This window comes from Aliiroseovarius sp. CAU 1755 (genome assembly GCF_054482655.1).
Window position 1 is genome coordinate 1 of record NZ_JBTLRH010000005.1, and the last position, 57671, is coordinate 57671.

Annotated in this window: 52 protein-coding genes and 3 pseudogenes (1 of these 55 running past the window's edge); 28 read left to right on the forward strand and 27 right to left on the reverse strand. The window is 57.2% G+C overall.

Annotated elements, in window-relative coordinates; translation table 11 throughout:
• Positions 1-63: 63 nt before the first annotated feature.
• The gene (locus ACXYMP_RS15720) at positions 64-285 is read right to left on the reverse strand and encodes a DUF2188 domain-containing protein (RefSeq protein WP_458907521.1); all 222 of its coding nucleotides are present in this window, start codon (positions 283-285) and stop codon (positions 64-66) included.
• Positions 286-464: 179 nt separating this feature from the next.
• On the opposite strand from ACXYMP_RS15720, the gene ACXYMP_RS15725 reads away from it, so the two are divergent.
• Positions 465-782 (forward strand): hypothetical protein, encoded by a 318-nt coding sequence (locus ACXYMP_RS15725; protein ID WP_458907523.1) that lies wholly within the window; start codon positions 465-467, stop codon positions 780-782.
• Positions 782-1915 (forward strand): XRE family transcriptional regulator, encoded by a 1134-nt coding sequence (locus tag ACXYMP_RS15730; protein WP_458907525.1) that lies wholly within the window; start codon positions 782-784, stop codon positions 1913-1915. The genes ACXYMP_RS15725 and ACXYMP_RS15730 overlap by 1 nt, the downstream gene beginning before the upstream one ends.
• A gap of 67 nt (positions 1916-1982) precedes the next feature.
• Here the strand turns inward: ACXYMP_RS15730 and ACXYMP_RS15735 are convergent, their stop codons facing one another.
• Positions 1983-2552, reverse strand: a complete 570-nt coding sequence (locus tag ACXYMP_RS15735) for a PIN domain-containing protein (protein ID WP_458907527.1) — start codon at positions 2550-2552, stop codon at positions 1983-1985.
• Positions 2549-3013 carry a helix-turn-helix domain-containing protein gene (locus ACXYMP_RS15740; RefSeq protein ID WP_458907529.1) on the reverse strand — a complete coding sequence of 155 codons (465 nt, stop codon included), beginning with the start codon at positions 3011-3013 and terminating at the stop codon, positions 2549-2551. Before ACXYMP_RS15740 ends, ACXYMP_RS15735 begins: the two co-directional genes overlap by 4 nt.
• Before the next feature lie 628 nt (positions 3014-3641).
• Here ACXYMP_RS15740 and ACXYMP_RS15745 point away from each other — a divergent pair.
• Positions 3642-4010, forward strand: a complete 369-nt coding sequence (locus ACXYMP_RS15745; protein ID WP_458907531.1) for a phosphoglycerate kinase — start codon at positions 3642-3644, stop codon at positions 4008-4010.
• A gap of 123 nt (positions 4011-4133) precedes the next feature.
• Positions 4134-5999, forward strand: a complete 1866-nt coding sequence (locus tag ACXYMP_RS15750; RefSeq protein WP_458907533.1) for a ParB/RepB/Spo0J family partition protein — start codon at positions 4134-4136, stop codon at positions 5997-5999.
• A gap of 341 nt (positions 6000-6340) precedes the next feature.
• Here the strand turns inward: ACXYMP_RS15750 and ACXYMP_RS15755 are convergent, their stop codons facing one another.
• Positions 6341-6892, reverse strand: coding sequence for a hypothetical protein (locus tag ACXYMP_RS15755; protein ID WP_458907535.1), 552 nt, complete (start codon positions 6890-6892; stop codon positions 6341-6343).
• Between the two features lie 469 nt (positions 6893-7361).
• On the opposite strand from ACXYMP_RS15755, the gene ACXYMP_RS15760 reads away from it, so the two are divergent.
• The 4 genes from ACXYMP_RS15760 to repC all read left to right on the forward strand — a co-directional run bounded on the left by ACXYMP_RS15760 (position 7362) and on the right by repC (position 11588).
• The gene (locus ACXYMP_RS15760; RefSeq protein ID WP_458907537.1) at positions 7362-7697 is read left to right on the forward strand and encodes a DUF736 domain-containing protein; all 336 of its coding nucleotides are present in this window, start codon (positions 7362-7364) and stop codon (positions 7695-7697) included.
• A gap of 201 nt (positions 7698-7898) precedes the next feature.
• Positions 7899-9083: a plasmid partitioning protein RepA gene (gene repA, locus ACXYMP_RS15765; RefSeq protein WP_458907539.1), complete on the forward strand. Its 1185-nt coding sequence runs from the start codon at positions 7899-7901 to the stop codon at positions 9081-9083.
• A 23-nt stretch (positions 9084-9106) separates the two neighbouring features.
• Complete coding sequence (gene repB, locus ACXYMP_RS15770; RefSeq protein WP_458907541.1) at positions 9107-10051, forward strand: plasmid partitioning protein RepB; 945 nt, start codon at positions 9107-9109, stop codon at positions 10049-10051.
• Positions 10052-10292: 241 nt separating this feature from the next.
• On the forward strand, positions 10293-11588 hold the full coding sequence (gene repC, locus ACXYMP_RS15775) for a plasmid replication protein RepC (protein WP_458907543.1): 1296 nt from the start codon (positions 10293-10295) through the stop codon (positions 11586-11588).
• A 24-nt stretch (positions 11589-11612) separates the two neighbouring features.
• Here repC and ACXYMP_RS15780 read toward each other — a convergent pair whose 3' ends face one another.
• Positions 11613-12710, reverse strand: a complete 1098-nt coding sequence (locus ACXYMP_RS15780; RefSeq protein WP_458907545.1) for a tyrosine-type recombinase/integrase — start codon at positions 12708-12710, stop codon at positions 11613-11615.
• 125 nt (positions 12711-12835) lie between these two features.
• Here ACXYMP_RS15780 and ACXYMP_RS15785 point away from each other — a divergent pair, with 125 nt between their 5' ends.
• The 5 genes from ACXYMP_RS15785 to ACXYMP_RS15805 all read left to right on the forward strand — a co-directional run bounded on the left by ACXYMP_RS15785 (position 12836) and on the right by ACXYMP_RS15805 (position 17121).
• A complete protein-coding gene (locus tag ACXYMP_RS15785) occupies positions 12836-13708 on the forward strand; it encodes a DUF1403 family protein (RefSeq protein WP_458907547.1) in 873 nt (290 codons plus the stop codon).
• Positions 13709-13710: 2 nt separating this feature from the next.
• Entirely contained in the window at positions 13711-14313 is a 603-nt protein-coding gene (gene scpB, locus ACXYMP_RS15790; protein WP_458907549.1) for an SMC-Scp complex subunit ScpB, read from the forward strand.
• A 71-nt stretch (positions 14314-14384) separates the two neighbouring features.
• Positions 14385-15548, forward strand: a complete 1164-nt coding sequence (locus tag ACXYMP_RS15795) for an ATP-binding protein (RefSeq protein WP_458907551.1) — start codon at positions 14385-14387, stop codon at positions 15546-15548.
• A gap of 39 nt (positions 15549-15587) precedes the next feature.
• Positions 15588-15773, forward strand: a complete 186-nt coding sequence (locus ACXYMP_RS15800) for a hypothetical protein (RefSeq protein WP_458907553.1) — start codon at positions 15588-15590, stop codon at positions 15771-15773.
• Between the two features lie 451 nt (positions 15774-16224).
• On the forward strand, positions 16225-17121 hold the full coding sequence (locus ACXYMP_RS15805; protein ID WP_458907555.1) for an ArdC family protein: 897 nt from the start codon (positions 16225-16227) through the stop codon (positions 17119-17121).
• A 159-nt stretch (positions 17122-17280) separates the two neighbouring features.
• On the opposite strand, the gene ACXYMP_RS15810 is transcribed toward ACXYMP_RS15805, so the two are convergent.
• Positions 17281-17784 (reverse strand): AAA family ATPase, encoded by a 504-nt coding sequence (locus ACXYMP_RS15810; protein ID WP_458907558.1) that lies wholly within the window; start codon positions 17782-17784, stop codon positions 17281-17283.
• Between the two features lie 237 nt (positions 17785-18021).
• Entirely contained in the window at positions 18022-19068 is a 1047-nt protein-coding gene (locus ACXYMP_RS15815; protein ID WP_458907560.1) for an SDR family oxidoreductase, read from the reverse strand.
• Positions 19069-19082: 14 nt separating this feature from the next.
• Here ACXYMP_RS15815 and ACXYMP_RS15820 point away from each other — a divergent pair, with 14 nt between their 5' ends.
• The 10 genes from ACXYMP_RS15820 to ACXYMP_RS15865 all read left to right on the forward strand — a co-directional run bounded on the left by ACXYMP_RS15820 (position 19083) and on the right by ACXYMP_RS15865 (position 28003).
• Entirely contained in the window at positions 19083-19970 is an 888-nt protein-coding gene (locus ACXYMP_RS15820; RefSeq protein WP_458907562.1) for an AraC family transcriptional regulator, read from the forward strand.
• A gap of 260 nt (positions 19971-20230) precedes the next feature.
• Positions 20231-20833, forward strand: a complete 603-nt coding sequence (locus ACXYMP_RS15825) for a TetR/AcrR family transcriptional regulator (RefSeq protein ID WP_458907564.1) — start codon at positions 20231-20233, stop codon at positions 20831-20833.
• An 8-nt stretch (positions 20834-20841) separates the two neighbouring features.
• Positions 20842-21618 carry an NnrU family protein gene (locus tag ACXYMP_RS15830; RefSeq protein WP_458907566.1) on the forward strand — a complete coding sequence of 259 codons (777 nt, stop codon included), beginning with the start codon at positions 20842-20844 and terminating at the stop codon, positions 21616-21618.
• A gap of 59 nt (positions 21619-21677) precedes the next feature.
• Positions 21678-22028, forward strand: coding sequence for a hypothetical protein (locus ACXYMP_RS15835; protein ID WP_458907568.1), 351 nt, complete (start codon positions 21678-21680; stop codon positions 22026-22028).
• A gap of 294 nt (positions 22029-22322) precedes the next feature.
• Entirely contained in the window at positions 22323-22523 is a 201-nt protein-coding gene (locus tag ACXYMP_RS15840) for a hypothetical protein (RefSeq protein ID WP_152456230.1), read from the forward strand.
• A gap of 69 nt (positions 22524-22592) precedes the next feature.
• Positions 22593-22952, forward strand: coding sequence for a DUF2958 domain-containing protein (locus ACXYMP_RS15845; protein WP_458907571.1), 360 nt, complete (start codon positions 22593-22595; stop codon positions 22950-22952).
• Positions 22949-23176 carry a hypothetical protein gene (locus ACXYMP_RS15850; protein ID WP_458907573.1) on the forward strand — a complete coding sequence of 76 codons (228 nt, stop codon included), beginning with the start codon at positions 22949-22951 and terminating at the stop codon, positions 23174-23176. The genes ACXYMP_RS15845 and ACXYMP_RS15850 overlap by 4 nt, the downstream gene beginning before the upstream one ends.
• A gap of 324 nt (positions 23177-23500) precedes the next feature.
• Positions 23501-24184, forward strand: coding sequence for a ribbon-helix-helix domain-containing protein (locus ACXYMP_RS15855; protein WP_458907575.1), 684 nt, complete (start codon positions 23501-23503; stop codon positions 24182-24184).
• A complete protein-coding gene (locus ACXYMP_RS15860) occupies positions 24177-26093 on the forward strand; it encodes a relaxase/mobilization nuclease domain-containing protein (RefSeq protein WP_458907577.1) in 1917 nt (638 codons plus the stop codon). The genes ACXYMP_RS15855 and ACXYMP_RS15860 overlap by 8 nt, the downstream gene beginning before the upstream one ends.
• A gap of 14 nt (positions 26094-26107) precedes the next feature.
• Positions 26108-28003, forward strand: a complete 1896-nt coding sequence (locus tag ACXYMP_RS15865; RefSeq protein ID WP_458907579.1) for a type IV secretory system conjugative DNA transfer family protein — start codon at positions 26108-26110, stop codon at positions 28001-28003.
• Between the two features lie 90 nt (positions 28004-28093).
• Here the strand turns inward: ACXYMP_RS15865 and ACXYMP_RS15870 are convergent, their stop codons facing one another.
• Positions 28094-29134: an aminotransferase class I/II-fold pyridoxal phosphate-dependent enzyme gene (locus ACXYMP_RS15870; RefSeq protein ID WP_458907581.1), complete on the reverse strand. Its 1041-nt coding sequence runs from the start codon at positions 29132-29134 to the stop codon at positions 28094-28096.
• A gap of 79 nt (positions 29135-29213) precedes the next feature.
• On the reverse strand, positions 29214-29429 hold the full coding sequence (locus ACXYMP_RS15875) for a hypothetical protein (protein WP_458907583.1): 216 nt from the start codon (positions 29427-29429) through the stop codon (positions 29214-29216).
• A 352-nt stretch (positions 29430-29781) separates the two neighbouring features.
• On the opposite strand from ACXYMP_RS15875, the gene ACXYMP_RS15880 reads away from it, so the two are divergent.
• A complete protein-coding gene (locus ACXYMP_RS15880; RefSeq protein ID WP_458907585.1) occupies positions 29782-32805 on the forward strand; it encodes a hypothetical protein in 3024 nt (1007 codons plus the stop codon).
• 121 nt (positions 32806-32926) lie between these two features.
• Here ACXYMP_RS15880 and ACXYMP_RS15885 read toward each other — a convergent pair whose 3' ends face one another.
• The 16 genes from ACXYMP_RS15885 to ACXYMP_RS15960 all read right to left on the reverse strand — a co-directional run bounded on the left by ACXYMP_RS15885 (position 32927) and on the right by ACXYMP_RS15960 (position 45837).
• A complete protein-coding gene (locus ACXYMP_RS15885) occupies positions 32927-33907 on the reverse strand; it encodes an ATPase, T2SS/T4P/T4SS family (RefSeq protein WP_458907587.1) in 981 nt (326 codons plus the stop codon).
• Entirely contained in the window at positions 33904-35316 is a 1413-nt protein-coding gene (locus ACXYMP_RS15890; protein WP_458907589.1) for a TraB/TrbI/VirB10 family type IV secretion system protein, read from the reverse strand. The genes ACXYMP_RS15885 and ACXYMP_RS15890 overlap by 4 nt, the downstream gene beginning before the upstream one ends.
• 2 nt (positions 35317-35318) lie before the next feature.
• Positions 35319-36032 carry a TrbG/VirB9 family P-type conjugative transfer protein gene (locus tag ACXYMP_RS15895; protein ID WP_458907591.1) on the reverse strand — a complete coding sequence of 238 codons (714 nt, stop codon included), beginning with the start codon at positions 36030-36032 and terminating at the stop codon, positions 35319-35321.
• A gap of 2 nt (positions 36033-36034) precedes the next feature.
• Positions 36035-36691 carry a VirB8 family type IV secretion system protein gene (locus ACXYMP_RS15900; protein ID WP_458907593.1) on the reverse strand — a complete coding sequence of 219 codons (657 nt, stop codon included), beginning with the start codon at positions 36689-36691 and terminating at the stop codon, positions 36035-36037.
• A gap of 3 nt (positions 36692-36694) precedes the next feature.
• Complete coding sequence (locus tag ACXYMP_RS15905; RefSeq protein ID WP_458907595.1) at positions 36695-37720, reverse strand: TrbL/VirB6 family protein; 1026 nt, start codon at positions 37718-37720, stop codon at positions 36695-36697.
• Complete coding sequence (locus ACXYMP_RS15910; protein WP_458907597.1) at positions 37720-38106, reverse strand: hypothetical protein; 387 nt, start codon at positions 38104-38106, stop codon at positions 37720-37722. The genes ACXYMP_RS15905 and ACXYMP_RS15910 overlap by 1 nt, the downstream gene beginning before the upstream one ends.
• Positions 38103-38882, reverse strand: coding sequence for a type IV secretion system protein (locus ACXYMP_RS15915; RefSeq protein ID WP_458907599.1), 780 nt, complete (start codon positions 38880-38882; stop codon positions 38103-38105). The genes ACXYMP_RS15910 and ACXYMP_RS15915 overlap by 4 nt, the downstream gene beginning before the upstream one ends.
• A complete protein-coding gene (locus ACXYMP_RS15920) occupies positions 38879-39985 on the reverse strand; it encodes a lytic transglycosylase domain-containing protein (RefSeq protein ID WP_458907601.1) in 1107 nt (368 codons plus the stop codon). The genes ACXYMP_RS15915 and ACXYMP_RS15920 overlap by 4 nt, the downstream gene beginning before the upstream one ends.
• The gene (locus tag ACXYMP_RS15925) at positions 39985-40179 is read right to left on the reverse strand and encodes a hypothetical protein (protein WP_458907603.1); all 195 of its coding nucleotides are present in this window, start codon (positions 40177-40179) and stop codon (positions 39985-39987) included. The genes ACXYMP_RS15920 and ACXYMP_RS15925 overlap by 1 nt, the downstream gene beginning before the upstream one ends.
• A complete protein-coding gene (locus ACXYMP_RS15930) occupies positions 40170-42545 on the reverse strand; it encodes a VirB4 family type IV secretion/conjugal transfer ATPase (RefSeq protein WP_458907605.1) in 2376 nt (791 codons plus the stop codon). Before ACXYMP_RS15930 ends, ACXYMP_RS15925 begins: the two co-directional genes overlap by 10 nt.
• On the reverse strand, positions 42535-42813 hold the full coding sequence (locus ACXYMP_RS15935) for a VirB3 family type IV secretion system protein (RefSeq protein ID WP_458907607.1): 279 nt from the start codon (positions 42811-42813) through the stop codon (positions 42535-42537). The genes ACXYMP_RS15930 and ACXYMP_RS15935 overlap by 11 nt, the downstream gene beginning before the upstream one ends.
• A gap of 42 nt (positions 42814-42855) precedes the next feature.
• Positions 42856-43137 carry a TrbC/VirB2 family protein gene (locus ACXYMP_RS15940; protein WP_458907609.1) on the reverse strand — a complete coding sequence of 94 codons (282 nt, stop codon included), beginning with the start codon at positions 43135-43137 and terminating at the stop codon, positions 42856-42858.
• A gap of 20 nt (positions 43138-43157) precedes the next feature.
• Positions 43158-43583, reverse strand: coding sequence for a lytic transglycosylase domain-containing protein (locus ACXYMP_RS15945; RefSeq protein WP_458907611.1), 426 nt, complete (start codon positions 43581-43583; stop codon positions 43158-43160).
• A gap of 160 nt (positions 43584-43743) precedes the next feature.
• Positions 43744-44076, reverse strand: coding sequence for a hypothetical protein (locus ACXYMP_RS15950; RefSeq protein WP_458907613.1), 333 nt, complete (start codon positions 44074-44076; stop codon positions 43744-43746).
• 729 nt (positions 44077-44805) lie between these two features.
• Positions 44806-45093 carry a hypothetical protein gene (locus ACXYMP_RS15955; protein ID WP_458907615.1) on the reverse strand — a complete coding sequence of 96 codons (288 nt, stop codon included), beginning with the start codon at positions 45091-45093 and terminating at the stop codon, positions 44806-44808.
• A 66-nt stretch (positions 45094-45159) separates the two neighbouring features.
• Positions 45160-45837: an acyl-homoserine-lactone synthase gene (locus ACXYMP_RS15960; RefSeq protein WP_458907617.1), complete on the reverse strand. Its 678-nt coding sequence runs from the start codon at positions 45835-45837 to the stop codon at positions 45160-45162.
• Between the two features lie 195 nt (positions 45838-46032).
• Between ACXYMP_RS15960 and ACXYMP_RS15965 the strand changes: the two genes are divergently transcribed.
• A complete protein-coding gene (locus ACXYMP_RS15965; protein WP_458907619.1) occupies positions 46033-46701 on the forward strand; it encodes a helix-turn-helix transcriptional regulator in 669 nt (222 codons plus the stop codon).
• Between the two features lie 164 nt (positions 46702-46865).
• Here ACXYMP_RS15965 and ACXYMP_RS15970 read toward each other — a convergent pair.
• Positions 46866-47045: pseudogene (locus ACXYMP_RS15970) on the reverse strand (transposase); the annotation flags it as partial.
• A gap of 70 nt (positions 47046-47115) precedes the next feature.
• Here ACXYMP_RS15970 and ACXYMP_RS15975 point away from each other — a divergent pair.
• Positions 47116-47921: pseudogene (locus ACXYMP_RS15975) on the forward strand (IS3 family transposase); the annotation flags it as partial.
• A gap of 260 nt (positions 47922-48181) precedes the next feature.
• Here ACXYMP_RS15975 and ACXYMP_RS15980 read toward each other — a convergent pair.
• Entirely contained in the window at positions 48182-49414 is a 1233-nt protein-coding gene (locus ACXYMP_RS15980; RefSeq protein WP_458907665.1) for an IS110 family RNA-guided transposase, read from the reverse strand.
• Between the two features lie 138 nt (positions 49415-49552).
• Here ACXYMP_RS15980 and ACXYMP_RS15985 point away from each other — a divergent pair.
• Positions 49553-49906, forward strand: a pseudogene (locus tag ACXYMP_RS15985) (integrase core domain-containing protein); the annotation flags it as partial.
• A gap of 293 nt (positions 49907-50199) precedes the next feature.
• A protein-coding gene (locus ACXYMP_RS15990) for a PKD domain-containing protein (RefSeq protein WP_458907621.1) crosses the window boundary here: on the forward strand, positions 50200-57671 show its 5' portion. The gene runs 2551 nt beyond the window's last position; the window shows 7472 of its 10023 coding nt (coding positions 1-7472); it begins with the start codon at positions 50200-50202; its stop codon lies off the right edge, out of view.

Sequence of the window (57671 nt, forward strand, 5' to 3'; positions counted from 1 at the left end):
CGTTCACGATGACGCTCACAAGCTGTTTTTCCTGATGATCTTTAGGCATCCAAAGTTCCTTTCTTAGCCTTCAGGTGGGTACGGGTCTTTCCCGTAGGTATTGGCGTCGCGGATTTTTCCGTTCGGCCGGTGAATGATGACCTCGCCCCTTTCGCGTATTGCGGTCGAGCGGGCCGCTCCGATTGCCGCAGCTTGCGTCGGGTGGGTGGAGCCAACTCGGGACGAACCCTCTCGCCGAGTCGCCCAGCCCGAAACGTGCGGTACAACGTGGATGCGCTTTGACATGACGTCTCCTTTTTCAGTACGCGTCGTGTATCTATTTTTGATCAGGATACGTGAAGTGGTCAAGGAAAAAACGAAACATGGTGTGTTATGAAAAAAATTTTGACAAGAATGTCAGAAATGAGTACGCTCCGCGTTATGAAAATAAGGCGTTCAAGCGCCAGCTGTGATGAGGATGCAACATGCAGGTCGGGTTTGAGACGCCTTCCATTGGGGCAATGTGCAACAGTGGACGGCAGCTCGTCTCAGCTTTGGGCATCGAATCGGCTGATAGGGTGAAAGATCTGCTTTTTTTCTTGGACGCCGCACCAACGCTCGCCGACTTGAGTGAATCTCCACCGATTCTGAGAAGGCAGGTCGCTGAAGACCTGCCGCCTGCATTCTCGGTGGGGAAAGCCGGCAATGGACAAGTGCTCTTCCGACCTCAGTCTTTTTTCGAAGGGCAACAGTTGCACGACATCGACAGAATAAGCGTCATTTCCGTGGGAGGAACCGTGTGATGACAACTCAGAATGTTCAATTTCGCCCTGACTACGAACCAAGGCTCCCGGGTGAATATCTGCGCAGGATTCTAAGTGAGCGAGGTATCAAGATTGTCGACTTCGCTCGAAGAACCGGTCGCCCCACCAAGGCAATAAGTGAGATCATATCTGGGAAGGTTGCAATTACGCCTGAAACGGCAATTCAGTTCGAAAGAGTTCTAGGTGAAGGTGCTGGTTTCTGGCTCGCGCTTGAAGCCAAGCACCAGCTTTCTTTAGCCCGCTTGCGCGAAGATATTGCGGACACCAAAAACTCCGCCATCTCATGGGCGCAACGGTTTCCCATTGGTGAAATGCTTAAGCTGAAGTTGCTGGACAAGAAGCCGATCCCTTCTGAAAGCGTTGACCGCATTCTCAGGGCATTTGGTGTAAGCAGCATTTCTGCGTGGGAGCATCATTGGCAGGAACGTTTAGATCTGTCTCGCTTCAAGCAACAGAATCACAACAAAATTGATCCGCTGGGCGTCGCCGTTTGGCTCCGGTGTGCCGAGGTTACCGCGGATCGGATTGACACCTCACCCTATGCAGAAATTGAGTTTAGATCGCTTCTTTCCGACATCAGGATGCTAACGCTGAAGCCATGGGACGAGATTTCGCAAGAGCTAATTGCTTTATGTGCTAACGTCGGCGTTGCTGTAGCGCTTGTCCCATCCGTAGCGAAAACCGGTCTAAGAGGGGCTGCATACTGGGCGAAGAAGGACAAGGCGGTTATCGTGGTGAGCGATCGGTTAAAGCACGAAGAAAATGTCTGGTTCTCGTTTTTCCATGAAGCTTGTCATGTTCTAGAGCATAGCAAAAAGGCCGTTTTCATAGACAAGGACAAAAATGGAACAGGTGGCCGAGGTATTGAGGAAGATGCAGACAGGTTCTCAGCAGAAACTATAATCCCTCGGGTCATAGTTGATGAGTTTCGAGCGACATACGGCCCAAAGGTTGTTCATATGACTCAGAAGGCATTCAAGAGATTTGCAGAGAAGCATCAGGTGGCTCCAGGTCTGCTTCTAATGCGCCTGCAACATGACGACATTATCTCCCATAAAACACCACTTGCTAGGCTCAAGCGTAAGGTTGAGTTCACGGTTCCGCATCATTAACGGATGAAATCCTAGAAACGGTGTTCGAAGGTCGAAGCTGCGTGTTCCCGCTTGCCACCCATCGTGATCAGATTAATTCCTTGAATTGCTCCAACTCGGCCGCTGTTGCGACCAAGCCCTGCTGGGTGAGGATGGCGAGGTAGTCTTCGGCTGAGTATGGCGGGTTTTTGAGGCGGGCGCGGCCTTTGCGGAGAGCTGAACAGAAAAGTCCGGGCGCGAGTGACAGATGGTTGCTCAGGAAGTCGTCTGGATGCAGCGTTTCGATCCCGTACGGCGCAATTGCTTCCTCGGGAAAGTCCTTCAGGTTTTGCGTCACGATCACATCGCATCTGCCGACGATGGCTGCCGCCAGGACATGCCGATCATTGGGGTCAGGCAGGTCGAGCGAAGGGATCAGGGCTTGGTAGCCGGTTACCAAGCAATCCCGTGTCGCCTGATTCATGAGATTTCGCGTCCGCTCGAGTGCGGCGCGGTCCCGGTGGGGCTCGTTACGCATCAGCGCTTCAATCCACTCTCGGTGAATATCTCCAGACCACTTGGCCTTGAATACATCAGTCACGGCGAGTTGCATGAGTACATCGCGCATCGGCGCCGGATAGAGAACGTTGGCGTCGAGAAGCGCCGTATAGTGGCTCATGGTTTGCCGTAACCCATATCCTGGTCTTGCGCCTCAGTTGCCAGCTGGTCGAGCACGCTTTCCCGTTCGGCATCGATGTCCGCCTTGTAGGCCATCACATCTTCCATCCGGATGCGGCGGTGCCTACCCACTTTGCGGTGGGGGATCTTCTGCTCATCCAGAAGCTTGATCAGAAACGGACGTGAGACATTCAACACATCTGCGGCCTGAACCGTAGTTAGTTCGGCATTCTCAGGGATAATCGTGACCCCCTGCCCCGCTGCCATGGCTTCCAGGATATCCATGAGAAGCGCGACAGCACCAGCCGGCAGTTCAATCGGTTCGACCTGATCTCCGTCGGTGACGCGCAGCTTGAGAGGCGCTTTGCTCCGTGCATAGCGCGACAGGAGTTGCCCGGATGCGCGTGCGATTGCGGCCTCCTGGGCGCTCGGGGGCAATTGCCGGTGAGCCATCATGTTCATGAGCCATCTCCTTTGCTGCAAACCTCAATATAAGCCTAAACGCAATAAATGCAACAAATGAATTAAGTGTAGATCATACGTAGTTCGATGAATTTGGTTTTGAGGAATGGTTGGTTCGGCACGCCAGCGCTCTGGCGCTGACCAGGCTCTTGGCTGCGCCCGGAGCCGCGTGTGTCGCGTCTCCGCCCATCCGGGAAACGATCCTTCGTGCATGTCTCGGATGAGATCGCGGCCGAGACCGCGATCGCTTGAACCAGCGGTCAGCCGGGCCTCCGCTCTGCTCTAACCCGGCTGGCAGGTTTCATTTCCTTGAATCCGCCTGCCATCCGGTCGGCGCCCCGAACAGGGGCTCTGGTGTCGCGTGCCGCGCCAGCCTCCTCGGAGAAATCCGGTTCCTCCCATGCGGTTGCACGGGCCCCTCCCGATTTCACCGCTCCGGCCCCCTGTGTCGGGACGCCGTCCGGCCGCAGGAGGGCTCACGCCCTCACCTGCTCTGCCCAGCCGAAAAGCACGGGGGCTTTTCGGACTGACAGATCAGTCGAGGCCTCCGCCACTGGCGGAAGCGGACAGGGCCGAGAGGTCACAAGAACAAGATGCCGCGCCGCTCTAACCACGAAAGGAGTTGGCCATGGGCCTCGATCAATACGCATATGTCAAAACCCCCGAGAGCGGCGACGAGGGCGAAAGTCCTAAGTTCGTCTGGCGTAAGCATTCCAAGCTGCAAACCTTCATGGAGGCGCTCTACACCGAGCGCACGGGGCTTTCCGCCTCCGATCTCAATTGCGGTGAGTTGAAACTGGAAACCGCCGACATCGACACTTTGGAACAGGTGGTGAAGGGAAGCGCCCTGCCCCATTGCGAGGGCGGGTTCTTCTATGGCCATCAGTTTCAGGACGAGGTGGCAGCTGAGTCCCGCGACTACGATCTCGCGTTCTGCGCTTGGGCGCGGGCCGAAATCGAACAGGGATCGACCGTGATTTATTCCTGCTGGTGGTGACGCCATCGGGGCTGGAACCTCACGCGTTCCGGCCCCCCTCCCCTGCCCCATCCACAAAACCAGCCGCCGAGCGCCTGAGCCGCGCTCTGAGCAGGCCTGACATCCATCCGAAAGGACAATCCCATGACCAAGCAACAGACCATTCAAGCCGACACCGCCAGCGCCGTGATCCTGCAAATCCCCTTGGAGATGCTTACCATCTCGGATCTGAACCCGCGCAAAGCCGTTTCCGAGGCGCATATCGAAAGCCTCGCAGACAGCATCGAGCGCTTCGGCCTCATCCACAACCTCGCAGGTCTCATGGACGAGGATGGCAAGGTCGGGATCGTCGCGGGCGGGTGCCGTCTCTGCGCCATCCAGAAGATCGCGGAGCGGTCAAAGACCCATCCTTTCACCACGGTGCCAGTCAAGCTGGCCGCTGACGCTGCCGAGGCCGAAGATTGGGCCAGCGCCGAGAACGCTGCCCGTGAAGATATGACCCCGGCAGACGAAATCCGCGCCTTTGGCCGCATGAAATCACGCGGGGCCACCGTGCCGGAAATCGCCCTAGCCTTCGCCGTGACCGAAGCCCGCGTCTATCAGCGGTTGGCTCTCGCGGGCCTGCCCGAGCCAGTGCTGGACGCGCTGGCCGCAGGTGAGATCAGCCTCGGCACCGCCAAGGCCTTCACCCTCTCCGATGACGAGAGGCTCACCCTGAGCCTTCTGGATCAGGTGAAGGGGCAAGCCGTCTCCGAATCTGCAATCAAGAATGCGCTGCATCCCGATGCCATCAAGGCCACAGACCGCCGTGCCAAGTTCGTTGGGATCGACGCCTATGAGGGCGAGGGCGGCACGGTCACGCGCGATCTCTTTTCCGACGAGGTCTTCCTCGCCTCCCCTGCCCTTCTGGATCGGTTATTCACGGAGAAGCTGGACGCGGCCCGTGCTGATCTGGTCGAGACCGAAGGCTGGGCATGGGCCGAGGCCCGACCCGAGGCCTGGCTCAACTACTACGAGTTGGATCAGATGAAGCTGGCACGCCTCTACCCCATCGAAGGTGATCTGACCGAGGAAGAGGCGCAAGAATACGACGAACTGGCAGACCTTTCCAATGGCGGGGTTCTGGACGAGGAAGGCGCGGCGCGGCTCATGGAATTGCAGGTCCTTCTCGACGGCGACTATTCCGAGGATCAGAAAGCCCATGCGGGCTGCATCATCCTTGTGAACGGCTCAGGCAAACCCGAGATCACAGCCGGTCTGGTCCGTCCCGAGGACAAGAAAGCCGCTATCGAGGCCGGTGTTCTGCAAGCACCGCAGGTCACCAAATCCGACACCCCGAAATCCCCCTACTCGCAAAAGTTGGTGGCGGACATGCAGGCGATCCGGCTGGCCTCGGTTCAGGCAGCCCTTCTGGCCAAACCGGAACTGGTTCTGGACCTGTTGGGCTTTGGATTGTCGGAGGCATCGGGCAGCTTCGAGAGCGTCTTCGGCATTCGGCTGGACCGCCCAACCAACGCGCCGAGCGTTGAGGATGGGTTCGCCCGTGAACCGCGTCTGGAACATGGGGTGGATGCCAGCGAATACTGGCAGAAAGGCACTCGTGTCGAAGACCTGTCGGAAGCCTTCACCGCGTTCCGTGAGGACGGAAAGAAAGGGCGTAATGCCCAAATCACAGAAGCCATTGCGCGCACCCTGCCCTATCGGGCTGGTGGCGCGGAGTTCTTCGAGTTGATTGGAAACGAAGCCGGGGCCGATATCCGCAAGCACTGGAAGCCCACGGCAGAGAATTTCTTCTCGCGGGTCTCAGCCGGTTATCTGATCGATCTGCTCTGCGACTTCCTCGATTGCGATGCCCGCGACGAGCGTGTCGCCAGGTTCGCCAAGCTCAAGAAGGCGGAGAAGGCCGAGAAGATGGAAAAGCTCATGAGCGACCCAACAACCCAGAAGCTCATGGGGCTGACACCCGATCAGAAAGCCAAACTCGACAAATGGGTGCCCGATTGCACCTGACGGCTCCTTCGTGGGGAGACCCAACTGGCCCCGCTTCGGCGGGGCTTCTTTTTTGTTCAGGTAGGGCCTGGGGAAGCGGCCCTCAAAAATGTCCGGCGGCGGGGCAGAAGGACAAGCCCCCTGCCCCGGCGCCGGACCAGCGCTGTCCGCGCGGGAGCACCGATTGGGCGGTGCGGCGTGATGCGTGGAGCCTTGAGCGATCAATGAAAGCAGCCTTTCGATCAAATCGCGGCGAAGGTCTGGAACGAGCCCATAGTTTCGGATGCTGCAGACGGCACGAATGGCGGCTATAGACAAGTTGGCGCTGTGCAGCCTGAAGGACTCGCTCTTTGAACGTCACCTCACCGCATCTCGAAGCCTTCACCTCTAACTCTGCCGTGACTTGGCAAATATGACGCTGCAAACTCCGCTCGATGCCGGATACTTGGTTCTTTTGATCTAAGGCGTTCGCCAATTTCATTGCTAAAGCCCCTTGTTTCAACTTTTGGAATGAGGCGGCAGATATCGCGAAAGTTTCGCAGTGCTTTCGTGTCGATCCGACGCAAGATCAGTTCCTGGATCAATTGCTTCTCTTCATCCGAGAGGTCCAACTTCTTGATGCGCCTCACCAGTCGTTCCAGAATGTACCCAGACCGAAAGAAATAGGGGTCAGTTGCGATATAGCTGAATGCAAAATCACGCAACCCTTTGTCTTGCGCTATGTCCTCGGAAAGACTTCTTTCGACAAGATCGTCAACCTCAGAACTGAACTCTCGAAACTGTTTCGCAGCCCGTTCCCAATCTGAGTGCGCGTGCGTAGATTTCTCCCTGCGCCGAAAAGTCTCCCATACCTTCGAATGGAGTTCATTCTTCTTATTTTCGTGTTGCCGAATGAGAGTGCAAAAGTCTTTCATGCGTTCAGTCTAAGGGTTCGTCGCATGCGCGCGCCAGCCTGTTTCTTGGGGTTTGAGATTCGGGCCTCGCGACCAACAATGCTCACCTTAACCCGAGAGCTGCCATTCGCGCAGCCGCAGCGAAAGCTCACTTTGTCCGCTCTGCAGTCGTCTGCTGTGGTTGCAGTGAACGTCTGCTTCGGTGATCTGAGGTCGCGCCGAACACCCATCTTTGCTCACAAATGTCGCTTTCGGTTCGTTGCAGAGTTCTCATTGTGCCCCTCATCTGGGGTTGCATGACATGTTGGTCGCAGGGTTCGCCCCGAACACAAAGGGCGGTTGCCAGAATTGTCCCCTGCCCTTCGGGCATTCCGCGCGCAACAAAATTCAGCCCCCCTGCCCTTCTCCGCTTCGCTGCGCCTTCGGTGTGTTCAGGCCGTTGTCCCCTGCCCTCTGACCATCATTGCAACACCAGAAAAGGAGCACAGCAATGACCACCAACTGCATCAAATTCGAAAGCGCCGATATCGAGACCGCCAAGGGCGTCGGTTCGATCTCCACCCTGACCTTCGACATCGACATCACTGTCGAGCCAGTCGCAAGCGATAATCCGATGGCCCCCACGCACCGCGTTCTCGGCCGTTCGCCACGTGGCCGCCTAGTCGAATGCGGCGGGATCTGGAAAAAGCAGAACCGTGACACTGGTGCTGATTACTTCACCATGAGCATCCGTGATTTCGGTTTCAACGCCAATCTCGGCAAGGCCGCAAACCAGGATGATGACACGCTTCAGGCGGTGATCCCCTGGGGTCCGAAAGAAGTCTGAGTAAGGCTCCCGGCGAGGCAATCTGCCTCGCCGCAGGGTTTACAGCTGTAAACTTGCATGGTTTGATGGGCAGCGCATATAGTCCACTCCTGCCCATTTAGACACTAAATAGGCGAAAAATCTTGACTTAAGTGGGTGAATCACACCTTTTATCCCCAAGTGGCGCGAAAAAGGCCACATGTTTGAATTTGGGGCAACCACATGATTCCAGTGACACCGCTTAATACCGAGAGGCCATCAGCCCTCGCAACCGAAATTTCCGAACGGCTGAACGCGGCAATCAGAGAACACCTTCTTGCGGCTTTCGCACCCGATAACACAAAGTCGTTGCGCGCCTTCGCTGCTCCAGAGGTTGCCGAGTTGCTGGGTGTCTCTGGCCAGTTCATGCGCAAAGTGCACGCTGAGGGAACTGTTCCCGAGCCGAGCGACATCCGTGGTGGCCGTCGGTATTACTCTGCCCAAGAGATTTGGAATGCACGAGAGATCCTTGAGCGCTCGTCTCGTACTAAAGGCCGATACGTTCCCTGCCGTTCCCCTGAAGAGAAGCTCCAGGTCTGGCAGCTAATGAACTTCAAGGGAGGCAGCAGCAAAAGTACCACCACCATTCACCTTGCCCACTTTTTTGCGCTACGTGGTTACAGGGTGCTCGCTGTGGACCTCGACCCGCAAGGCTCGCTTACATCAATGTGCGGGATTAGCCCGGAGATTGAGTTTGATGGGCTGACGATCTACGACGCAATCCGTTATGATGATCCCGTGGACATGGCGGAGGTCGTGCAGCCAACCTATTTTCCTGGGTTGTCAGTCGCTCCGTCGCGGCTGATCCTTTCCGAATTTGAAACGGAATCGGCGGTTCATTCGAACCCGGACCAGCCGTTTTTCACACGTATTCAGGACGCACTTGCCCAGGTAGAAAACGATTTCGACGTGGTTCTTGTAGATAGTCCGCCGCAGCTCGGGTTCCTAACAATTGCAGGAATGGCAGCAGCGAGTTCTCTGCTCGTGCCCCTCACGCCTTCCATGTTGGACGTGTCGTCCACGGCTCAGTTTCTGGAACTTGCAGGCGCCTATATGGGGGTGATTGAGGAGGCCGGCGCGACGCTGCAGTACGATCATTTCAAATTTTTGATCACCCGTGACGAGCCAACCGACGTGCCTTCGCAACAGCTTACATCCTTCATGCGCGCCTTGTTTCAAGATCGGGTTATGTCGGCGACCGCGCTGAAGAGCACCGCAATCAGTGATGCGACAATGCTCAAGCAGTCGATCTATGAGGTTGTTCGTTCCGAGATGACGCGAGCGACATATGATCGTGCCAAGGGTTCGATGGATGCGGTTGGGGAAGAAGTCGAGAGTATGATCCATCATGCATGGGGACGTTCATAATGGCCAGGAAATCACTCCAAGAAATGTCTGGCATCGCCAGCACAATTGCGCGGTCTGGTGCAAAGCCAGCGGACAAGGTTGCAAAGACAAGTGCTCCGGCTCTCGGTGCGCTGCAGGGATCACTCGCAGCAATTCGTGAAATTGATCCAGATCTGATTGATGATTGGGGACCCGTCGACCGGCTCGGCGAGTTTACAGCTGTAAACTCCGAAGATGACGGCGAAGGTTTCGATGCTCTCAAGAACAGTATTCAGGAAGGCGGGCAACAGGTCCCAATCCTTGTTCGAAAGGCGAAATCTGAAGGCCGATATGAGGCAATCTATGGTCGACGGCGACTAAGAGCCTGTCGGGAGCTTGGCATCAAGGTGCGCGCCAACGTCCAAGATATCGATGACGAAACGGCACTTCTTGCAAAGGGTTTGGAGAACGCTGCTCGCCGTAACCTTTCGTTCTACGAAAAGGCTCGGTTTGCGGAAGCTATTCTAGAGGCTGGTCACGCCACTCCTACGGTGAGGCAGGTTTTGAGCCTGTCTGCCTCAGGTCTGTCGCATTTGATGAAAGTGACTCAGAACGTGCCGAAAAGGGTAGGAGATTTTGTCGGGGCTGCTCCGAAATCTGGCAGACCGAAATGGACCGCTCTTGCGGAGCTTTTTATTTCAAAAAAGCTCACTGAGAAGGCTGCTCTGTCGGTTCTCCAAAAGTGCGGACAGGAAGTTAGCTCCGATGACCGATTGGAAGTCCTGTTGAAAGAAGCCTCAAAGCGAGGCGCGCGACAAGGCAACGGCTCCTCGGAAGTGACACCGATCGAAGGCGTGACGATTAAGACAGGTCGCGGTTCGGTATCGATGTCAGCCAAGAAATCGGGTGCTAATGCGAAGTTTGCTGATTGGCTCGACGACAATCTGGCTGAAATCATCAAGAGATCCTACGCCGAGTTTACAGCTGTAAACCGGACGGATGAGAACTGAGGAAGAGCAGAAAGGAGGAAGGCGAGCAAAGAAAAACCCCCGAAACCGGAGCTTCGAGGGCTGCTGCGCAAAGCGCAATTCTTAGATTAGACACCTAGAATCTAGCAGCCACCGAATCACCACACAAGAGAAAACGCTCCTGAGCGAACGGGAATTCTTTGTCAGCTGGCAAAAAATGACAAAATTTGATGATGCTCCGCATGGAGCAACTGGGACAGGCATGGCTCAGAACGATCGAGGTATGTCTAACATCGACCCGCCGTCGGGATGGCGTAAAGCAACGGCCGGACTTGCCGTGGCCGAGCAGCATGCCCAAGCCGGTGAACGGGTAGCTGTACCCAAAACTCAGGCCTTTGTGGCCGTGAAGCGCGTAGGCGCTCATATCGGCCTCAAAGCCGGCGATATGCTGCTTCTGGATACGCTTGGAGCCTTCACACAGGCCCAGGACTGGGAGGAGGGGCGTCGCCCGATCGTCTGGGCATCGAACGCTTATCTGATGGAACAGACAGGCTTCTCGCTTTCGGCCCTCAAGCGTCATGCACGGCGCCTGGCCGAGATCGGCGTGATTTCCTTCAAGGACAGCCCCAATGGCAAACGCTGGGGCCGCCGGGACGCGGATGGCGTTATCATCGAGGCCTATGGCTTCGATCTGTCGCCGCTATCGGCTCGCGTCGAAGAGTTCGAGCAGCTCCAAGCCGAATTGCAGGCCGAGCGTGAGCTCTGTCAGCGTCTGAAGCGCCAGGTCACGGTGGCACGCCGGATGATCCGCGCGCGGATCGAGGCGGCCGTCAGCGGCGCGCTGAGAGGTCCGTGGACGCAATTCACCAATCTCTTCGAAGAGCTTTTGGACCGTCTGCCGCGCCGGAATACGGCCTCTGAGACACTTTCACGGCTCCTGGCATGGTTCAGGGAACTCCAAGAGCGTGTTGAGGCAGCCTATCTCAAAGCAACTCGGGCAAAAGAGGATGTGGAAAACTCGGTCGAAGTCATTGAACAAGTCACTGAACAGACTCAAGAAATGAACCCCAGGGAGGTCATTTCTGACCCTCATATACTAATTACAAACCAACTTAATCCTGTAACCTGTAAGTCCTCTGAAAAAGAGAACGTGGCGGGTGTGGTGCCTAATGCGCCACCGGAAGAGCAAGTGGATAGGGAGTTGGAAGATTGGGTGGCTGAGACGCGCAAAAAACGCGGTACAGCGCTTGATTTGCCGACGGTGATGCAGGCTTGTCCCGAATTCGCGTCCTGGGCGCGCAATATGGGCGGATACCTGAAGGATTGGGGCGATCTGCACCGGATTGCGGGGCAACTCAGGCCAATGATCGGTATTTCCGAACACGCCTGGAACCTTGCACAGGACCGGTTGGGGCCACAAATCGCGACAGCGGCCCTTGTTCTGGTGTTTGACAAGCACGCGGCAGGCGAAGTGGCGTCTCCGGGCGGATACCTGCGCGGAATGGTCGAGAAAGCCGGGGCAGGGGAGCTGCATCTCGAGCGCAGCTTCTACGGCAGGCTCAGTGGGCAGGCCGCGTGATGCTGAATTGGCAAAATCTGACGCCTAAAGCCCCGCGGCCTTGGTCAGGTTCACCCGGAACCGGTCTCGGCGGCGCTGATAGCGGCGGGTCATTTCTGCCGAGGCATGTCCAAGGTGCTTTTGGACGTAGCGTTCATCGACCTCGGCCGAGCTGGCGAGACCTGCACGCAGGCTGTGCCCCGAGAACAGGGCGAGGCGGTCTTTCTCGGGCAGCTCGGCACGGATTCCGCTTTTCAGCACGGTGGTTTTGATGAGACGGGCGACGTGTTTGTCGCTGAGCCGTGCTTCCAGCGCCCGTTTGCCGTCCCGCGAAGTGCGGACAAAGATAGGCCCGAAGTTGATTTTGGCGAAGTGCAGCCATTGTTCCAGCGCGTGCACGGGGCAGGTCTGGTCGGATGAGCCGCGGCCAATCTCGACCTCGCGCCAGCCGGTTTTGGCGTTCAGGGTCAGAACCGCACCAACGTCGAGAATCTCGATCCATCCGCCGGAATCTGGCGTGTCGTCTTTGCTATGGTCTAGGCTGACTATCTCCGAGCGTCTGAGACCGCCAGCATATCCCAAGAGCAGGATCGTGCGATCCCTGAGCCCGCGCAGATCGAAGGGTAGGGTGGCCACCATGGCGAGGATGTCTTCGGGCAGGATCGCTTCTTTCTGCACCGGCGGCCGGGCGTGTTTGCGCTTGATCCCGGCGAGCACGGTCGCGATGTGGCGATCCTTGCGGTCGAGCGTAAACCCGCGTTGCGCATAGTTCCACGCGAGCCCGGAGAGACGACGGTCAATGGTCGAGACCGACAGGGCAGGGGTGGGGCCTGTTGGTGCCGCAAGGTCGGTCAGGTAGAGGCCGATCATCTCCGGCGAAGGCGGAAGGGGATCCGTTCCTTTCAGGCGACACCAACGCGCAAAGTGCTTCCAATCGGCGGTGTAGGCCTTGTTGGTGTTCTCGGCCGTCGAGGCCACCGCGTAATCCCGCGCTGTGTCCACCAACCGATCAAGAGTGCCGGAGCCCGCAACATGGGAGGGGAGAGTCAGAGCCTCACCAGGACGCGGGCCTCTCTCGTCGTCTTCGTTGGGTAAGGGGCCAACATTCGGGTCTGAGCTCGATTTCTCGTTGTTTTCTGACATGCCGCTGAGCATATTCCTTTACGTCCGATAATGCAAACTTATTGGACATGATTGAGATCTGCAGAGCGGGGCGGTTTCTACCGTATATTGTAGACGAAAGCGCCGCGATAGACTAGTGTTGTAGCATGACATATGCTCATGACGACTTCGACACGCTACCCCGGATGCCGTCCTGGATCACCTCTAGTCGTCCAGAAACCCTTGAAGATGTGGCTTTTTTGTCAGGCGCGGCACTAGCCCACCTGCATGTTGTGTTGGACCGCTCAGAGGTCCCCCAGAGCTTGTTGCGAGACAGGCTGAGCCTGACCGCGGCGGAAGCCTGCATCGTGCGTTCAGGGCGATCCGAAAGGGCAGGGGAGTTGCGTGATGCGGTGCATCTGTTGCGTTCCGGAGATCTGCCCGGACCGGCAGGGGAAACCTATCTGACGTGGCGCCGCGCGGTGGAACGACCGAACTCGGTCAAGACGTTATGTCGGGCCTTGCCCGGAATTGAGGCGGGCCAGCTGGTTGAATGGTTGGATGCGGGGCAGGGGTCGCCGGTGAGCCGTGCCGCTGCAGTGCTGGAGACCGTTCTGACGCAAGCGCCGCGTAAAGAGATTCCGGCACTAATCCTGGCCGATGCTGCGCTGGCACAAGCGCTCGGCCGGGATCATCTTGTGCCGCTGCTGGCTGTCGGCGTGAAACGTGCCGACCTGCGAAAGCGTGGCGACGAGTTGCGATTGGCCTGTCATCGGGCCGTGACCAGATCGACGTTCGATGCTGTGGGTCTAGCCGCCGACCTGGCACGTCGTGCGGATCGCCTGAATGCTGTCGCGCCGAAGCTGCGGGCGAAAGGGGCAGGGGCCGCGGTCGAGATGTTCCTGACGCGCGACGCGGTGGCACCATCGGAGCTTCCCCTGCCGGATCGAGCGGCGCGTCGCCTTTGCGACCGGTTGGTGGACCTTGGAGCTGTGCGTGAATTGACGGGCCGCGATACGTTTCGGCTCTACGGGGTGTAGAGATGGCCAAGGACCACACCGAGACCGAGTTGGACCGAGAGCTCGAGGACCTGCCCGCTGAGTTGCGCTGGCGGGAATGGATGCGGCGGATCGAGGCAGTGCTGTTTGCGACTGCTACGCCGGTGCCGCGTGAGGACTTGGCGCGCGTCATAGGGCAGGGGGCCTCGGTCGATCTGTTGATCGAAGATCTCTCTGCTGACTTGGAAGGGCGGGCCTTCGAGATTGCTAAGGTGTCTGGCAGATGGATGTTTCGAACGAGAGCCGCATATGCGCCTGCGATCCGGGCCGCCGCAGATGTAGGCGACCAGGTTCTGGACCTGAACGAGTTTGATGTCGCGGTGTTGGCGGCGATCGCCTATCACCAGCCAATCACCCGCGATGGGTTGAAGGACATCTTTGGCAAGGAGATCAGTCGTGATCTGATCGGGAGACTGTATGCGCGCGGGTTGATCGGAACCGGGCCGCGCGCGCCCAGACGAGGGGCGCCCTACACGTTCGTAACGACAGAGCAGTTCCTGGTCGCGTTCGGGTTGGAAACCCTCGCTGACCTGCCGGATCGGGAACAGTTGGAAGATGCTGGAATGATTGAAGCTGCGGCTTCTTGAAGCCTTTCAATTGGACGAACATCCTGAGAATAACCTTGCAAATCTTCCACGACATGGAATAAATGCAAGGTATGATCGAGCGCAGTCATAGAAAATCAGTCGAAGAAGCACTGGAGAACCAAGCGGGAGTTGTCCTTCTTGGGCCGCGGCAGGTCGGCAAAACGACACTTGCTCAGGACATAGCGGAAAGCCGCGACGCGGTCTATCTCGACATGGAGCGAACCGCTGATCGCCAAGTTCTGGAAGTACCGGATCTTTATCTTGACGAACAGGTAGGCCGTCTTGTCGTGATTGACGAGGTGCAGCTAGTGCCGGGTCTGTTCGGCGCGTTGCGGGGGCAAATCGACCGGCGGCGCAGGCAGGGGCATCGGACCGGGCAATTCCTGTTGTTGGGATCTGCGTCGAACACGCTTTTGCACCAAAGCGCGGAATCGCTGGCTGGCCGGGTCAGCTATCACGAACTGACGCCCTTCATGCTGCCTGAGGTTGGTTCGGATGCGATGTCCACTCTCTGGCTGCGTGGTGGCTTTCCTGACAGCTATCTCGCGAAGAGTGATCGGGCCAGCCTCACTTGGCGGGAAGATTTCATCCGGACCTATCTTGAGCGCGACATTCCTTCCTTCGGGTTGCGCATCCCCGCCGAGACATTGCGAAGGTTCTGGACCATGCTGGCGCACGAGCAAGGGGGGCTTTTGAACGCAGCCAAGCTTGCAGGCAATCTTGGTGTTTCGGGACAAAGCATTGCCCGGTATCTCGACCTGCTTGTCGATCTGATGCTGGTGCGGCGATTGCCGCCCTGGCATTCAAACGCGGGAAAGCGATTGGTCAAATCGCCCAAGGTTTACATTCGGGATTCCGGACTGACCCACGCACTTCTTGGGATTGAGGCACAGGAAGACTTGCTGGGGCATCCGGTCGTGGGTGGCAGCTGGGAAGGTTTCTGCATCGAGAACCTGATTGCTGCCGCTCCCCGCGGGACCGAGGCGAGCTTCTATCGTTCATCAGCCGGTGCGGAGATTGATCTGGTTTTGAAGCTCCCTAGAGGCCAGATTTGGGGCATCGAAATCAAGCGGACGACGTCGCCGAAAGTCACGCGCGGGTTTCATACCGCAGCCGAAGAGTTAGATGTATCGGAACGGATCCTCGTCTATGCCGACGAAAAGGACGTGCCTGGGCAGGGCGGCGTTCGTGCAATGCCTTTGATGGCTGCTTTGGAACGGCTCGCGTCAGCGTAGTGGGCTGTTCCAGGGTGACGTCGCCATAACTGGGCCGGTATGAACCTGGAGATGCAAACAACATTGCTCACGACTGTGAACGCGCCATATCAGACCTATCTGGATGGTCGCGCGTTGGCGGCGGCGCTGAATGTGGGCGAGATCACAATAGGCCGGGTGAACTCGTTTTTCATGGAGGTCACCGTCCCTGATCAATTGGCATTTGCGAAGCTGCATGGCGTCTAGGAATCAATCTTGATCGAGACCGCGAAGGCATTCGCAATCTGGTCCGGCCAGAACCCCGCCATTCTCGCGTGACGCCATACTCAGCTTGTCGTCGATTGTAAGATAGCTCTTCGACAGCCGCCGAACATGATGGTTCCGCCAAGCTCAAATTTGCTGAACAGTGAATATAGCCGGTTTCGTGAACCTAGCCTGATCTGCAAGATCGGGTGATCTCGCGCGAGTGCGCATTTGTCGTTGTGGCGCTGCGGATGATTTCAGCTTCCCACCATCAACCTCCTTCGTCTCATCCCCGTGCGAGCAAGGGGATCGCGGGTCTGGCAGACGCCGCCGACCGCGCAATGGTCTGCCCGCTCCATTCGCTGACGCTCCCGTGTTGACCATGCCCCGTCGGCTTTTTGCGCCCGCCATTTCCTCCCGCGTCCCGCACGGGGACGAGACAATGGAGGATCACATGGCAAAGCCTGACATCTACACCCGCGTCACCGAGAAGATCATTGCCGATCTCGAGGCTGGCACCCGACCCTGGCACAAACCTTGGAGCGCCGAGCACCTTGCCGGTCGCATCACCCGGCCCCTGCGCCACAACGGCATCGCTTACCGCGGCCTCAACATCATCTTGCTCTGGGCAGCCTCCGTCGCTCATGGCTACGCCGCCCCGACGTGGATGACGTACAGACAAGCCCTCGAGCTCGGCGGGCAGGTTCGAAAAGGTTCCAAGGGTCAACTCGTCATCTATGCCGACAAGATGCGCAAATCCGAGACCGATGATGCGGGCCAGGATCGTGAGATCGAGATCCCCTTCATGAAGGGCTACACGGTCTTCAACGTCGATCAGATCGAGGGATTGCCTGAGACCTACTACGAGGTGTCTGAGCCGATGCCCGAGACCACCGAGCGCGATGCGGATGCGGAAGCGTACTTTGCTGCGACCAATGCCGACATTCGCCATGGCGGCAATCAAGCCTTCTATGCGGTCGATGCCGATTACGTGCAGATGCCACCCTTCGAGACCTTTGAATCCCAGGAGGCGTATTTCGCAACCCTCGGGCATGAGATCACACACTGGACTCGCCACCCCAAGCGCCTTGATCGCAACTTCGGCCGCAAACGCTGGGGCGACGAAGGCTATGCCCAGGAAGAGCTGGTTGCTGAGCTTGGCGCCGCGTTTCTGGCAGCTGATCTTGGTTTGTCACCTGAACCGCGCGATGAGCACGCCGCCTATATCGCGCATTGGCTCGAAGGACTGCGAAATGAGAAGCGGTTCATCTTCCAGGCTGCTGCCCACGCGCAGAAGGCCGTCGACTACCTGCATGGATTGCAGCCCAAGCCGGACGAGGTGGCCGCTTAGGTGGCCTCAATTCGAGCTGGTTTGAGAAACTGTGGACCTTCGCTGCACCTAGCATCAAGGTCTAGAGAGCGGACTTGGTTGCCGTTCAGAGCCGCGAAATAGATGTCCGCTTTTCCTAGGACTACATCCTAGTTCGCAGTGAAAGCGCTCAAGCAATGACTAATCTACTATATTGAACTTATCAGCGCGCCCGTTGCGTTCAGTTTCGTCAATAGGTTCCCACATATCTGAGGCGATCTCAAAAACTTCGTTGCTGACGTGCATTGCGAATGTTTCGCCTTGATCGGCATTTCTTTTCGCGACGCGGCGTTTACGTTCGTCGCGCGGCGTCTCAAGCACGTGCACTAGAAATGTGCGATCCCCGCTTTCAAGATCAGCATATAGCTTAACACGGTCTTCGATCCTTACGAGGCCGAGTTCGACTATTGCATCGTTTCCATGATCAAGCGCACGACGTGCCAAGTCCATAATCTGGGAAATACAGCGCGCTTTGCGTTCCGCATACCAAGGCCATAGATCAACCTCTGGCCGGTCAGCTTGGAACAGATTTGTCATCCAAGCGTCCAAGACAAGTGGCGGTGTTCCTAAATCGCGACCCAGTTTATTGGCGTAGGTTGTTTTCCCCGCGCCGACCGGGCCCTCAATGATATGTAATGTTGGCATGATTTGAGTTTTACTGGCCGCAAGGAAGATTGCAAGAAACCAAAGCGGACACTCATGCACGGCCCAGCATCGGTTAAAGAGGGCTCTCCCCGGCCATTCTCTGCGACCCGCCTGAAGCTCTGGTCTCGGAAATTTGCCGCCATTCACAGCGTCGAAGACAAATGGGTACTGAGCGGGGCAATGCCGTCGTTCGCGCCGGCCTCCTATAGGTCTGTTGTAGCGACCGCGGCCAAGACTTCACGATCTTGCGCGCAGTCTGTTCACCAGAAGATCGTTTTGCAGAATTTCAGCCTTCATTGCCGCCAGCTCTTCGACATCCCAATTCGCGCTGAGATACCGGCCCTTAGCCCAATCTGCACCGCCAGAACACAGCCAAACAGCGAAACTCGCGGCTAAGTCCGGATCGTCGACGAGATACTCATGCATGTGTTCAGGCATGTTGTGCCCAAGTTCGGTCGCGACACCGCCGGGATGGATCGCGAAGCATTTGATCCCATCCTCGTCGTGATCGCTTTGCACAAACTCGCACAGTCGGTTTATGGCATGTTTGGCGGTTTGATAATCCGACGCCCCCGGCATCACAAACTGCGCGCCTATGGAGGAGAGCAGTATGAGATGACCACCGCTGCGTCCTTCGTTTGCCAGCCTCTTCGCGCTATCAATAAGATGCGGCAGGGCAAAGCGGATCACGTGGTAGCTGCCTTGCACATTGACTTCCCAATTGCGCCACCAACCTTTGGGATCGCTTTCACCGATCTTGCCCCATGGCCCCAGGTAGCCTGCGTTGGCATCGGCGACATCAATGCCGCCAAATTTCGTTGCGCAATCCTCAATCGCCGCTGCTACCTGCGCCGCATGGGTGACATCACAAACCGAAAAGGCGCATTGCGTATTCGGATAAGCTTTTCTGACCATGGTTTGCGTCGCTTCAAGCGCTTCCGCTGAGCGCGCCGTCAAGTAGACGGCCTTGGCACCCGCTTCGGCAAATGCCATAGCCGTTGCCTGACCGATCCCCCGCGACCCACCAGCAATGAAGATGACCTTGCCCTCCGCGCTGCCTTTGAGCGCTGATTGCGGATCAATCGCGTCATAACGGGCATGATGATCCGTTAGATCGAGGAATTGGGATTGGATAGACGACATGGGGTGCACTCCTTGATTGTTGACGCTGAACTTAACCGCCTTAGCCATGTAGCGCCTGCCACATCCTCTCAATGATCTGCCTATTCCTCCGAAAAGATGGTTTATTGCTGCAAGTGCTGTGAAGCTCCGGTAGAGTTTCAACCAAGGAGAACTCAATGAACCTGATACATCTCGTCAAACTGGCAAGCCAGTATCACATTGATAACTCAAAGAGCTTTCAGGAGCTACCCGGCCTTTCCATTTATTGCCGGGATGCCGTCAGCGAAGTTGAGTCCATGATTTACGAGCCGGTCGTGTGCCTGATCCTGCAAGGTTCCAAAGTCACGTCAATAGGTGACCAGCGCGTGGATTTGCAGCCCGGTGATGCCCTCCTTGTCAGTCACGACCTGCCAGTCCTGTCCCGCATCACCAAGGCAAGCAAGCAAGAGCCGTATATCGCCGTGATCCTGTCCCTCGATCTGGGGTTGGTTCGAAGCCTCTATGATCAGGTCGCGGATGCAAACCCGCCAGCGGCCGATGCCCGCTCTTTGTCGACGTCACGTGCCGATCCAGAATGGCTTGCGCCGCTGACCCGGTATATCGAGTTGATGCGCGACCCGATGGACGCAAAGGTTCTCGGGCCTTCGATCCTGCGAGAGATCCACTACCGCCTCCTGCTTTCACCGATCGGGCGGATGCTACGGCGTCTTCTGATCGCTGATAGCCATGCCAGCCGGATTGCAAAAGCAATTCACATGCTGCGAGTCGAGCTTAGGTCTCCATTAAGGATTTCGGACCTTGCCAGTACGGCAGGCATGAGCCCATCGTCCTTTCACGAACACTTCAAGTCGGTCACGGGCACAACCCCACTGCAATACCAAAAGGACCTGCGACTGATCGAGGCGCGCGGAATGCTGTTAGACCAGGGCCAAACGGTGTCAGAGGCTGCACTTTCCGTGGGTTATGAAAGCCCGACGCATTTCAGTCGCGACTACAGCCGGAAATTTGGACTGCCCCCGAGTAAAGATGTCCGCACCAAAAAAGAACTGCTTCCGAATACTTGAAGCAGCCATTCATAGCGATTGCAGCATCGGTATGAATGGGCTCTTTCGACACATTCGCCGCGCTGGTCACGAGTGGCCGGTTCAGGAAACACCGCCGTTCGCTGAGCGGCGCATGAACTGGTAAGATGCGGACCTTGCCGCCGTTCACGTCGGTCCGGCCAATGACCGGTTTCGGCGCATCACGACATTGGAGGCATCGGCCCCTTTCCTGCAGTGCGATTTTTGTAGACTCTTTATTCTAGAACAGCCATTCTAAATCTATGGCCCGACCTGCGAAATTCACCCACTCCCAAGTTCTTGACGCGGCCACCCGCGTCGCTGCGCAGCACAGGCCGAGCGGCGCTACGATGGTCCGGGTGGCGCAAGAGCTCGGCGCCCCAACAGGCTCGCTCTACCATCGGTTCGCGTCGCGCAGCGTGCTTCTGGGCGAAGTTTGGCTGCGGACTGCGGAAGCATTTCAACAGGGCTTTGGCGCGCGGCTTGCTCAGAGTGATCCCATAGCCGGTGGTTTGGCTACGGTCCGGTATGTGCCGCAATGGGTGCGCAAGCGGCCCGAAGAGGCACGTATCATGCTGCTGTTCCGGCAATCGGAATTTCTGTGTGATAGTTGGCCCGAAGCTATGTCGGACCGCGCTCGAGACCTGCGTCGTGATTTGTCGGAGAAACTGCTCGATTTCTGCGATCGGGCGTTCGGATGCCGAGGCGAGCCGCAGGTACGGATCGCGACCTACGCCCTCGCCGAGGCGCCCTTGGCCGCCGTTCGCATGCATATAGAAATGAACCTGGCTCCTCCGCCGATCACCGAAGCCATGGTTGAGGCGACGTTTCTGGCCGCAATTGAACTTGGAAAGTCGGCGCAATGACGCCAGCCATGATCATACTATGCGCCTGGCTGTTTTTTGGCGGGGCCCATGTTGCTCTCAGCTCAACCCGGCTGCGGCAGGTGCTTTTAGAGCGTATCGGGGCACGCGGTTTCGTGATCATCTATACACTGCTCGCGCTCCTTGGTCTGACAGCATTGTTCGTGACGACGTGGGTCTATGGGGCAAGTGGCGCTCCTGGGTTCGGGCTTGGTGCCATTGCCCCTGCGCGCTTCGTTTTCGGCCTCTTCGCGTTTCTGGGGGTTGTGATGTTGCTGTCAGGACTTCAGGTCTATTTCAGGTCCCCAATTGTCGCGCTGCGCCTGAGATCGCGCCGGCAACAGGAGCCGGTGCGCCCCCCCGCAGGGATCGAGACAATCACACGTCACCCGTTCTTTGTCGGAACCGCCCTGTTCGCGGCGGCGCACGTCTTCTTGGCCAGCACCCTGGCCATGGGTGTCTTTTTCGGTGGTTTCGTCGTCCTGACGCTCGCCGGTTCTGCCCTGCAAGACCACAGGTTGCGTACCAGGTACGGACAGATCTATGCGGACTACCAAAGCAAGACAACGGTTCTGCCGCGGGCCCGAAGGGTGCCGTCCCGAGACGGACTGCGCGGCGTTTCTGGATACCTGCCGACATTTTTTGGCGCTGGAGTGCTTCTGGCCATGCATCCACTCCTGAAACTCGGCAATGGCGCAATGTTCATTGCGATGATCGCGGCGTTCGGCCTGTTCGCCGTCACTCGTGTTGTGCGCCGCGGTCGTGTTGCGAAAATGGAACCCAAGTGAGGGCAGAGCACACCTGCGATATCTGAAGTCCCTGACATTGCGCACTCAAACCAATTGGAATGAGCGCGTTGTTCTTTGGGATTTGCGGCCTCTTGCAGGTTCACCAACCGACGGCCCCCGCCAAATCGCTGCTCGATTTCACCAACGCCCGCATATCGAAAACTCTGCCGTTGCATTTTCACTGCGCAGCGAATGGCGCATCTTGGCTCGATCCCGACCATCTTCGCATCATTTTGGCTGGCAATTCTGAGCAGCAGGTTTGTGCAGGTTCCTGCTGTTTGAGCGACGCGCTGCATCGAGCACAAGGGCTCTCTCCGAGATTTCGCCGCGTGTTGACCGACCGGCTGCTTTCGGTTCAACAGAACAATCAAACCAGTTCACGTAGCCCCGCAATCGAGTGCGTCGGATAGACATGCGGTGTTGGTCCTTAAACAGGTCGGTGATCGTCGCACACCTGATGTGAGGCATTCCATTCTGCGGACGGGAGTGATCGGCACGCAGCCTGGTCACCTCGGCTCCCCTTCGTTTTCTTCCTGATGCAATCTCCGTGACCTGTCCCGTTTGCCGGTCGCGCGAGCGCTCCCTTCAAGCAGAACTTTCCCCTGACTGCTTCGCAGTCATTCCTCGCGCACCAAAGTTCAGCCTGACAGCCGGTCCGGACGGTCCCGGTCTCCCGTTTGCATCGAAAACGAAGGAGAACCGATATGACCAAGTACTACACCGTCACCACCCCCGACACCGGCAAAGATGGCAAGACCCGCTTCCATAAGGTGGGCGTCGCCTTCCCGCAGAACGAAGGCGCCAAGTCCTTCATGACCATCCAGCTCTTCGCAAACCCGGTGAATGGCGAGCTCGTCCTCTTTGAGCCGAAAGCTGACAGCGACGACGGCCAGGTCACTGAGTGACCCGGCCGGGGAGGGGCCTCGCGCCCCTCCCGCCAACATCATCGACATTTCATACGAAGGACAGACACAATGGAACTTCTGCCTCAACCCATTCTCGACCGTTTGGCCGCCAATGGCTGTGCCAACCAGGCACGCATCAATGCCGGCGAGGACACTATCGACCATCACCCAGTCGTCAAGCTCTTCACGCCAGACGGTGGCGCCACCTGGCTCCTCAGCGAAACCGACCCGGAGGATCCCGACATCGCTTTCGGATTGTGCGATCTCGGCCTTGGTTTTCCCGAACTGGGCTCAGTTCGCCTCAGCATCCTCAAGGCACACCGTGGCCGCCTCGGTCTACCGATCGAGCGGGATCTCCACTTCAAAGCCAACGCGCCACTCAGCACCTATGCCGTGCGCGCACGCGAGGCTGGAGGGACCGTCACATGAGTGCCAATATCCGTCCTGAACACATCAGCGCCTTTGAGGCGCTGACTTCAGGCCAGCACGATAATTTCGCGCTGTTCTCCTGCTTCCTCGACGGTGAACCAGCCGTCGCAATTGTTGCTGTCACGCCGCCTGAGAGCGAGAACGACGAATACCAAATCACGCCGCTCTTTGTCGGAGTTACGCAAGGCATGGCGCTCACGGATCACGACGGGATTGTCGCCTGACCGACCGTCGAATGCACTCCTGAAACCTAAAAGGTCACCCCCTGCGGGTGGCCTTTTTTTTGCGCCCGTTTGCCCCGCTTTTTCGTGCCCCTTACGCGGAGCCGGTGGCCTCTGAATGTGCGTGGTGCCCAAGTCAACCAAGGCCAATTCGCTTAGCAAGGATTGGACCTTGAGGGTATTCTGAAACGCCCATTCGACTCCCAGAATCACCCTGTTTCAACTAAAGATGAATTGACATGAACGTAGAGAATATATAAAACGTAGTAAGAAGAGACATTGGCAGGATATGGCAAATGTATACACATTTTGTCCGAGGGGTCTAAGATGCCGCGAGCGGCGAAAAACCTAACGCTTGAACAGCGGATCGAGATCGCACGGCGGTTCCAGACCGGCGAAGCGGCGCGGGATTTGGCAGCCGAATTCGGTGTGTCAGTGCGGCACGTTTCGCGGCTGGCGAAGGAGGAGATCGGTGAAGGTCTTGCAGTTCGCGATCCGTCCGAGGTTGTCACCTTCCGGGCTTCTCAATCCGAGCTTTCTGCCTTTGATAAGGACTGGCAGGCGCGTGGTTTCGCCAACCGCAGCCAGGCCCTGAAAGCTGTGGTACGCGCGCGCTGTGGGTTCATGGATGTGACGGCAGATCGGCTCGACGGGTTTGTTGGGGCCTGGCGTCAATCGCGCGATCTGACCGATGCAGGGATGACGCTGGCCAAGGCGGTGCGGCGGGGACGGTTGGTGCTCACGGACGAGGATTGGGTGTTGGTTTCCGAGCTTGTCGTGCTGGCTCAGAAGATGACGCGCGAGCTTGGCGCGATGAAGGAACTGGCACAGGTGCAGCGCGGCGTGGGGCTGCCGGATGTTGTCGAGGCAAATGAGGCCGAGAGGGCAGGGGAGGCTGCTGAGCGTTCCGGTTCAAAGTCGGATCGGGGTTCGCTGCCTCTCGGCAAGCCTCGAACGCGAACCCCGATACACGATACCAAAGCGAAGAACCGGAACGCTCTACATGGCTGATCCGCTCTCCCTCTACACCTCGGTCATGGGGCGCCTCTGGGAGGATGAGCGCATCCGGGGCAAGGCCCAGGCGCGGATCGATGCACGGCTGGCGGGTCGTCGACAGGGGCGCAGCTACGAGCGGGTTGGACGGCTGTCGGCGCGCAACATCGCCAAGGCGGCATCCGGCCAAAGCCGGGCGGCGGTGTTCAAGCGGATCAGGGCAGGGGGGTGTAAGACGCGGGCCTCTCTTGGCAACCAGCTTTCCTACGTCAACGACAAGGCGGTCTTCACCTATTCGACGATGACCAATCCGCTGGATGAGGCGGCGGTTCTGACAGGCGCGCAGAAGGAGGAGATCATCGAGGCTTGGTCCGAGACCTGGCGGGGGACCACCAAGCTCGGGTTCACATCGCATATGCTGCTATCCTTCCCGACAGATGTCAGCGCCGACAAGGTCCGGGACATCGCGCTCGACTGGGCAGAGCATTTCTTCGAGAGCGGCGAATACGGCGACCAGTGGGACTATGTGCTGGCTGTCCATGATGACCGCGCACACCGGCACGCGCATATTGTTCTGAACAACCGTGGCCGCGAGCAGGGCACCTGGTTCTCCTGCTGGGCCGAGGGGGTGATGTCGCCCCAGCTCATGCGCGAGAAACAGGCGGAGATCGCCGAAGGCTACGGCGTGATGCTGGACGCCACCACGCGGCTCGAGCGCGGCATCTTTGCCAAGGCTCCCGGCATCGAAGAGATTTACCGCGCCAAGGAAGAGGCGCGATTGCCGCGAGAGATCGCGATGACACCGGAGGAATCCGCCATCGCCCAGGCCCAGGTCGTGGGTTTTGCTAAGGACTATGCCAAGCTCGCCGATCTTCTCGATCGCATGGATCAGCGCCACCTCGCCCGCGCTATCCGGGTCATGGCCAAGGGGCTTGGCACCAACACGGTTCACCAGTTCACTGCAGGAGAGATTGACATGAAGGACATCCAGACCGTCGGGGATGCGATCGAGTATTCCGAGCGTACCATCGAGGCCCTGCGGCTGAAGGCCGAGGAATTGGACGGCGAGGCACGCGTCAGCTTCGAGGTGAAAGCCGCACCGATCATTCGCGATCTATCGCAGATGGTGCCGGACCCCGATCTGAGGGCGCGGTTCGGCCGTGACCTGGCGGAGCCCTATCCGCCGGGGGCAGGGGACGCGCGTCTGATCGAAGCGCTGCAATCGGGGCGGGACGAGGCTCTGGAGGGCATCTTGCCGGATGCGCGGGAAGCCTGGATCGACGGCGACGATCTCACCGCCCGGATCGTCTCGGGCGGCACCACGAATTATGGGCTGGCGCAGGATTGGGTCGAGCGGGACATGGGGGCCGTATTGGCGAAGGACGGTCTCACGGTGGAGACCGCCAATGATGACCAACTCGATGCCGCGCTCGCGAAGGTTGATGGCGTGATGGACCGCATCATGGAGAGGGCGCGGGAACTGGGTGTTCCGGTCGGGGCAGGGCTCAGTGCTGAGGACGGACAAGAGCTCTTACTGGTGGACGACGCCGACAGGGGTCCGAATGCCTATCTGCAAGAATTGGCGGATATGCTGAAGGAGGGCGCGCTCACTGAAGAACAGGAAGAGGTGGTCGAGCGGACCTTGCAGGCCGAGCTCTTCAAGGAGTTGGGTGAGGAAGGCCTGGCCGAGTTGCGGCGCGGCAACTACGCGGTGCTGGAAGACGCGCTGCCCGGCAAGATCGATCAGATCACGGTCACGCAGGAGTTCCTTGAAATGACCCACGAGGAAACTGGCGATCAGTTCTTCACCGACCGTGCTGCGGCTCTTCAGCAGGACAAGGTGACGGAGGTGGCCCGGCAGATGGAAGCCGAGCAGACCAAATCCCGAGACCTCGGGCGCGATCTCGACGACGATCTTTCCTTATGACCGGAGCACTACCCATGAAACCCATTCCTCTCTGGGCCGCGGTGCCCTTCGGTCTGATCTGTGGCACGCTGCTGGGCACCATTGTCGCCAGCTTTTACCTGGCGCTGGCGCTGCGCACCGGTTTTGGCCAGTTCGACATGTTTGCCGTCTGGCGTGCCGGTGCGGGTTTGCGCCTTGCGCACCCGGAAGCCTTCAAGGTGGCGTTTGGGGCTGTCGGCTTCGGGGCACTCGGGCTTGGCGTTCTCGCCGCCGCCTGGACCTGGAAACGGGAACAGGATGACTATGGCTCGGCTCATTGGCAGACCAAGGTGGAGCTTCGAAAGAACGGCATGCTGCAAGGCCCGGGAAAAGGCTTTGTCTGTGGCAAGCTCGGGAAGCCGAAATCAAAAGCCGAGTTCATTTCCTCCACTGAAATCCCGCATGTGATGATGGTGGCCCCGACCCGGGCCGGTAAGGGCGTTGGCTTTGTGATCCCGAACCTTTTGTCCTTCGCAGGATCCGTCGTGGTGCTCGACGTCAAGGGCGAGAATTTCGACAAGACCTCGAGGTTGAGGGCAATGAATGGCGACGAGGTTTTCCGGTTCAGCCCGTTCGACTGGGCGAACAGCACGCACCGCTATAACCCCCTTGCCCGCATCGCCAGGCACCCCAGTTTCGCCCAGCAGTTCACCGAGGTCTCGATCCTTGCCGACCTCTTCCTCGACAAGGACAACAAAACCCTCGACACCTTCTCCGAGGCGGGCAAATCGATCTTCGTGGCCGCCTGTCTTCTGGCAATCCAACGCGGGACACCGACCCTGGGTGAGGTCAACAAGATTGTCTCAGCGGGCGACTACAAGAACGCCCAGTACGGCGCCTATGCCGAGGAGGCGAAGGAAGAGGTGGTGCGCGAGCTTTGGACCAATGCGGCAAGCGCCTCTTCGCGGCTTCTGACGTCTAACATCCAGGCCCTGATGACGGCAGGCCTCAAGCAATGGGACAACCCGGCGGTGCGGTCCGCGACCGAGGCCAGTGACTTTGACTTCAGCCAGTTCCGGCGCAAACCGCATTCGCTCTACATCGTCGTTTCCGAGGATCACATCGCCACGCTGGCACCACTCCTGCGGTTGATGTTCGCTGATCTCATCGCCAGCCTGCGCCTGAACGAACCGGGCCCCGACGAGCCCTGGCCCGTCATGATGATGATCGATGAATTCCAGCAGATGGGAGCCATGCCTTATCTCGAACGCGCGATCCATTCGCTGGCGAGCTATGGCGGGCGCGTGGCGATGATCGCCCAGTCATTGGCGGCGCTGGACCGAATTTACGGCTCCGAGGGCCGTGAGAGCCTGGAAAACGGGGCAGGGCTCAAGCTCTACATCACGCCGCGAGACCAACGCACGGTGCGGGAGGTTTCCGCCGCCGTGGGTAGCACGACGCGAGAGGCCGTCACACGCATGTATGGGCGTAACAAGGGAATTCTCGGGGCGACATCGACCAGCGCGCGCTTGGAAGAAAGGCCGCTGCTCTCGGAAACCGAGGCTCGACTGCTGAATCCTGACGAGGTGATCATCCTTGCCTCGCCGCAACATCCGATCAAGGTGCAGCGCATCAAGTATTACGACGATCCACTGTTCAAAGGGATGGCCGAGCAGCAGGAGGGCAGGGACTTTCCCTATCCTCCGAGCGTGGAAGGGGTAGGGCCTTGGGTCGATGGTGGCGGTGACGGTGAAGATGCTGAGGAACCGGAGACCGTCAGCACATCGCGGTCCCGGCGGCGTCAGGCTAGGGCGATGCGGGCGGTGGCGGCAAGACCCGATGCTGATGACTTGCGGCCGGAGGAGATGGACCGTGACGATGGGGTGCCGCCGGAGTGGGAGCAAGTGCTGGACCGGCAAGAGAGTTTCATTGAGGACCTGTTGGGGGGATAACGGCTCACAGTTGGGAAAGCAAAACAGGTATTGTGCGCAAAAAGAAAGAGCGGGTCAGAGACCCGCTCCGCCTCAGTTTACTGAGTGACTTTAGGCTACTTTCATGGCCAACATGCGTTCCGACAACGCTGCCGCAACTTTGACCGCATCGCACGGAACATTCGCCGAGATACGGATCCAGCCGGTCAAGTCTGTTGCCTTTCCAGCTTGGTCTTGCACCAGGATCCCCTGCGATTCTTCGAGGTCTTTCACGACACTGGAAACATCGGGTCCGATGTGAACCAGCACCCAAGGCCCAGCCCCTGTCTTGTACTTCAGCCCAGTACTGGGCAGCCAATCCCGATAGACATCCACTGCGGCGCGCTGAACGGCGTGAATCTTGTCGACCAAATGCGATTTCGCAGCCAACTTGGCCAAGAAACGGGCCGCATGCATCGAGACCGGATATGGGCAAACATCCTGGCGAATGGGGTCAAGCATCTCTTTCGTTCCGATCATCCACGACGCGCGCGCGCCACAAGAGCCAAGGTCCTTTGCGGCGACGTTCATATAGAGAACCCGTTCATGCTGCAGCGCGAACCGCACGTAGTCCTCGCTCAGCACGTTGTCGCGCCGATAGGCCGAGTCGATGATTACAAAGGCCCTTGGGTTTGCCTGAAGGATCGCATGTGCCACGTCCAATCCGACTACCGTTTGCCCAGGGTTCGTGACAGGCATAGACAAAAACACAATCGGCCTGTCCAACGCCGCAACCACCTTGACTGCTTCGTCCTCTCTCAGCCGAGGTTCCCAGATGCCGCAAGGGATTTCGTGGTGAGGCAAATTGCAGGACGTCGCCGCAGCCTTGTAGCCGGGAAAATCGTTCGCAATGGTGACCACAGATTTTGCGCCATAGAGATTGGGCAGCAACTTGAGGCGATTCAGCCCGGAGCCGTCAATAACGATCTGATCGTCATTTATGCCTTCAAGCGTTGCAAGAGCCCGTTTGAGTTCGCGCCCGACGGGCCCACGGTCAGCGTTCGGATTGACGTATTCAGCCATATCCCCCTGCTGGACTACTTCGAGCAGCGCCAATTCGGGGACATAGTTCAATATACGACGCCCAGTTGCATTGTTGTCCGCGTAAATCACGTCGCCGTTCTGGTTGCACGAGCCAAGCTTGCAAAGTGTGCAAGTGGGCGTATTTGCCTGGGTGGCATTGATCAGGAAGTTAGACATTATTCGGCCCCCCTGGTTGATCAGGGCAAATGGCGTCCCACTGGCCGTCCGCATCCAGCAGCCGCTTCAGGCGCTCAAGGTTGCCGGGTTTCGCGATCACTCGCATCAGGTTTGCCATGTCACCGCGCGTCAAAACCAGCGGACAGCCGCAGGATGCGCAATGCTGCGGTGAATGCTCACCGGCGCTGCTTAAGGGGTTTCTGGTCATGTTGTGCCTCCCACACCATCTTTTGCTTTTCACATTTGGAGGCTTGACTCTTCGTTCCGAGGTCATCAGAACAGCCAAACCTTAATTGGTGGCTCGGGGGTGGGCACCAGGTCCTAATTTGGAACCACCCCCAAGCCGAAATGCCGAACCAGCCTCGCGCAGGAATCCCGATGCGGCATGATCGGTTAAGCAGAACATCAAAAGCTATTCAATTTTGTTCGTCGTGACCGGTTGCAGAATGCAGTCTTGCAATCGCCTCGCAACTGCAGTTGCAACAAAATCGGTTCTTGCTTTTGGCCTTGCCAAAATTGAAAAATATTGCAAAGTGGCGTGATCTTGCGTGAGGCCAGTTTTGGAAGCTTTTGAACTCTTTGCCTATTTCTGGCACAACTATAGTCACTATCGAACAACGACTGACACATGCGGCATCGCCAAGCAACGCGATCTGCTGCCCTTGTTCGGTATCAACCCAGACGACCAGAAGAACCGACGAACCTTTTCGACCTACTTAACGAGATGGTTAACAGTAGGTCCCAGACCCCCTCATGTAAGTAGCAAGATTAAAGATGCCTTTGCCCGGCAAAAATTTAGAACAGAACTGGCTAAAGCATGTGGATTCCCTTCAAGCATATTCGATGCAGCGACGAAGGAAGAGTTTGTTGAGGCGCTGAGAAATGCCGGTGTGCTTCCTGACAACGACTACCTGCCGCCACCGGTGGTCGCGTTTTCAGATACCAGAGGCGACACACCCGATGATCTGACGCTTTGTGCAGAAGAGCAGGATGCCTTGGATAGCATCGCCCAACAACTCGTACAAACTAACAGCGCAATCGTTGAATGGGTGGCGCCGTTTCAAAGTGGAGCAAGTTTCGTCGCTGACCAACTCTGTTACGCCAACGCCATTGCGCAAGCCTACGCCTCTGTTTTCCACCTGTACTTTGACCCCTGTGCCACGGACGGGAGAAGTGAGTTGCGTGAACTCAGTCGCCATCTGGGCCTCGATCCGGATGACGCCAATGCAGATGCAACGCGCATTTCGGCAATGGTCGAAAAACGATGTCTCGTCGTTTTGCATGGGGCTTCTTACACGACAACAAAACTTGTAAGAAGCCGATCCCCGATCCTACAGTTCATCATAGCAGTACGGCAGAAAAAGGACTTTTCCGACCACGCGATGCTTCTGTTGATTTCCGCAAGCCAAGTTGCGAGCACAAACTCAGATGAACAAAACAACACAGCTAGCAGCAGCCTTCGGGTCGCGACCGGTCACCGGTTTGCGTTTTTCAGATATGAAATGAACCGCTTCCTTTCCCTTAGAGGGAGTGTAGGCCGGCTACACGACGCCGACGCAAGGTTGAAGCAGGCACGTTGGCACTACGACCAAGTTGAGGATATTGAGATCTGGCCAGCGTCCATCCGACTGCGCGCTTTCTTCGCCTCTAACATGGAAAACGAGTCATACTTTGATCCAACCCAGGGTTTCGCAAAACTTGCTGGGTCGATTGATCTGGAAAAATGCCCGGACATCAAATCTCTTGTTCGCGAGGCAGAAACGTACTTTCGAATTCTGCGCACTGAGGCCGGAGATGATGACAAACCAGGGCCGCGGTTTCTGAATTGGTGTGCAACTACGCTCTATTGGCTAACCGACGACGCCGTCCGATACATCTCCTCCAAGGGCCAAAACAGAATTCAACCCCTCAAACCAGATCAGTGCCGCGCTTTTGCAGGTGATAAGCTATACGACAGTCTAGTACGCTTGAGTCCCTCGGATGTCCCGGGAAGCTTCAACTATGCGATGACCCTCGGCGTGAAAGCTGTCATTCAAGACAACTGGATGCAGTCTGGCGCAAACGCGAAGTACACGCGTTCAGTAGTTCATTTCTACACCGCTAAACGCATGTTTGAGCAGCGTGGCGACCTCCCGCTAAGTCAGGAATTGCCTTACGTGAAGGGTCGTGCGGATGACGACATCTTCTTTCTGCCAGAAGTCATCCGTCACTTGATGCGCGCCTGCGGAAATGTAGTTAAACGTCCAGGCAAGAAACCTACTCTCTCACCATCAGACTACGACGATCATGATCTAATCACCTTCAGCGTCCCCGACCCAATCAGGGGAAAGGTCTTGGGTTGTAACCCGCAAGAGGCTTGGCGTTTCTGCTATTGGGTTGTCTTCCGTAGGATGCTCAACGGCAAGGGTCGGCAATTGACGCGACGGTTTGGCGCCTACCAACTTAAGCTCGAAGTTCTGCAACTGCTCTGCGGCGATGATGGTTACGAGGTGGGCCACCTGGGCATGCCTGCCTGCGACGCGCCGTTTTTCTTGAACGATCTAGCCTGCGCTCTATTGGATGTTGGCCGCGCGGAAGAAGCTGCGGAGGTCTTTACGCGGCTTTCCGGACTTGCTTCCGAGAGCGAAGATCACACGACACACTGCAAGTCGCTTCTAAATGAGGCCATGGTCGCAGGGGTAATGGGAGATTTCGATCGTGCTCTTCGAATGTGGGATGAAGCCGAGAAGCTCATAACGAATGCTAAGATTGGCGCTGAGTCTGTCGAGAAACTTATGGAACGCCTTCATTCCAGACGCGCCCACATCGCCCACTTATCTGGGGATCATGACAAGGCGATACATCTCTACCGCGGGCTAGAGCGCCAAGACCTACGCCCAACAATTCGCAGAGATCGCGCCCTTCCGTATATTCGTAGCCTCGCTGAGCGCTCGCAAGTGGATGAAGTGACAGGCCAAAGCGATCTCTCCAAAGCAATTGCTGTCTGTATATCAAACATGATCCGTTCGACGACTGCCTCAAATTTCCACGAAGTCTTGGGGTTCGAAATCTCAATGGCAGAACTGTTTCGACGGCAAGGATTTCTAGAGCCGGCGGAATCCTGTCTCGACCAAGTTTATCTCGACATTCTCTACCACGGTTGTTCAGAGCGAACATACCTCAATTTCCTCGTCGAAGCAGGTGAAGTTTTGCTCGGGCGCGAAAACTCGGCTCGCGCATATGCCGCCTATCTACATCCTGTAATCCTGAGGCTTCAAACAAGAGCACTCGCAAATGAGCGCAAACGCGCAAAGCAACTCGCGTTACGCGCAATTGATTTGCTCGAAGATCAAAGAGCCATCCATGTCGAAAAAGGCGATTGGTCGGAATACCTCATCGCAGCGCTGACTACCCCGACTTTTCTTGAAGCTGCGGTCGCGCCTAAGGGCGCAGATATGGGCCAAGGCCACACCGAACGGGTTCACGGTAAGAACCCACATTTTTCGTTTGATCTGATCGGCGTTGATGAATGGAGCAAGCGACTGGAGGAACCTAAGAATCTCAGAGCAGAACGAAAATTTGTCGAAGAGCTACCGTGGGGATGAAGGCGACAGGCTTGCTTGGATTGGGACGCCGAGCAAATCTCGCTAACTCGTGCGACCCATACGAACCTTGGTTCTTGGTACGTTGAATAGCAGCTCTACGACTTGATGCTGGAAACGTCATTCATTGCAATACTAATATCTCAGCGATGCCGCGCCGCCCTTCGGTCCTGCCCAACTGCACGATCACATCAATCGATTTCCTGATATAGGTCTGCACCTCGGCAAAAGTCAGCGGCGTTCCCGCTTGCAGGACCATGATCGCCAGGCGATCAATGGCCAACTCGGCGGTTTCCGCATGGATCGTGGAAACCGACCCACCATGGCCTGTATTGATCGCTTCTAAATATGTGAGCGCCTCAGGACCTCGTAGCTCACCAACAACGATCCGATCGGGCCGCATTCTTAAAGAGGCCTGCAATAACGCGCCAGCCGAACGAGGGCTTTCCTTGACCCGATCTGCGAGCAGGCACACCGAGTTTAGCTGATGCGGGAACAACTCGAACGCATCTTCGATGGTGATGAGCCGTTCGGCGTCTGGAACATGGGTCAGCAGGTGTCGCGCAAATGTCGTTTTGCCCGTCGAGGTACCACCGCTTACCAGGATATTGAGGCGGTTCTCAACGAGTTCCTGTAGCGCGCCTGGCAGATCGGCTTTGGCTTGCTCCGAGATTGCTGCCAGTTTCTCCGCGCGGATGTCGGTTAAAGACACCGCCTTTCCTTGGAGATACGCCGGATTGTAGGTTCGGATGTCCGCCTTCCCGAAGAGCCGGATCGTGATCGCGGCGCCTTTCTCGACGGCTGGCGAAACCACGACTTGCACGCGCAAAGGTCGCCCCCTGAACTCCACCTTCCCCGACACCAAGGGATGTTTCTCTGACACTTTGGCCTTCGCATCGCCGACGATGGTTGTGCCAAGATTGATTGCATCTGATGGATCAACAGTCTGGTCGCTGCATTCCATGGCAACGGACCCACGCCGTTCGATCCACAGCCGGCCATCAGGGTTGATAGCCAGTTCAATCACATCGTCATCGGAGAGCCAGCGCTCGAACGGCGCGAGGTAGCGTTCGAGATAAGAGGCTGGCAGGGAAGTCTCATTCAATAGATTACCACGTCCCTGTCGACCAACACGGTCACGCTGGCGCCTTGGTCGACATAGATCGTCGGTGACATCGACACCTGATCGGCGATGACGGAACCCGTTGCATCAGAGAGGTCCGAGCCGATGTTGGCGAGAACATCGGCGGCGGTTTCATCCTGAACCCGCTCAGCGGCCACGGATGGTGCCGCCCCAATGATCGAAATCAGTGCAGTCCCGCCAAAGCGTTCCAGGAACTTCGTGTCCACCAAGCCGGTTAGACCAGACCGACCAAGCTGATCCCCCCCGACCGCGGAGATATCAATCGAGGTACCATCGGGTGTGAGAATGCGATTCCAAAGGATCAGTATCCGCTTCTGGTTCACCTCGATGCCGGATCGATATTGGCCAAAAAGGCGTGACCCACGCGGGATCAGGATCCGATCACCGGAAAACGCCGGCACGGGTTCAGAAACAACCGCAACAACATTGCCCGGCAGGTCACTGTTGATTGCGGTTTGTAGCGAGGCCTGGATCACGGAGCCTTGCGCGAGGGTGCGGTCCGGGAACTCCATGCGGGTGGCTTCCTCAATCTCAAGTGGACGAGCGGCAGTTTGGAGATAGGCCTCGTTTTCGCTAAGGGGTGTGCTTTGCCCGGCTGGCGTTGCACCCGGTGTACCTGGTGAGGCAACTGCAGTGCCTTGCCCATCAGAATAAACGATGGCGGGCGAGCGGATTTGCGCGGTGAGGAGTTCCGCCGCCGCCCGTTCCGCTTCGCGTTGGCGCTGCTCTTCCTCCTGACGGCGGCGTTCTTCGAGAAGACGTTGGTCGGCAATGAGGGCACCCTGGTGCAGCTCGACCTCGAGCGCTTCCCGCTGGGCGCGTTCTGCATCGAGCAGGCTTTGCAGGCTGCCGAGACGGGCGGTGTTTTCCCGTTCAAGGGCGGCCAGATCACGTTCACGCTCCGCGATCTGTTCCTCAAGTGCCTTGGTCTGAGCATCGAAAGCCTCGCGCAGATCCCCGACAGCAGCCTGAATCTCTGCATTTCGCTCGGATTGGCTGGCGGCGAGGGCCTCGCGCAGACGGGCCAGTTCGTCGAGCACTTCGCGGCTCGGTTCCGGGTTTGGGGTGGCCGGAACGTCGAGAGCCTCCTCGACCGCGATGAGCGCATCATCGACCCGCCGATCGGTCTCATCAGGCGGAAACTCCAACCGCCCACCACCGGGTCGTCCATCCTGGAATGGCGTGACCTCGGATGTCTCAAGTGATGCCGGATCGTCCTGGGCGGTGGTTGCGAGCCAATAGGCAACGCCGGCACCGCTCAGTCCCAGAGCTATGGCCAAGGCTCCTACGCCGATGCCACCGGACCGTGGTTTGGTCTTGCCGTCTTTGAACGTATCGAGGCGCTCTTGCAGATTGGGATCTTCGGCCATGGTCAGTTGCTCACGTAAATGGCGGATCGATCCCGCGCGATGCAGAGCGCCTCGTCATCAATGCGCAGCGTCCAGTAGTCATTCACACCGAGCACCCGGACGGTGTGGCCATCTTGCGTCCAGTTGACGGTACGCTCGCGGCCCTGGTCATCAGCTTTGAAAACTGCGGGCTGGCGACCGTTCTCAGGGAATGTGAAGTAGGTGTAGCGCCCGTCGTCATAGACTGATGCGGGGCGGAAATCACTTTCGCCGGAGACAAGATAGGCGTAGTTGCGCAGAGCCTCAAACCCTTTGGGTGTTGTGGTCCGGCGTTCGTCCTCCGGATAGCGGAACCGCACTTCGAAGAACATGCCCGACCGGTTCGGGATTGATCCTTCGCGCAAATGAAAGGAATAGCTTCGACGATTGGTGATCACGGTCATATTGGTGGAGGCACCCTCAACGTGGGGCTTGATGGTCAGTACATTGCCAAGCTCAGGGATCGGATCGACCTGGAAGCTCTCGGTGTCGCCGACAATCACGGCCTCGAAGCGCTCACCTCGCCCGAAATGGATTGTGGTCGAATGGCGCAGATCGGTTTCAATCCGGAAGACCTGGTTCTCGTTATAAACGGCATAGCGAATGCGGACATCGAGCGGACCGCCTTGAGGCGTGGCCTCGGCGAGGGCGGCGGTTGGCAGGGCAAGTGCCAGAAGAAGAGGGCGCAAAAAATTCATGGTCAGTTCTCAAGGGTTTCGGCATCGACACGGTAGGAGGTGACGACAAAGCCAAGCGGGTTAGCCCAGACGTCCTGCAGGCGCTGGCGGGTTTCGGGGCGGAATTCATAGGCGAGGGTGGCGACGTAAGGCCGGGTGACTGTGCGAGTGTCACGTTCACGTCGAAGCGTGCGGGTGAAACGCACCTGGGCAACACCCGCCTCAATCTGGTTCACCGAGCGGATGATCACGTCGATCTTGGCTTCGCGACCATAGACGGTGATCGGGTAGTCCTCATTGGTGGAAGACCAGAGATCCCGTAGCGTGCGAGCAGCATCGCCTTCGGAACGGTCAAGCACCGAGTTGATGCGTTGTTCGCCATCAGTGAGATCATAGGTTTCACGATCATCGACATAGGCCACGAGATTGGCTTGGATGATGGCATCGCTTTCATCGAGGGTGAGAGCGGCGACTTGCGAGACGCGATCCATCTCACCGGTTTCTTTGTCGACGACCACGACGAAGGTCTCGACGGATTTGAGTGGGAAGAGCGAAACAGCACCGAGAAACCCGGCCAACCCGATGATAACGCCAGCCGCTGCGATAAAATACGCAACCCGTTCTCGTCGTCGTGGCCCATAGATGAAATCCGCCTCGAAGGCGTCGCGTGCTTTGCTCATGGATCAGGTGGCCTCGCTCGAGTTGCGGAATGACTTGGCACGCGCCAGCATCGCACCGGGTGTTTGCCGGATGACCTGGCCGGTTTTGACGAGGCCGTCGCTGGTGGCACGGTGCAGCTCATGGGGCGTTTTGCCTGTGGCTATGCGGATCCCGCCACCGGTGCCGTATCCTCCAGCATTGATGACGCCCTGCCGCGCCAGACCGGTGAGACCGATGGCGTTCGAGGCGATGCCAACGACGCCCGTAAGGTTCGAGGCGATGTAGGGCACCGAGGCCATGATGCCGGCGCTCAGGATCAGGATGACGAGGAAAGGCAGGATCAGGCTGACAGTGGCCACGTTGTCGGGATCGGCTGAAGAGGCACCGATGCTTTCGGCAATGGCGACGATGATCCCGGCCGCACCCGCCGCGGCCACGGGCATGAGAGCATAGCCGATTGTGGCGCGGGACCAAGCCTCGAAGAGCGACTGGGTCGGTTTGAAGAGCGAGGCCAGGATCATAAACGGCGCGATGACGATCATCAGCGTAAAGACGATCTTGGCGAAGGCGATGATCCCGGCAGTGACGGCGGCGAAGATGGCTGAGAGCACGAAGAAGATCGCGCCCAGGACAGCACCGAAAACCCAGCCCGCATTATCCCCGATCGCGTCGCCATAGGCGGTAATGCGGTTCACCATGGAATCGAGGCTCTCGTAAACGCCAGCCTCATCACCGGATGCGGTGAGTGACAGGATGCGGGCGCCTATAGCATCCGGCACATCTGTGGCAATCGCGTAGATGACTGAGAAGTTGTCCCAACTCTGCGCAAATAGTCCTACCAGAGCCACCTTGATCCCGAAGGCAAACCCGCTGCCGTAACTCATCGGGTGCAATTGCATCACAGCATTGACGCCAAGCAATATTAGCAAGACGCCTGAGCCGATGGAGATCACGTCACCGATCTGACCTGCGGCCTGGACGAACCCGGCTTGCGCGACGGAATCGATGGCGTCATCCACCTCGCTGAGTATGTCGCGAATTATTCCCATTACTCTGTGCAGACCTCTTCGAGCTCGGCTTCCAGAGCGTCGGCCTGCCCACGCAGAGCAATGACGTCGAAGGGCAGTCTCAGATTGTCGGAAGTCTGGAACCGGTCATGCGCGACAACCGCGTCATCCCATGACACCGCATCGAATTGGCAATCGCAATTGCGCGTCTCGATGGCCTGTTCCGCCGCAATGATACGGAGGACTTCGCGATAGCCATTGCGGACAAGGGCGAAGGAATGCAATTCGCGCGGCGGACGCGGCGCGACACAGGCCTCGGCAAGTTCCCCAGGTTGCGCCATGGTTTCAAAGCCACCCGAGGTTTGGGCGAAGCTTGGTCCGGCAAAGGTCAACAAAAGCCCAAGGGCAATATCGATGCGTCGGATCACTCTGGCACCTCCATGGAACGAAAGCGCCGTTCCGCAGCAAGTGTCGCTGTATCGACGACGCCAAGCTGACCTGCGCTCACACCCTGCGCGGCTTCAAGCCGCCAGATCTGGGTCATGATGATCCCAAGTTCGGCCGTCACGCGGGTGTTAAGATCGACGGCGGCTTTCAACCCGTCCTGGTCGTCGATGAGCCCGACCATGGTTTCGAGCCTCTCGAGGCTGGCCCCGGCTTCCTCATTTGACTCCTGGGCCGCAACAGACAGCATGGCGCTGGCGCCAGCCGAGGTGGCGAGACGGTTGTCGGCGGGCTCCGTGGAGGATGACAGGGCGGACAGATGACTTGATGTCAGCCCGGTCCCGGTGAGTGCGGTCTCAACCTGGCCGGGCAGGTTCGATCCGGAGACAAACCCGGAAGCGAAGTCTCCGTTTGCCAGTGCCTGTAAAGTCTCCAACGGCCCTACCAGAGCGCCGCGCAGTTCCTCGAATTCTTCGATACTGGCGAAGAGATCACCGAGCCCGTTGCCGTTGATCAGGGAACGCAGCTGTGCCTCGAGGTTTTCGAGCTGTGCAAGCTGGGTTTCCAACTCGCGGCGCAGCGTGGTCAGCTGTTCGTGCTGGATGCCGAGATCTTCGGCCATATGTTCGAGCTGAAGAAGAAGTTGTCGGAGCGCCTGCCCGTCGAATGTTGGCACGCCTTGGGCCATCGCAGGGGGGACGAGGGCAGGGGATGTGCAAAGGGCAATTGCGGCAACTGCGCTAAGAAGAATGCGTTTCATTCGGATACCTCCATGGCCATGAATTCCCTTTCTTCCAGACGATCCACGACCAGTTGCTGGGCATGGGCCGCCTCTCGCATCTGGTTCGCAGCCATCAGCCGGACGCGGAGGGAGAGAATGCGGGCGATCTCGGCCCGTGCGTAGGTGTTGAGCTCGATTGCGGCCTTTACGTTCGGCTGGCCGTCGATTTGGCGGATGATCGCGGCAAGGCGATTGACCACCTGTTCGGTCGTGGCATGGGCATCGGCGGCGTAGTAAAGGCTCGCATCCGAGATGTTGGAATACTCCGCCAGCGCCATGTCAGCCGGTGTCAGCGTGCCAAGCGCATCGGCCCCGCCGACCACGGCCAGATATTCGTTGTAGAAACGCGAGATATTGCGCACGTAGCCTTGGGTTTCCGGGAAAGGGGGAACACCACCATATTCAATGACGCGACCGGGCCCGGCATTGTAGGCGGCCAAGGCGTTCGGAATGGTTCCGAAGCGATTAAGTTGCGTCGTGATGTAGCGCGCCCCGCCGCGTAGGTTGTCCATGACATCATAACGATCGACGCCCATATCAGCAGCGGTGCCGGGCATCAGTTGGGTGAGCCCGTATGCGCCAACCGGGCTTTGCGCAGTGATGCTGAACCGGCTTTCCTGCTTGATCAGAGCCTGGAACAGGCAGCGCCATTGTGTTGGCGAGAGACCAGCCCGAGCCACGCCGGGCGATCCGGCAAATTCGCCGGCGACCTGCACGATCATCATCTCGATGGTCTCGCGGCCTTCGCCAAAGAGACGGCTATCCATCGGATGGTTTGAGGCGGGTGGGTAAATTGTCGAGGCTGGGAAACTGGCGTTGCCCTCAAGTGCCTGGATGTTGAAACCCTGCCCGCTGATTGCCTCAGTGATGTCTTCCAGAACACGTAGCTGTTCGGCTTGTATCTCGGCCAGCTGCGCCTCGGTGGAAAGCACTTCGCGCTGAGCCGTCATGTCCTGGCCTTGTTGACCAAGCATCGCGATCAGCTGCCCAAGCCCGGAATTGTCCTGGACGGGCACTCCTTGCGCGAGCGCAGTGAAAGGCAGGCAGCCAAGAGCCGCAGATATGATCATTGCGGCACGCATCAGCCGCCGTTCACCGGCACGAAAGTGCAATCAGTGTCGATATTCGGTGACTTGGTGGAAAAGCTGAGCGGCGTGGTCACATTGCGCGACACCACCGGCTCGCCGTTCCTGCCAAAGCAGGGGGAGGTTTTCTCGGTGTAACGCTCGCAGGCGGCAACGCCGAGAAGGGTAATCAACAAAACAGTCACTCGCATGGTTTTCTCCAGAATTCGGGGTTGGTGCGCCAATCGGGGCCGACCTGTGCCTCGCCAGTCCGCCCACCCCCGAGAATTGGGAGTAAATCCCCAAGGGCGGACAAATCGGCATCTACAAACAGGCTGTCGCCGGCGGAGCAGACCAGCGCGATCCTCTGGCCAGCCGTGGGCTGGGTGAGCAGGGTGGCTTCTTTTTCCGAAACACGCAGGAAGTCGTAATCGGCGGGGGTTGCACGGTCGTTGGGGAAGAGGATCTGGGTCGGGACGGTTTCAACGATGGTCTTGCCGACCCGCGCATCACGCAGCTGGCTCGGGTATTGCGTCATCATCACCACGACGCAGTTCATCTTCCTCAGCGTGACCAGCCAGTTCTCAAGTCGTGCCCCGAAATAAGGATCATCGAGCAGCTTCCAGGCCTCATCCAGCACGATTATGGTGGGGCGGCGATCCTCGACCACCCGCTCGATCTGACGGAAGATGTAGGACAGCACCGCCATACGTTCGGTCGACATGTCGAGAATCTCGGTCATGTCGAAGCCAACGATGTCACTGTCGAGCGCCAGGGTGGGACCCGATGGATTGGCGGCGAAAACCCAGCCATAGCGGCCGCCCGGCACCCATTCGCCGACGCGCGATTGCAACTCACCACCATCATCAAGCGAGCGGAACAACGTCTCGAAGCTTTCGAATGATTGCAGCGACGCCCCGGCCTCCGCATTCTGGCGCACGGCGCTTTGGATATGGCGGGATTGTTCGCCGGACAGGGTACCATGCGTGGAGAGCAGCGTCCCGAGCCAGTCTGAGAGCCAGGCGCTGCCACGTTCGTCAGTCTCGGTAGAGAGGGGGTTCAGGCCGGTTGGTACGCCAGCGCGCACCTCGTGGTATTTGCCGCCCAGGGCGCGCACGGCCATCTCAAGTCCGCGGTCCTTGTCGAAAAAGAAGAGGCGTGTGCCGACGCGTTGCGACTGTGCGGCCAGAAAGGCCGTGGTCAGCGTCTTGCCGGTCCCGGTTCGGCCCAACACGAGGGTATGGCCGACGGTCGGTTCTTTGCCTGCATCGCCTGTCTCGTGGAAATTGAACCTATAGCCAGAGGTGCCGACGGAAGGCAGTACGGTGATTGGCTCATCCCAGGGGCTGTCCTTGCCACTTCGGCCTTCGACCGAGCCATGCAGGGCCGCAAAGTCGGCGAAGTTGATCGAGGAAATCGGTGTGCGCCGCGCCCGGTAGCCGAAATTTCCGGGATGTTGGGCAAAATAGGTGGCTTTCAGCGCCATGTTCTCGCGCACGATCACGGCCATTATCTCCTGGCCCGCGCGTTTGATCTGAGCCGCCGCGCGTTCCAGCATGTCGCGGCTTTCGGCATAGACCGCAATCGAGAGGTGATGATTGCCGAAAGCAATCCGCCCAGCCTCCTGATCATCAGCGGCAATCGCCAGTTGGTCGCGCAGCGACACGGCGGCGTCATCAGAGGCGTGCATCTGGCGAATGATCCGCTGGATGCGCTCGGCCATGATATTGGTCGGGATCGGGGTAAAGGAGTTGGTGAGCACGATGTCGAGCGGCAGATCGAGCCCGTCGAGCAGGGTGACATCTGTCAGCGCCGGGTAAGATTTGATGCTGAAGAGCGCGCCGAAGCGGGTGACACCGGTTGTGGCACAGTCGATCCGAGCGGTATCGCCCTCGAAGGTGGCGCGGACATCGCCCAGTTGATGCGACAAGGGCAGGGCGCTCTGACCGAAGGCGACGGGCGCAAAAGAGCCTGAGTTCAGCGTGTTCAAAAACCCCAGCCATTCACCATCTGCTACCGTCAATCGTTTAGGCCCAGCGTTGGCCAGCGCCACTTCGAAGAAGCCGACAACTTCATTCAACTCCTGCATCCGTGCTGCGCGATCTTTGACCCAGCCCTTACGGGCGAGACCCCGTAGAAGTGGCAGGCGGGAGGTCAGGTCCGGACGACGGAGGATGGTGAGATAGAGCTGTTTCTTCTTTGGCTGGAACCCTGCGACATGGTGCTGCCATCGCCGATCGATCTCAGCGGCAAAACCGTCTCCCTCGATGGGCTGCAATGACAGATACTGCGGCACTGAAATCCGATGAATGTAAAACCCGAAGAGATCACCAGTTTGGGCGACGATGGCAGCCACAGCACGGCGTAGGGCATCAAGCTCCGCATCCGGTGTGGTCATCGGGTTGAGACCATCCAGGCGCAGGGTCGCCATCAGGTCGCCCTCGCGCAGGATCAGCACATCATCTGCCACCCGAGAGAAATACGGCAGGTGCTCGGCTAAAAAGCTCTCGCGTGCAAAGGCATTCCCATCCGCAGCCAAGAGGGCAGTGGAGACGGATATAGTCCCTTCAAGCGCCAAAGCTGTCGCCTCCGTGCAGGGATCGGTTCTTCGTGGCGCGGACCGAGCCGCATGAGACGCGCAGCACTTCGAAGAAATGAGGTTCCTTGTCGGCCACGAACCAGAGCACCGGGTAGGCGATGATCCCAATCAAGAAGAAGATCAGCGTCTTGGTCCAGATGAACGGCAGAACGACCCCCATGGCCAATACGACAAGATAGCCAACAGGGAGACCGAGATACTTGGGCGGTCTCGCAAGACCCAAGAACAATGGGGATCGTTCTGCCATCAGCTTACCTCACCGATTGGAGCCAGAAGGGTGAGACAAACATCAGGTGAACCCGTCGACGATAGTGCCTGCCGAAAAGATCAACACGATCCCAATAATGACAGATGCGAACCATCCCCAGTTCAAGCGCCCCATCATGCACATAAAGCCTGTTCCAATGACGGCAAGCGTGGCCACGGCTATGCCGATCGGCCCCGTGAGCGCTGCCTCGACTGTTTCGAGCATGGTTTGGATTGGCGAGAGGTCCTGTGCGAAGGTAGGGGCCGAGAATAGCGCCAGCACTGAAGCAGCGGGTAATAAAGGTCGGAGGTTTGAAAGTCTCATGTTCGGTCCTTTGCGATGGATCATTGCAACGCGATCACAACAGGCGCACGCGTCCTGCCCGGTGCGGAAACCTGGTTGCTGGGCGGGCTTGTTTGTTGCGCAGAAAGGCGATTTCGGATGCGGTGAATACGGGCGATATAGTCGCGCGTCTCTGCGAAGGGGGGCACGCCGCCGTACTTCCGTACACGGTGCGGCCCAGCATTGTAGGCTGCCAGCGCCAAGTCGATGTCCCGAAACGCACTTAGTTGGGCGAGCAGATAACGGGCAGCACCTTCAAGATTCTGACGAGGATCGGTTCGATCGACGCCCAGAGTTCGGGCTGTGGGAGGCATCAACTGACCAAGCCCATAAGCACCCATCGGGCTGACAGCCGTCGGGTTATAACCGCTCTCAGCTTCGATCAATGCTCGGAAAAGGATATGCCAGTCGCTGGGTGATAAACCCATGGAATCAAGCGAGCGGTTTGCGGCGTGCCGTTCCGATGTTGCGCGGGTGTCTGCGAGGATCCTGCGTCTGCTCTCAGGCGTAAGCGGTGTTACGTGTGTGGTGGCGGGCTCGGCGATGTTAGCTTTGTGATAAGTCCAGCCAGACGTTCTGACGCTTCCGTCAGCCCCGATCACCATCAGGTCCGCTATCGCCTTCCGGGGCGTTGCGGATATCGAGATCGATAGAGACAGGGCGGCCATCGCCATAATTGGTGTGGTGATTGACAAGCCCCGGCCAGACCGCGAAATGGCGCACCTTTGGTCCATGTTTCTGGACCTTGGCAGCGACCAGGATGAGTTCTTCATCCCCGACCGAGTAAATGCACTGGTAAAGCGGCTTGCCGTCACCTGTGCCTCCTACGAGCTCGTACCGACAGGTGAACTCCACCTTCCTCTGAATGAGGTCTTTCACACCATCCAGTGTGATCAGGCTCAGGTGTCTTGCTATCGGCATGGTCTCTCCCTTTGAGAGACCTTCATACATGATGCAAACAACACGAAAAGCACAGATAGAGTCAATATATATAAAACGTAGGAAATATAAAAACGTGGATTTAGCAGAGATTCGCGCTTAAACTAAGCTTGAATTGAACCGCGAAGGGAAAGAGTAGATGCGCTCAATTATTCTCAGTTTGATCATCTCGGCGATGATTCTACCTATCTCGGGCAAACCAAGTCGGGCTTACGACGTAGACTGTGCGATCATGCTTTGTATGGCGGGGGGGTTTCCATCCAGTGCGGTCTGTTCAGCAGCCTATGCCGAAATGGTTCGACGCATCACACCTTGGCCGGTGCGCCCGCCCTTCGGGATATGCACCTACGCTGCGGTCCCTGTCGAGTTGGGAGGGACCGGTCAGGATGGGCAGGTCGATGTTTCGGCGCCAGATTATGCTTGGTTGCGGCGGACGCGCGTTCTGTGGTTCCGTGGCGCGTCCTACAAAGACGACACCGGGCCCCAGAAATGGGATTGGGCTATACAGTCATGTGACTTTGAGAACGACAATTGTCGCTCCCTTATCCGGGTTTTTGGGTCAAGAACATCCTGGCCCAACAGCTTTGTCAGCGATAATGGGCAGACAATCCCATATCCTGAGACAGGCGGGCTCACTTTCCCCTATCGTCGTGCAGTGATGGTTGAATTTGGTGACTACGACGGCGAGATGGGGCACTCGGCGTGGTTTTCTTATTGACCTGATGATGTTTCTTTGTCCTGAAGCAATTCCACACTGATCTTGGTGTCATCAATCACTGTTGGGTCAACGAACCATAGGCGTATCACCTGTCCAGAGTTCCAAAGGTAATCCCGCCAGACAAGCTGTTCTTTAGATTGTTCCCGCATTACTGCTTCAGAGATTGGTTTGGCGAAGAGCAGTTTTTTACCCATTGCTTGCATTCCCGTAGCTAGCTTCGTTGGGCATTTTTGCATGGCCTCGAAAGCAGTCTGCTCGCAAGCAACATAAAACGGTGTCATCTGAGTTCTGGGAATGGCTCAAACTTTGCGCTTGCCGTTCCGACCGCAGATTTTCCTTGCGCATGATCATCCGGTGTTCTCGCGCGCCTCATCATAAAGTACGGGGCAGGCGAAGGCCTGGAAGCGCCCATCCCTGTTGCCACAGATCGGACCAATTTTGGTGGGCGCATATCCCATCGAGCGAGCCATTTTTTGAAATCCGACTGGGCCGAGAAACAAGCAGCGTTCAGCCTCTTGCTTTGCGAGATAAGCATTCGCTGCACGTAGGACAGCAGCCCCGGCGCCCGCCGTACCGTCCGTGACAAGGCGCGTAAGCTCCCAGGTGCCACGATCGACCGGTGGGATCTCGGTGCAGAGATCAATGGGCAACCCATCGAGAAGACCGCGACACGCATCACGGATCATGTAGGAGAACAATCCATGATCTGCAGCTCCTGCCTCGCTGTTCGTGCAGACCAGCCGCGCACCACCCACAACCACGTTTGTCCCTTTCGCAACGGCGATGATATAGACGGTATCGGGTCGATCATATTGATCGAGATCGGTTTGCCCCGAGATCCAGACTTTCCAGCCCTTGTTCAAAGCAAACACGCGTTTTCTAAGATCTAGAAACTGGCTGATCAGACGCATTTCCGAAGAAAAGGCCGCGCGCGGCGAAAACAGTTCTTGCGGCATTTGAGCGGTAACACAGGAGACTCCATCTTTTGATCGGGTTTCCAGTAAATCAGTTTGTATGTGGGTCATGGTTTGCTCGTGGAATGGCCTATTTAACACGCCAATCAGTCATCGACGGGGTGCTAAGGTCTAGCGAAAACGTACAATTATTGATAGAAACTGACCTGAGGCCAGAAACCTCAGGTTCTCCCCGACCTCTAGTCGGGGCAATTCTGACCTAGGGTCAGGTCAAGTCAGGTTCGTAGTGAGTGGAGGGAATCAGCTTTGGAGATTTATGAAAAAGGAATTCAGCAGAACCCTGATGCCATCGAGTCAACGAATGCTGTCTCAAAAGCATTTGCGCCATTTCGAGCCGAAATCGAAGAGATCGCAGTCTCCGGGTACAGTCTTCTGGTGAATGTAAATGTGCGCGGATACGAGTATTTTGAAAGCACCTACCCGCCTAAATGGAAGGAAGAGTACGAGAAGCGGCGTTACTACGCATTCGACCCCGTTCTGGTATGGTCACTGTTCGCCACAGGTGACAAACGTTGGTCTGAGGTTCCTATACCTGACCTGCGCCGGTTCATGAACTCCGCGAAAAAACATGGATTGGTCTATGGCGCGGCGTTCAGCCGGAAAACTGGAACCAACAGGTCTCTGTTGAGCGTGTCGAGACATGACCGCGAGTTGCTGTCGCAAGAGATCCTGTTTCTTTCCGGGTTGGCGACCGAGTTCTTTGAATCCCTTGAAGACGAACGTGGGTTGTCGCAAGGCGAGATCGCCGTGTTGCAATGCCTGTCTGAGGATAAGAATGTCAAAGAAGCATCGGAGCATCTGGGGATTTCAGAGTCTGCGGCCAAGGAAAGGCTCGCCTCGGCGCGACGTAAAGTGGGGTGTAAGACAAATTATCAGCTGGTGGCAACGGCAATGCGGAAAAATCTGATCAGATGACCGTCGCAAGATTGCGAGTGCTTCTACATCGTGGCGCGACCCAAGTCTTTTTGGGGGGAAAGTGACATTCCTGCTTTGCTCAGGGGTGACATTATCGATTTGCGGTGATGGCTCAAGGGTCGTTGCGACGTTTGCCGCTGTCTTAGTTTCGTAATCTCTTCTCTGAATGCCTCGGTCGGTGTGCGCCATCCAAGGCACTTCCTGGGTGTTCCATTAAGGCGGTCGCAAATCGCCTTCATATTGCGATTTGAGAGCGCCGCGAGCTGGGTGTCACGTGGCAGGAAACGACGTGCCCGCTTGTTCAGATTCTCGACCGATCCTTTTTGCCAAGGAGCTTGCGGATCACTGACCTGCCCCCCGAAACTTCCCTCGTTCTGATGTAGAGTTTGCTCAACCTTTTGAAGGAGCAAACAGATGCGAAAGAGCCGTTTCACCGAGGCGCAGATCATCGGGATGATCAAGGAACGGGAAGCCGGGATGCCGACGGCGGAGGTGTGCCGCAAGCACGGTCTAAGCCAGGGCACTTTCTACAAATACAAATCGAAGTATGGCGGCATGGAAGTGTCTGACGTCGCGAAGTTGAGGTCGATGGAAGACGAGAATGCCAGGCTCAAGCGCTTGCTGGCCGATACGATGCTGGACAATGCTGTTCTGAAGGATCTGCTGGGAAAGAGCTGACGACGCCGGTTGAGCGGCGAGAGGCAGCGCTGAGGGCGATGCGGGATCACGATATCTCGCAGCGCCGGGCCTGCCGACTTGCCGGTGTCGATCCAAAGACCGTCCGGCGCGAACGCCCGCCGGATAACCCTGAGATCAGGGCAGAGATGAAGGCCGTCGCTGCCAAGCGCCGCCGGTTTGGCTACCGGCGGATCGGTGTGATGCTGGAGCGCAAGGGAATGATCATGAACCACAAGAAGCTGTATCGGCTTTACACTGAGGAGAAACTGGGCGTCAGGCGACGACGGGGCCGCAAACGGGCGCGTGGGTCTCGAACACCGATGCCGGTGGCGCTGAGGCCAGGTGAACGCTGGTCGCTTGACTTTCTGTCCGATACGTTCGGAGCCTCGCGCCGGTTCCGCATCCTGGCGGTGAACGACGATTGCTGCCGCGAGAACCTGTGTCTGATGGCCGATACCAGCATCTCGGGTGCTCGTGTCGCGCGGGAGTTGGACGCGCTTGTGCGTCTCTGTGGCAAGCCAACCAGCATTGTCAGTGATAACGTCCTATGCGCGGAATGATTGGCTGATTTGGCATCAGGTCATTGTCATGCTGAAGTGTTCCAGCATGTTTGAATGTGTGTCAGTTCGGCATTTTGGTCAACAACATGTCTCTCCCATAACAAACACAGAGTACGCTTTTGCGGCTCTCACCGTCCTTAAGACGAGATCTTCGGGTCGTTGAGCAGAAGGCCTGAACATTATCTACGAGGTCGAATGCTCGCCTCTACGGCCCTTACAGAGAAAGGTCCTTCTGCCGTTGATCATCCCTCAAAGAAGGGACGATAAGGTTCGCCACGTTTGATGATCCCGTGCACGGTTCGGGCCATCTTTGCGGCGATTGCGGTATACGCCTTGCGGCGCAAATGGGTGTTGTGCCGATCCTTGGCGATGTAGCGCTCGAACTTGTCTCGGAAGCTGTTGGTGCGCTGCATGATGGCGACCTGACCTGCCATCCAGAGCGTGCGGTGCAATCTGGCATTGCCGTATTTGGACAGTTTGGTTTGTCCACGGAACGTGCCGGACTGGATGGTTGCGAGGTCCATACCGCAGAACTTCAAAAACTGGCGGTGATGCTGAAAGCGGCGAAGATCACCAGCTTCGGCCAGGATGGTCAGAGCGTTGATCGGCCCGATCCCCGGGATGGATATCAGCAGCTGATAGTCGTCGTTGGTCTTGAGCAGTTCAACGGCGCGATCCTCAATCTCATTACGCTGGGCAATCAGGCTGCGCCCTTCGCCCAAGACCAGGCGAAACATTCTGGCCGCGTCGGAATCCGGTGCAATTGGCAGGCCCACAGATGACTTGGCTGTCTGATAAATATCTGCAAGCAAACGTTCTTTTGAGACTTTGCGGCCGACAACCTCCCAGGCGTCGGCAATGAATGCCTCTTGGCCCATGGCTGAGATAAAATGCGGCGATGGATAGCGTTCCAGGAAAGCAAAGAACCAGTCGCTGCGGGAGCTACGATGGAAGCGTTCTGCCTCGGGAAAATACAGCGGTAGATAATGGGTCAGCACCCGGTGCCATAACTCGGTCTTGCAACGAGAGACGATGTCGTGCGTCTTTGACAGCTCCTGAAGATCATTCGTGCCGCACAGCATTGGGTCGTGGTAGAACTGCTCGTTCCCGATCTGCATCATGTGCAAGATGACTTGCGCATCCTTGGGATCATTCTTGTCCCAACTATTGTTCAAAGCCTCCCGGGTACGTGCCAAGGCGACTGACGACACCAACTTTACTTCGAAACCGGCATTCCCAAGCCGGTAAGCCAGGGCGCGATGGTAATTGCCCGTTGCCTCAAAGGCCGCGCGGACAGGACGGTCATAATCCGAGAGTGTGGCGATCAACCGGTTGAAGTCGTCGAGCTGGTTCAGAACAGTCAGCCGGCGCCTTCGCTTTCTGCCCGGAACTGAGATCAAAACTTCATGGCGCGCCTTTGCGATATCAATCGCCACCAAAACAGGCTCGGCCTGTGCAATACTGGCATCGTTCATAGTCGGTCTCCCTTGCGGTGTGGTTTGTTGCAAAACCACTGTAGGGACCTGAGACCCGGCTATGATCATCTGCTGCGCTAATTGGGGGCTGCGCAGGCAATCATAGCCTCTAAATCAACGTCATTCCGAAGGTGTTACGGAACGGAGTTCACCAGCCGGGCGATCCTGAAATGGGCGAACGAAAACGGCGTGGACTGGCACTACATCGATCCTGGCAAGCCCCAGCAGAATGCCTTCATCGAGTCGTTCAATGGCAGCCTGCGCGACGAACTGCTGAATGAAGAGATGTTCGAAAGTCTGGACGATGCCCGGCGCAAGCTGGCGCTCTGGCGATACGACTACAACAACGTCAGGCCACACTCATCGCTCGGAAACCAAACACCCGCAGAAGCGCGCCGGACGCTTGAGCAATTAGAGGGCTCCGCGCCCGGCGCGCTTGCCCAAACCAACGACGAAGACTATGAAAACCAGACCCGCAGACTCTCGTTATGAATGAGGGAGCCTCGGGGGGCAGGTCACTCTCACCACTGCGTCGGGCAAGACGTAACCATAATACTCTTGTAGAATGCCACAAACTTGTGGTTCTTTCGAAAGCCAAAATATCAAGAAATGGAGAGCACATCATTCAGTGCTGACCTAAACGTCAAGCACTTCTGATCCAAATCGGAAAACGGTCATTTGCAATGAATGAGGCAAAGAATACAAAAAACAGTTGATCCAACTATTGACATCTTGTTACCACTCTACCCTAGAACGTAATTTACTAGTATTTGGGGAGAGTGTGTTTGGCCCGCTCAATTCTATCTGCCGCTTTTATTGTTTTTATTTCATTAGTTGGCACAGTTTTCGCCCAAACTCCCCTTCAACCTAGGACTGCCGATGTCGGAGAGGCAATCCGGCTTGATCCCACAGATGGTTTGCGGATCCCACTTGCAGACTCTGTCCACTTTGAGTGGAGCTGGTTGGAGCGTCCAGCGACATCGGTCGTAAACTTCAGCGACCCTATAGCGCTTCGTCCCGAGGTAACAATTGATGTTGCTGGCCGTTATGTTGCGCAGGTGATTGTACGCAACGCAAGTGATCCAACGATAGAAGTCGCGACCGGGTCACTCGAAATCAACACAGGAGACACTGCACCGGTCGCTGCTATCATTGCGCGCGGGCTACCTGAAGGCAGCTCCCCTCTTGTTTTGGATGGATCACGCAGCATTGATTTAGATGGCGGGCCTCTGAACTATTCTTGGTCGGTAATTTCGGCGCCAACAGGTAGCGACGCGCGTATCACCTCTGCCGACCTCCCCATGGCAAAGCTTCGTATGGATCTTGAAGGAACCTATGTTGCGGGACTGACAGTGACCGATGAAGTAGGCCAAGCCTCGGAACTGGCGAAGTTCGAAGTTGATTTTCTTCCGAACTCTGGGTCAGTAGATAGCTATCGCCTGTCCTACGATGAGACTCATTCTGGCGTCGACAACGTTGTCGACAGTTTCGATCTTGGCGACCGTTCGGCTGGTAACTTTGGCAATTCGCAGATTACTGGGTTTGAGCTTGGGTCTGACGTTCTAAGTCTAACATTGGCCGGCATGCCCGTAACTGCCAGCACAACTGCAGAACTCTACGCACTTGTGGATATTCTTGAACTGGACAGTGACGACGCAACGAACGTGCGGATGTCGCCAAATGTTGACGTCGATGAGGTTACCTTCATTTTCGGAGGTACTGCGGGTGCCGTGACGATCACTGACATTATTGGTGCCGAATTGCTGCGTACTGAATTGGATGCGCGCGGCGCCGACGTCTATGAAGGGGTTGGAGGGCGCCAAGTTGGACCAGAAGCGTCGGCTCGGTTTGACCAACTCAGCGCCGAGGTCGGAGAGATCATCAGGCTCGAACCCTATGCATCGACTGACATTGATGGCTCGGTCCTTGTGTCGGAGATTGCCGTCTTGGCAGCCCCATCGGGGGCGTCGCCCAGCATATCGACCGACATTGATGGCATGTCTGAGCTGAATTTCGATGTCGCTGGCGAGTATCTGGTGTCCTATCGAGTCAGCGACGGTCTGCGCAATTCGTTCGATCAGGTCCTTGTTGTTGTAGGGCAGGGGGCGAATGTACGTCCGGTTGCGCGGATTCAACCTGTAACAACTGCCCAAGTTGGCACACCGTTGGAACTTGACGGGACCCAGAGCTACGATCTCGATGGCGACCTGATCCGGCATGGATGGTCTTTGCTCTACGTCCCAGCTGGAAGCGCCGCCACGGTTGCTGAAGGAAGCTCTGCGACTGCAAGCTTTACGCCTGATGTCGAAGGCGACTATGTCGTGCAGTTGGAAGTCCATGACGCGACTGCTCCCGGCGCACCCACTACGCAGCTTGTTCGAGTTGCCCCCGCTCTCCCTATTGCTGAAGCGGGACCGGATCGTCTAGCGGGAGATGTTGGCCATATCACCCTTGATGGTACTTTGTCATCGGGTGCGGATCTGACCTATGGCTGGGCTTCGCTCGGGCTGACCGGAGATGGGTCGGCATCGGGGATCAGCGATGCAAGCCTCGCCATGCCGCAGCTTAGCCTTGCCGTGCGTGAGGGTCGTTTCCGCGATGTGATTAAGCTGGCATCTGTGTATCATTTCAAACGCAGTGATGCGGGTGGTCTGTGTCAGTTTGATACGCGAACGCCAGCGGACGTGGTTGAATCATCGTCGTCGGAGCAGATTTCGATAACATTGCATTCCAGAGGACAGACGACCGCTTCCGGGTCGAAGCTCTTGGTCTGGGAGATTGAGAACAAGAATCAATATACACGCGAGGTCAGGCTCGAGGATCAGGATGGGAACGATCACGGCTCGTTTGTCGTTCCTGGTCGCGTTTCGGTTCATGTGACGACAGCTGATATTGGCAAAAACAACCAGATGTATGCCTTTGTTGGCAGTGCGGCATATGCTGACGATCGCCCAAAAACAAACCCATTCAATCGCAACAACCCGGTATGTACGGGGCCGGGTGCAGGAGTCGTCCAGCTGATTGTAAAAGACAGCGCGGGCCTCTCTCTTCCGGATACCGCGTTTGTTGGCAACACAAATCTTCGCCCTGTTTTGCTGTCAGGCCCCAAACTCGACCTGATTTCGGGGCAGACGGTGGAACTTTCCGGTGCAGCCTATGGGTCAGATCCAAATGGTGATGCCTTAAGCTACAGCTGGTCCCTTATCTCTCGTCCTGATGGCTCCTCAGCAACGATTACGGCTGATCCGGCGACCAAGAAGTTTGCTGGAAGCGATCTTACTTTTGCGCCGGATCGCGTGGGTGTCTACCTGGTTCAAGTTGAGGCAAGTGATGGTCAGCTGAACGCGGTGCCCGCAGTTGTGCGCATCGAAGTCCTGAACTCCCCTCCTGTGGCAGTCGCAACAGGTCCAGCAAACGTGTTCGTTGGTGAGACCGGTATTTTTGATGGCACTGCATCCAGCGATATTGACGGCGATGCGCTGACCTACCTGTGGACGCTGACCGATCGTCCCGACGCGTCGACATTTGAGATTGCCGACCGGTTCGCGCCTACCGTGACCTTTTCACCCGACCGCCGCGGAGATTACGTGTTTGAGCTTGTCGTGTCGGACTACGAGTTCAGCTCGGACCCAGTGACCGTAACTGTCACCGCACCGAACCGGGCGCCGGCCGCAGGGCTGAGCGGCCCGTCGGAAATAGACGCTGCTGAAGAAGTAATATTCAGCGCGATGGGTTCAACTGATCCTGACAGCGATCCATTGACTTATGCGTTCGAGCTCACGTCTCAACCAGCAGGATCAAGTCCGCTTCTAGCACAAACCGGCGACGGAGACGCGACGTTCTCGGCTGCAGTATCTGGGCCCTACACACTGGAAGTCACGGTTTCTGATGGGCTTCTGAGCGATGTGGCTGTCATTGAGTTTGAGGTCCGTTCAAGAAACCAGGCACCTGTCCTTGGAAGTATCAATGACGTTTACACGGTCGAACTTGGGCTTGAGTTTGCACTCGATCTTCAAGGGAGCGACCCTGACGGCGACGCGATTTCATTTTACGCCACTCCTCTGCCTCTTGCCGAAGGTATCTGGGTCAATGCGGCGGACGGAACAATCAGGTTCAGACCAGAGGCTGGGCAGCTTGGGAGCTACAGTTTCACTGTCGGTGTTTCTGACGGTGTCTTGGTTGATGAGGCCGTGCTGACGATTGACGTTGTTGATGCCACAGCAGGTGACACAGCAATTCATGGTCGTGTCCTTGATGCCGAGCAATTCGCACAAGGCGTGGAAGTGCCGCTGTCCGGAATGCAGGTACGCCTGCGTGACGCAGCTCTTATGACTGTGACCGATGTGTCAGGCGAATTTAGCTTTGGCAGCCTTGCTGGCGGTTCAGATCAGATTGTCATTGATCCTTTCGCCGACGGTGGACCCGGAGGTTATCAGGGGGCAGTTAGAGCTGTCCAAGTGACTGAAAATCAGATCCGGGATCTGGATCCTGACTTCTTGCTTGCACCTTTGAACGATGGTTGCGCCCCCGTTGTTGCGGGTGTTGTGACAGTGTTGGAAGGGGCCGCGAGCGGCGTGTCCGTAACTATTCCCGCCGACAGTATCGAAGACATGGCGGGCGGAACCTTTACAGGTGAGGTTTGCCTTGGGTCGTTGCCTCAGCTTTTCGCAGATACCGGCCTTCCCCAGGATACGCGAGCGTGCAATATCTATGCGCTTAATGCTCCAGGAGCAGTGTTTACCCAAGGCATTACGGTAAGCGCCCCGAACAATGACTTGCTGCCGGAAGGTGCTACTTTGGATTTGTGGCGCAAATCCATGACCACCGGCCAATACGCTCGCTCAAGCGGTGCGCATGTTGACGCAGGCGGTATGACCGTAAGCGCGTCCGCACAAGGGTTTTCAGAGGGCACGCTGTTCAGTTTACTTCCGCTCCAGCCTTCGACGACAGCGTCAGCTGACCAGCCGACAGGGAACAGCACGCTATCAGCGCTTACGGGTGACATGAACCAAGTCTACACGCTGCCTGGATACACGGCCTTTGGCCAGGCACAGACAGTCGGTTTTAGCTATCACAGTCAATCCGCGAACCCGACCATTGTTGTGTCGGGTGATGTAACGGTTTCTGAAAACGCGTCCCTGCCTGAAACGCTATCGACTCGAATTTCGGTCGGTGGCCTCTCTGTCGACGACACCAATGCTTGGACACCGCGTCTTGGAGCTGACGGACACATTCCTGCGCTTCTTGGTGAAACCGTGTCGCTTCGCCAATCGATGCCGGTTGATGGATCTGGTCTGGATAGTGGGCGGTACAACTATGATTTTGTCGCCAAAGCGAACTATGCATGCTCTACGGTTGCGTCATCGCATTCAGCAACCCTCCACGTGCAGAACGAAGCAGCTAGTCCATACGGAAATGGTTGGTCCGTTGATGGCCTCCAGAAGCTGGTTGAAGGCCCGGATGGCACGGTTTCGATTTTCGATGATGACGGTGTTTCGACATTCGAACCCGGCCCAACGCTGACGAAATTCCTTGATGAAGGTGTCGTGTTGCCTGCAATTGGACCAGCAGGAATTGAAGTCTATGACTACAATCAGAATGGTCGCCCTGAAATTGCGTGGGCCGACACTGGAACAGGTGACATTGTCTTTGCCGAGCGCGCTATTGATGGGAGTTTTGGTATCTCCCGCCGTGTCGCCGTTGCAGACCCAGCAAGTGTTCCGGAGACTGGCCCATTTGTGCCCAATCTTTCGGATCTCGCGCTTGGTGACTTCAATGGTGACGGAGATCAAGACTTGGCCTATGCGCTCTATTCGGGCAAGGCCGTTCGGTATCTGTCAGACTTCACAGCAGCAAATCCGGATACAATCTCTGTTCATGATCCATCACGCCAACTGGTGACATCGCTCGAGGCAGCTGATTTTGATGGAGATGGCTATGACGATCTCGTTACGGCGGAGATTTCCACGGTATTCATTGGTTACTTCTGGCAAGCATATGCTGATCTTTGGCGTGGGAGCGCCAACGGCCTAGATGCCAATGAAGTACTGTTGAGAGACACCTATCTGACTTTGGCAGCACCTCAGCAGGCGTCGCAAGGTGACATCAATGGCGATGGGTTGCCGGACATTTTCTTCCGCATGCCGCGAGGCTGGCATGTGTTTACAATGAAATCTCCGCGCAAGCAGAAATGGGGTGGCGGAGGAGGTCACTATGCTCTTGGTCAAAATATGGCGGTTGGCGACCTCAACGACGACGGCCTCGATGACTTTGTAAATAACACCCCTGCCAATCTGGCTGTCCATTTCAACCAAACAGATGGCGTAGATGGGGAGATTCTGTTTGGTGGCACTGTCTATCTGCCGCGCCCCGCCGTTCCAGACGTTGAGAAGGCGGCAACAAATGTCGTCGATGCTAATGGTGATGGGTTTGATGATGTAGTCATTTCTGTGGGCGGCAAGATCTATGTCTACCACAGCAATGGTGACGGAACTTTCCAGCCGATCAGCGAAGTGGACCTTGGGCACGGACTTGGATCGGTGCGCATCGCTGATATGAACGGCGATCGCAGCCCAGATCTGATCTCGACCACGCGTTTCTTTGTCTATATCGACTTCTCCGATCCCAGCGCATCCGGAACCTATATTGCAGGCCTAGGTGATTTTACCCAACTTGAACAACTTCCAGACGGGACTTGGGAACGCCGATACAAAGATGGCACGAAAATCCTGTTTGATCAGAACGGGCTGCAAGTTGCAGAGATTGATCCACAGGGCAATCGCAAAGAATATGGATATGATGCCAACAGTCGGCTGGTAACAATCACTGATCAGGTCGGTGGAGTTACAACCTTTGCATATGCCGCAGATGGCCGCATGGCATCGGTCACCTATCCGGATGGTCGGACCACATTGTTCGAACATGATGATATTGGAAACCTGAGCGGAATCACTGAACCGACGGGGACACAGGTTTCGTTCTCGTACGATGAGAATGGCCGTTTGGTCAGTTCGACCAATCAGAACGGTAACACCACGAGCTACAGCTATGATGCTGTGGGCAACCTCTCGGGTGCGGTATTGCCCGATAGCTCGTCTATATCGACTCAGATTGCGTCCTCGCTTGGTTTGATTGATGGGCTGGGGAATGTCCCCGCGCAACCGTTCATCTACGTGAAACCTGAGGACAGAGTCACAACGGTTACGGATCGTAAAGGGCAGGTTACCACAGTCGAAGTAAACCAATTCGGGTCTGTAATCCGGACGGTTGATCCGCTTGGTCGCGAGACTCGCATTCACCGAAATGAAGAAAACCTAGTCACCCGAGTGGAGCGCCCCAGCGATGTATTGCCAGATGGGGTGCGAGTTGACGAGATCGAGTACGATTTCCTCGACAATGTTGCGGCGTTCACGGAAGCCCTCGGCTCGCCTGTAGAGCGGACTACGCGCTACACGTATGACCGTGATCATAGCAAGGTCACGCAAATGACTGATCCCGACGGGCAAAAGACACTCTATGAATATGATGCCACGGGTCTTACTACGAAAATTACGGATGCTGAAGGCGGGACACGTAGTTTCAACTACGACGCCGATGGGAAACTCGCATCTCGGACCGATGAAAACGGAAATCTGACGTCGTTCACGCACGACGCTCAACGTAATCTTGAGACGACAACCTATGCCGACGGATCCATTACTGCGCTGACATATGACGCAGCGGGTAACACGGTTGTCATTGCCGAGGCTCAAGGAACACCAATCGAGCGTCAAGTTCAGCGAAGCTACGATGCGTTGAATCGTGTGCTGACCGTTGAGGTAACTGGTGCTGACGGTGCGCAGATAGATGGTGTAACGACCTACAGCTACTTGCCTGCAGGTAATCTGGCCTCTGTGGTCGACGAGACAGGTCTTGTGACAACCATGACCTACGACCAGATGGAGCGGTTGGTCGCAGTCGATGATCCTGCTGAGGGATTGATCCAACGCGTATACAATACAGCAGGTGAGATCGTCAGCCATATTAACGGAGATGGCGAGGCCCATAGCTATGCCTATGACGAAGTTGGTCGCCTGACCGACACAGTTGACCCAGGCGGTTTCGAGAAGCACTTCGCCTATAACCTGCAAAACAGCATCTCGACAGTCACTGATGGTCGCGACGGGGTAACCAGTTTTGGCTATGACGCGCTTGAGCGCATGACAACTCGGACAAATCCGATCGGCGAGACCATGACGCGCAGTTATGACGCGCGCGG

Coding starts and splice junctions, on each gene's coding strand:
- ACXYMP_RS15720 (WP_458907521.1), bottom strand. CDS start 285: ATGTCAAAGCGCATCCACGTTGTACCGCACGTTTCGGGCTGGGCGACT.
- ACXYMP_RS15725 (WP_458907523.1), top strand. CDS start 465: ATGCAGGTCGGGTTTGAGACGCCTTCCATTGGGGCAATGTGCAACAGT.
- ACXYMP_RS15730 (WP_458907525.1), top strand. CDS start 782: ATGACAACTCAGAATGTTCAATTTCGCCCTGACTACGAACCAAGGCTC.
- ACXYMP_RS15735 (WP_458907527.1), bottom strand. CDS start 2,552: ATGAGCCACTATACGGCGCTTCTCGACGCCAACGTTCTCTATCCGGCG.
- ACXYMP_RS15740 (WP_458907529.1), bottom strand. CDS start 3,013: ATGAACATGATGGCTCACCGGCAATTGCCCCCGAGCGCCCAGGAGGCC.
- ACXYMP_RS15745 (WP_458907531.1), top strand. CDS start 3,642: ATGGGCCTCGATCAATACGCATATGTCAAAACCCCCGAGAGCGGCGAC.
- ACXYMP_RS15750 (WP_458907533.1), top strand. CDS start 4,134: ATGACCAAGCAACAGACCATTCAAGCCGACACCGCCAGCGCCGTGATC.
- ACXYMP_RS15755 (WP_458907535.1), bottom strand. CDS start 6,892: ATGAAAGACTTTTGCACTCTCATTCGGCAACACGAAAATAAGAAGAAT.
- ACXYMP_RS15760 (WP_458907537.1), top strand. CDS start 7,362: ATGACCACCAACTGCATCAAATTCGAAAGCGCCGATATCGAGACCGCC.
- repA (WP_458907539.1), top strand. CDS start 7,899: ATGATTCCAGTGACACCGCTTAATACCGAGAGGCCATCAGCCCTCGCA.
- repB (WP_458907541.1), top strand. CDS start 9,107: ATGTCTGGCATCGCCAGCACAATTGCGCGGTCTGGTGCAAAGCCAGCG.
- repC (WP_458907543.1), top strand. CDS start 10,293: ATGTCTAACATCGACCCGCCGTCGGGATGGCGTAAAGCAACGGCCGGA.
- ACXYMP_RS15780 (WP_458907545.1), bottom strand. CDS start 12,710: ATGTCAGAAAACAACGAGAAATCGAGCTCAGACCCGAATGTTGGCCCC.
- ACXYMP_RS15785 (WP_458907547.1), top strand. CDS start 12,836: ATGACATATGCTCATGACGACTTCGACACGCTACCCCGGATGCCGTCC.
- scpB (WP_458907549.1), top strand. CDS start 13,711: ATGGCCAAGGACCACACCGAGACCGAGTTGGACCGAGAGCTCGAGGAC.
- ACXYMP_RS15795 (WP_458907551.1), top strand. CDS start 14,385: ATGATCGAGCGCAGTCATAGAAAATCAGTCGAAGAAGCACTGGAGAAC.
- ACXYMP_RS15800 (WP_458907553.1), top strand. CDS start 15,588: ATGAACCTGGAGATGCAAACAACATTGCTCACGACTGTGAACGCGCCA.
- ACXYMP_RS15805 (WP_458907555.1), top strand. CDS start 16,225: ATGGCAAAGCCTGACATCTACACCCGCGTCACCGAGAAGATCATTGCC.
- ACXYMP_RS15810 (WP_458907558.1), bottom strand. CDS start 17,784: ATGCCAACATTACATATCATTGAGGGCCCGGTCGGCGCGGGGAAAACA.
- ACXYMP_RS15820 (WP_458907562.1), top strand. CDS start 19,083: ATGAACCTGATACATCTCGTCAAACTGGCAAGCCAGTATCACATTGAT.
- ACXYMP_RS15825 (WP_458907564.1), top strand. CDS start 20,231: ATGGCCCGACCTGCGAAATTCACCCACTCCCAAGTTCTTGACGCGGCC.
- ACXYMP_RS15830 (WP_458907566.1), top strand. CDS start 20,842: ATGATCATACTATGCGCCTGGCTGTTTTTTGGCGGGGCCCATGTTGCT.
- ACXYMP_RS15835 (WP_458907568.1), top strand. CDS start 21,678: ATGAGCGCGTTGTTCTTTGGGATTTGCGGCCTCTTGCAGGTTCACCAA.
- ACXYMP_RS15840 (WP_152456230.1), top strand. CDS start 22,323: ATGACCAAGTACTACACCGTCACCACCCCCGACACCGGCAAAGATGGC.
- ACXYMP_RS15845 (WP_458907571.1), top strand. CDS start 22,593: ATGGAACTTCTGCCTCAACCCATTCTCGACCGTTTGGCCGCCAATGGC.
- ACXYMP_RS15850 (WP_458907573.1), top strand. CDS start 22,949: ATGAGTGCCAATATCCGTCCTGAACACATCAGCGCCTTTGAGGCGCTG.
- ACXYMP_RS15855 (WP_458907575.1), top strand. CDS start 23,501: ATGCCGCGAGCGGCGAAAAACCTAACGCTTGAACAGCGGATCGAGATC.
- ACXYMP_RS15860 (WP_458907577.1), top strand. CDS start 24,177: ATGGCTGATCCGCTCTCCCTCTACACCTCGGTCATGGGGCGCCTCTGG.
- ACXYMP_RS15865 (WP_458907579.1), top strand. CDS start 26,108: ATGAAACCCATTCCTCTCTGGGCCGCGGTGCCCTTCGGTCTGATCTGT.
- ACXYMP_RS15875 (WP_458907583.1), bottom strand. CDS start 29,429: ATGACCAGAAACCCCTTAAGCAGCGCCGGTGAGCATTCACCGCAGCAT.
- ACXYMP_RS15890 (WP_458907589.1), bottom strand. CDS start 35,316: ATGGCCGAAGATCCCAATCTGCAAGAGCGCCTCGATACGTTCAAAGAC.
- ACXYMP_RS15895 (WP_458907591.1), bottom strand. CDS start 36,032: ATGAATTTTTTGCGCCCTCTTCTTCTGGCACTTGCCCTGCCAACCGCC.
- ACXYMP_RS15900 (WP_458907593.1), bottom strand. CDS start 36,691: ATGAGCAAAGCACGCGACGCCTTCGAGGCGGATTTCATCTATGGGCCA.
- ACXYMP_RS15905 (WP_458907595.1), bottom strand. CDS start 37,720: ATGGGAATAATTCGCGACATACTCAGCGAGGTGGATGACGCCATCGAT.
- ACXYMP_RS15915 (WP_458907599.1), bottom strand. CDS start 38,882: ATGAAACGCATTCTTCTTAGCGCAGTTGCCGCAATTGCCCTTTGCACA.
- ACXYMP_RS15920 (WP_458907601.1), bottom strand. CDS start 39,985: ATGCGTGCCGCAATGATCATATCTGCGGCTCTTGGCTGCCTGCCTTTC.
- ACXYMP_RS15925 (WP_458907603.1), bottom strand. CDS start 40,179: ATGCGAGTGACTGTTTTGTTGATTACCCTTCTCGGCGTTGCCGCCTGC.
- ACXYMP_RS15935 (WP_458907607.1), bottom strand. CDS start 42,813: ATGGCAGAACGATCCCCATTGTTCTTGGGTCTTGCGAGACCGCCCAAG.
- ACXYMP_RS15940 (WP_458907609.1), bottom strand. CDS start 43,137: ATGAGACTTTCAAACCTCCGACCTTTATTACCCGCTGCTTCAGTGCTG.
- ACXYMP_RS15945 (WP_458907611.1), bottom strand. CDS start 43,583: ATGGGTTTATCACCCAGCGACTGGCATATCCTTTTCCGAGCATTGATC.
- ACXYMP_RS15950 (WP_458907613.1), bottom strand. CDS start 44,076: ATGCCGATAGCAAGACACCTGAGCCTGATCACACTGGATGGTGTGAAA.
- ACXYMP_RS15955 (WP_458907615.1), bottom strand. CDS start 45,093: ATGACACCGTTTTATGTTGCTTGCGAGCAGACTGCTTTCGAGGCCATG.
- ACXYMP_RS15960 (WP_458907617.1), bottom strand. CDS start 45,837: ATGACCCACATACAAACTGATTTACTGGAAACCCGATCAAAAGATGGA.
- ACXYMP_RS15980 (WP_458907665.1), bottom strand. CDS start 49,414: ATGAACGATGCCAGTATTGCACAGGCCGAGCCTGTTTTGGTGGCGATT.